This is a genomic window from Parasphingomonas halimpatiens, from assembly GCF_036663795.1.
In the GTDB taxonomy this organism is placed as follows: Bacteria; Pseudomonadota; Alphaproteobacteria; order Sphingomonadales; family Sphingomonadaceae; genus Sphingomonas.
Genome location: NZ_JAXOJP010000034.1, coordinates 1 through 43217, shown reverse-complemented (window position 1 = coordinate 43217; position 43217 = coordinate 1). Strand labels below are relative to the sequence as shown.

Annotated in this window: 34 protein-coding genes and 2 pseudogenes; 21 read left to right on the top strand and 15 right to left on the bottom strand. The window is 66.1% G+C overall.

What is annotated here, in order from left to right; genetic code table 11:
* Together U1839_RS22435 and U1839_RS22430 are read left to right on the top strand one after the other, a co-directional pair.
* A pseudogene (locus U1839_RS22435) lies at nt 1-136 on the top strand (IS5/IS1182 family transposase); the annotation flags it as partial.
* Nucleotides 137-456: 320 nt separating this feature from the next.
* The gene (locus U1839_RS22430) at nt 457-669 is read left to right on the top strand and encodes a hypothetical protein (RefSeq protein ID WP_332805804.1); all 213 of its coding nucleotides are present in this window, start codon (nt 457-459) and stop codon (nt 667-669) included.
* Between the two features lie 100 nt (nt 670-769).
* Here U1839_RS22430 and U1839_RS22425 read toward each other — a convergent pair whose 3' ends face one another.
* The gene (locus U1839_RS22425; protein WP_332805803.1) at nt 770-1822 is read right to left on the bottom strand and encodes a mannose-1-phosphate guanylyltransferase/mannose-6-phosphate isomerase; all 1053 of its coding nucleotides are present in this window, start codon (nt 1820-1822) and stop codon (nt 770-772) included.
* A gap of 169 nt (nt 1823-1991) precedes the next feature.
* On the opposite strand from U1839_RS22425, the gene U1839_RS22420 reads away from it, so the two are divergent.
* The 5 genes from U1839_RS22420 (at nt 1992) to U1839_RS22400 (ending at nt 9828) form a co-directional block, all read left to right on the top strand.
* Nucleotides 1992-3380, top strand: coding sequence for a TIGR03013 family XrtA/PEP-CTERM system glycosyltransferase (locus tag U1839_RS22420; RefSeq protein WP_332805802.1), 1389 nt, complete (start codon nt 1992-1994; stop codon nt 3378-3380).
* Nucleotides 3381-3420: 40 nt separating this feature from the next.
* The gene (gene prsK / locus U1839_RS22415) at nt 3421-5481 is read left to right on the top strand and encodes an XrtA/PEP-CTERM system histidine kinase PrsK (protein WP_332805801.1); all 2061 of its coding nucleotides are present in this window, start codon (nt 3421-3423) and stop codon (nt 5479-5481) included.
* Nucleotides 5478-6842 (top strand): PEP-CTERM-box response regulator transcription factor, encoded by a 1365-nt coding sequence (gene prsR / locus U1839_RS22410; RefSeq protein ID WP_332805800.1) that lies wholly within the window; start codon nt 5478-5480, stop codon nt 6840-6842. Before prsK ends, prsR begins: the two co-directional genes overlap by 4 nt.
* Complete coding sequence (locus U1839_RS22405; protein ID WP_332805799.1) at nt 6826-8910, top strand: tetratricopeptide repeat protein; 2085 nt, start codon at nt 6826-6828, stop codon at nt 8908-8910. Before prsR ends, U1839_RS22405 begins: the two co-directional genes overlap by 17 nt.
* A 99-nt stretch (nt 8911-9009) precedes the next feature.
* Complete coding sequence (locus U1839_RS22400; protein WP_332805798.1) at nt 9010-9828, top strand: ATP-binding protein; 819 nt, start codon at nt 9010-9012, stop codon at nt 9826-9828.
* A gap of 156 nt (nt 9829-9984) precedes the next feature.
* On the opposite strand, the pseudogene U1839_RS26855 reads toward U1839_RS22400, so the two are convergent.
* The 3 genes and pseudogenes from U1839_RS26855 to U1839_RS22390 form a co-directional block, all read right to left on the bottom strand.
* Nucleotides 9985-10149 (bottom strand): annotated as a pseudogene (locus U1839_RS26855) (type II toxin-antitoxin system RelE/ParE family toxin); the annotation flags it as partial.
* A 78-nt stretch (nt 10150-10227) separates the two neighbouring features.
* Entirely contained in the window at nt 10228-10497 is a 270-nt protein-coding gene (locus U1839_RS22395) for a type II toxin-antitoxin system ParD family antitoxin (RefSeq protein ID WP_332805797.1), read from the bottom strand.
* 55 nt (nt 10498-10552) lie between these two features.
* Entirely contained in the window at nt 10553-12331 is a 1779-nt protein-coding gene (locus tag U1839_RS22390) for an ABC-F family ATP-binding cassette domain-containing protein (protein WP_332805796.1), read from the bottom strand.
* A gap of 99 nt (nt 12332-12430) precedes the next feature.
* Here U1839_RS22390 and U1839_RS22385 point away from each other — a divergent pair, with 99 nt between their 5' ends.
* The 3 genes from U1839_RS22385 to U1839_RS22375 all read left to right on the top strand — a co-directional run bounded on the left by U1839_RS22385 (nt 12431) and on the right by U1839_RS22375 (nt 14988).
* Complete coding sequence (locus U1839_RS22385; protein WP_332805795.1) at nt 12431-12739, top strand: hypothetical protein; 309 nt, start codon at nt 12431-12433, stop codon at nt 12737-12739.
* Nucleotides 12740-12775: 36 nt separating this feature from the next.
* The gene (locus U1839_RS22380) at nt 12776-13441 is read left to right on the top strand and encodes a response regulator (protein WP_332805794.1); all 666 of its coding nucleotides are present in this window, start codon (nt 12776-12778) and stop codon (nt 13439-13441) included.
* A 116-nt stretch (nt 13442-13557) separates the two neighbouring features.
* Entirely contained in the window at nt 13558-14988 is a 1431-nt protein-coding gene (locus U1839_RS22375) for a sensor histidine kinase (protein WP_443030654.1), read from the top strand.
* Between the two features lies 1 nt (nt 14989).
* Here U1839_RS22375 and U1839_RS22370 read toward each other — a convergent pair whose 3' ends face one another.
* The 3 genes from U1839_RS22370 to U1839_RS22360 form a co-directional block, all read right to left on the bottom strand.
* A complete protein-coding gene (locus U1839_RS22370) occupies nt 14990-15139 on the bottom strand; it encodes a hypothetical protein (protein ID WP_332805793.1) in 150 nt (49 codons plus the stop codon).
* 17 nt (nt 15140-15156) lie between these two features.
* Complete coding sequence (locus U1839_RS22365) at nt 15157-16155, bottom strand: LLM class flavin-dependent oxidoreductase (RefSeq protein ID WP_332805792.1); 999 nt, start codon at nt 16153-16155, stop codon at nt 15157-15159.
* A 181-nt stretch (nt 16156-16336) separates the two neighbouring features.
* Nucleotides 16337-18715, bottom strand: coding sequence for a S8 family peptidase (locus U1839_RS22360; protein ID WP_332805791.1), 2379 nt, complete (start codon nt 18713-18715; stop codon nt 16337-16339).
* Nucleotides 18716-18839: 124 nt separating this feature from the next.
* Here U1839_RS22360 and U1839_RS22355 point away from each other — a divergent pair, with 124 nt between their 5' ends.
* The 4 genes from U1839_RS22355 to glpX all read left to right on the top strand — a co-directional run bounded on the left by U1839_RS22355 (nt 18840) and on the right by glpX (nt 22171).
* Nucleotides 18840-19505, top strand: coding sequence for a pyrimidine 5'-nucleotidase (locus U1839_RS22355; RefSeq protein WP_332805790.1), 666 nt, complete (start codon nt 18840-18842; stop codon nt 19503-19505).
* Nucleotides 19502-20320 carry a 2,3,4,5-tetrahydropyridine-2,6-dicarboxylate N-succinyltransferase gene (gene dapD, locus U1839_RS22350; protein ID WP_332805789.1) on the top strand — a complete coding sequence of 273 codons (819 nt, stop codon included), beginning with the start codon at nt 19502-19504 and terminating at the stop codon, nt 20318-20320. The genes U1839_RS22355 and dapD overlap by 4 nt, the downstream gene beginning before the upstream one ends.
* A complete protein-coding gene (locus U1839_RS22345; protein ID WP_332805788.1) occupies nt 20320-21096 on the top strand; it encodes a glutaminyl-peptide cyclotransferase in 777 nt (258 codons plus the stop codon). The genes dapD and U1839_RS22345 overlap by 1 nt, the downstream gene beginning before the upstream one ends.
* Nucleotides 21097-21196: 100 nt before the next feature.
* On the top strand, nt 21197-22171 hold the full coding sequence (glpX, locus tag U1839_RS22340) for a class II fructose-bisphosphatase (RefSeq protein ID WP_332805787.1): 975 nt from the start codon (nt 21197-21199) through the stop codon (nt 22169-22171).
* A 532-nt stretch (nt 22172-22703) separates the two neighbouring features.
* Here the strand turns inward: glpX and U1839_RS22335 are convergent.
* Nucleotides 22704-24386, bottom strand: a complete 1683-nt coding sequence (locus U1839_RS22335; protein ID WP_332805786.1) for an eCIS core domain-containing protein — start codon at nt 24384-24386, stop codon at nt 22704-22706.
* 417 nt (nt 24387-24803) lie between these two features.
* Entirely contained in the window at nt 24804-26780 is a 1977-nt protein-coding gene (locus U1839_RS22330) for a putative bifunctional diguanylate cyclase/phosphodiesterase (protein WP_332805785.1), read from the bottom strand.
* Nucleotides 26781-27012: 232 nt separating this feature from the next.
* Here U1839_RS22330 and U1839_RS22325 point away from each other — a divergent pair, with 232 nt between their 5' ends.
* Nucleotides 27013-27384, top strand: a complete 372-nt coding sequence (locus U1839_RS22325) for a hypothetical protein (protein ID WP_332805784.1) — start codon at nt 27013-27015, stop codon at nt 27382-27384.
* A gap of 40 nt (nt 27385-27424) precedes the next feature.
* A complete protein-coding gene (gene asd / locus U1839_RS22320) occupies nt 27425-28291 on the top strand; it encodes an archaetidylserine decarboxylase (protein WP_332805783.1) in 867 nt (288 codons plus the stop codon).
* A 385-nt stretch (nt 28292-28676) separates the two neighbouring features.
* On the opposite strand, the gene U1839_RS22315 is transcribed toward asd, so the two are convergent.
* On the bottom strand, nt 28677-29486 hold the full coding sequence (locus U1839_RS22315; protein WP_332805782.1) for a DUF5681 domain-containing protein: 810 nt from the start codon (nt 29484-29486) through the stop codon (nt 28677-28679).
* Nucleotides 29487-29528: 42 nt separating this feature from the next.
* The gene (locus U1839_RS22310) at nt 29529-29807 is read right to left on the bottom strand and encodes a hypothetical protein (RefSeq protein ID WP_332805781.1); all 279 of its coding nucleotides are present in this window, start codon (nt 29805-29807) and stop codon (nt 29529-29531) included.
* A gap of 290 nt (nt 29808-30097) precedes the next feature.
* On the opposite strand from U1839_RS22310, the gene U1839_RS22305 reads away from it, so the two are divergent.
* The 4 genes from U1839_RS22305 (at nt 30098) to U1839_RS22290 (ending at nt 37088) form a co-directional block, all read left to right on the top strand.
* Nucleotides 30098-33307, top strand: coding sequence for a TonB-dependent receptor (locus tag U1839_RS22305; RefSeq protein WP_332805780.1), 3210 nt, complete (start codon nt 30098-30100; stop codon nt 33305-33307).
* Between the two features lie 138 nt (nt 33308-33445).
* The gene (locus U1839_RS22300) at nt 33446-34744 is read left to right on the top strand and encodes a glycoside hydrolase family 28 protein (RefSeq protein ID WP_332805779.1); all 1299 of its coding nucleotides are present in this window, start codon (nt 33446-33448) and stop codon (nt 34742-34744) included.
* A 158-nt stretch (nt 34745-34902) separates the two neighbouring features.
* Complete coding sequence (locus U1839_RS22295) at nt 34903-36801, top strand: asparagine synthetase B family protein (RefSeq protein WP_332805778.1); 1899 nt, start codon at nt 34903-34905, stop codon at nt 36799-36801.
* On the top strand, nt 36798-37088 hold the full coding sequence (locus U1839_RS22290; RefSeq protein WP_332805777.1) for a PqqD family protein: 291 nt from the start codon (nt 36798-36800) through the stop codon (nt 37086-37088). Before U1839_RS22295 ends, U1839_RS22290 begins: the two co-directional genes overlap by 4 nt.
* Here U1839_RS22290 and U1839_RS22285 read toward each other — a convergent pair.
* Complete coding sequence (locus tag U1839_RS22285) at nt 37078-37719, bottom strand: 2OG-Fe(II) oxygenase (protein ID WP_332805776.1); 642 nt, start codon at nt 37717-37719, stop codon at nt 37078-37080. The genes U1839_RS22290 and U1839_RS22285 overlap by 11 nt on opposite strands.
* A gap of 2 nt (nt 37720-37721) precedes the next feature.
* Entirely contained in the window at nt 37722-37874 is a 153-nt protein-coding gene (locus U1839_RS22280) for a hypothetical protein (RefSeq protein ID WP_332805775.1), read from the bottom strand.
* A 107-nt stretch (nt 37875-37981) separates the two neighbouring features.
* Between U1839_RS22280 and U1839_RS22275 the strand changes: the two genes are divergently transcribed.
* Nucleotides 37982-39082 (top strand): acyltransferase family protein, encoded by a 1101-nt coding sequence (locus tag U1839_RS22275; RefSeq protein WP_332805774.1) that lies wholly within the window; start codon nt 37982-37984, stop codon nt 39080-39082.
* A 21-nt stretch (nt 39083-39103) separates the two neighbouring features.
* Here U1839_RS22275 and U1839_RS22270 read toward each other — a convergent pair whose 3' ends face one another.
* Together U1839_RS22270 and U1839_RS22265 are read right to left on the bottom strand one after the other, a co-directional pair.
* Nucleotides 39104-40945, bottom strand: coding sequence for a RiPP maturation radical SAM C-methyltransferase (locus U1839_RS22270; RefSeq protein ID WP_332805773.1), 1842 nt, complete (start codon nt 40943-40945; stop codon nt 39104-39106).
* Nucleotides 40946-41105: 160 nt separating this feature from the next.
* Nucleotides 41106-42683: a PAS domain-containing sensor histidine kinase gene (locus tag U1839_RS22265; protein WP_332805772.1), complete on the bottom strand. Its 1578-nt coding sequence runs from the start codon at nt 42681-42683 to the stop codon at nt 41106-41108.
* Nucleotides 42684-43217 lie beyond the last annotated feature (534 nt).

Genomic DNA, 43217 nt, shown 5'->3' with positions numbered 1-43217 from the left:
CACTTTCGCCTGGCTCGGGCGATGCCGACGCCTTGCCAAGGACTGGGAACGATCCATCGAAAGCTCGACCGCATGGGCAACCATCGCCAGCATCCGCATGATCACCCGCAGAATCGCGGGAGTCTCAATCAGTTGAGAAACTTTTGAATCAGGCTCTAAGACCAAGTAGGCCTGAAAGCCAAGAGGGGAAAATACGTGTCTTTGTTGCGTTGGAAGTGACCCAGGCGGACAGGGGAAAGCCAGAAGCCAGCTAGATCCGGCCGCATCCAGACGGCAGACTGAACCGCGGGAGCAAGACATTCCCACCGATATGCATCACGCTAGTTCACGACGCCACAATGAATTGGTCAGGCTCTATTTTACCGCTTTGACGAGCATCAATGACACTTCATCCGCGCATCATAGGATGTACCCGATCTCGACTCGAGGTCATCAGTGCAGGAAGGTCAAACCGACATGACTGACGACAATGCAAGCGGAACCAAGGATACCGCCACCGGCACAGCGCCGCTCGACAATGCCACCGGCACCGCGCCGGTGAACAACGCCAGCGGCACCGCCCAGCCCGACAATCCGCCACCGCCGCCGGCGCCAAATCCCAGCGACGAAGGCCTCAGCGATGAGAAGCTGGAAAATACCAACAACGCCGAGGATGCGATGCACCCCTGACAACGGGCTTTGCATGCGCGCGGGGACCGCCAATAACCGATCGGGCGCGGCGGTCCCTTTCAGGAGCAGACCGGGAGTCGCACGTGTCAAGGCAACGACCTTAGCCCTTCATCGCCTCGATCAGCTTCTTGACGTCCTGTGAGCGTCCCCGCGGCAGGATCAGCACTTCATTGCCGCTGGCGACAATGATCAGATCGCTTACCCCGAGGGTCGCGACGCGCAAACCGTCGCTGCGAACCAGGCAATTGCTGGTCTCGAGCATCACCACATCGCCCTCGCACGCATTGCCGTCGCCGTCACAGTCACTGATCGCGTGCAGGGCGTCCCAGCTGCCTAGGTCGCTCCACCCCATGCTGACCGGCACGACAGCAACGCGCTCGGCCTTTTCCATGACCGCATAGTCGATCGAATCGGCCGGTGCGGCGCCGAAGGCGTCGGCGTCGGGAAAGATGCGCTGCCCGTCGCGCGCTGCGCCATCCATCGCGCGCTGGCACGCCGCGAGTATCTCCGGCGCATGAACCGCCAGCGCGCCGAGATAGGTATCGGCGCGAAACAGGAAGATTCCGCCGTTCCACGCATGGTCGCCCGAGGCGAGCATCGCCTCGGCGCGGTCACGCGGCGGCTTCTCGACAAAATTGACCACGCGGTGGACGCCGCCGCCGATTTCCTCGCCGATATGGATCCAGCCATAGCCCGTCTCCGGCGCGTCGGCCGCAATGCCGAAAGTGACCAGCCAGCCCTGTTCGACCAGCGGCAGCGCAGCATGGATCGCGTTGTGGAAGGCAGCCACGTCGCTGATGACATGGTCGGACGGCATGACCAGCAACGGCGCATCGCCGCCGCCCGCCGCCAGCGCAGCCAGCGCAATCGCCGGCGCGGTATTGCGCCCGACCGGCTCGAGGATCAGCGCCTGTGCCGATGCAGCGACGTCGTGGAGCTGGCTTTCGACGAGATCGGCGTGACGCGCATTGGCAACGACGATCGGCGCCGCGAAGCGCTCGCCATGCGCGCGCCGCGCGGTCAGCTGGAGCATGGTCTGTTCTGCGGTCAGCGCGAGCAGCTGCTTGGGTCGCTCGGGCGTCGACATCGGCCACAGCCGGGTGCCCGATCCACCGGACAGAATGACGGGAACGATCGGCGCGGCAACGGTCATGCATGCAACTCCCTGTGCGACCCGCGATAGCCGCTGGCCGGCGCCATGGAAACCGTTGTGACGGCGAGACGATCCGCCCTGTTCAACCTTTGTTTGTCAATTTCTGCGACAGCCGGGTTCAAGTGTCGGGATCGCTTACAGTCCCGGAGCAGACAAGGGCTGCGCAACGATGATCAGACTGTTCAAGCATTATATCCCCAATGCCGTGCTGTTGCTCGGTCTGCTCGACCTGGTGATGCTGCTCACCGCTGGCGAGCTGGGCTGGACGACACGCGCCGGGCAGGTCGGCATGGCGATCCCGCCGATCATCACGCGCGCGCCGCAGCTCGCGACCTTTGCGCTCAGCCTGATGACCGCGATGATCGCCGTTGGCGTTTACAGTGCGGGGTCGCTCCAATCGATGCGCGTCGCCGCCGCGCGGCTGCTCGTCGCGATCTCGCTTGGCATCATCGTACAGGCCGTCATCTTCTTCGTCGTCCCCGAACTCGCCTTTTGGCGCTCGAATCTGCTGCTCTCGATGGGCTTCGCCGTCGTCTTGCTGTTCGCGCTACGTGTTCTGCTCGGCAAGTTGCTCGGCGGGCAGGTGTTCAAGCGTCGTATCGTCGTGCTCGGCGCCGGCGCACGCGCCGCACGGCTCAAGGCGCTGGCGCAGCAGCCCGGATCGGCCTTCGTCGTCGTCGGCTATGTCTCGATGAGCGAGCCGACACGCGTCATTCCCGAGGCGATCGCGCGCGACGCAATCTACAACCTCGCCGACCATGTCGTGCTGCTCAACGCCAGCGAAGTGGTGCTCGCGCTGGAGGAGCGCCGCAATGCGCTGCCGCTCAAGGATCTGCTGCGCATCAAGACCACCGGCGTTCACGTCAACGAGATCTCGACCTTTCTCGAGCGCGAGACAGGTCGGGTCGATCTGCAAAGCGTCAATCCGAGCTGGCTGATATTTTCCGACGGCTTCTCGTCCGGCCGGATGTTTTCCAGCGCGTTCAAGCGGCTGTTCGATATCACGGCGAGCCTGTTGCTGCTCACCCTCACCTTGCCATTGATCCTGCTCACCGCGATCGCCATCAAGCTGGAGAGCAAGGGGCCGGCCTTTTATCGCCAACGCCGCGTCGGCCTGTTCGGGCAGGGGTTCGACATCGTCAAACTGCGCTCGATGCGGCAGGACGCCGAGGTCGGCGGCAAGGCGGTATGGGCGGAGAAGGACGACCCGCGTATCACGCGGATCGGCCGGCTCATCCGCAAGACGCGGATCGACGAACTGCCGCAATGCTGGAGCGTGTTGAAGGGCGAAATGAGCTTTGTCGGCCCACGCCCCGAACGGCCGCAATTCGTCGAGGACCTCGAACAGCAGCTCAACTATTATGCCGAGCGTCATATGGTGAAGCCGGGGATCACCGGCTGGGCGCAGATCAACTATCCTTATGGGGCGTCGATCGACGATGCGCGGCAGAAACTCGAATACGACCTCTATTACGCCAAGAATTATTCGCCCTTTCTCGACCTGCTGATCATCCTGCAGACGATCCGCGTCGTGTTGTGGCCCGAGGGCGCGCGGTGATGTTCGCGGTTGAAAGAACCCGGCATACCGCAGGCCAGCGATGCCGGTGACGCTCGTCCTGTGGAGCCACGCGCTGGCCGCCCTGCTGTTTGCGGGCATGGCCATGATGCGCCTGCGCGACGCAGGATCGGCATTGCCACGCCTGACCTTCGTCGTCGCGCTCGGCGTGACCGCGCTGTGGGCACTGGCGGTTGCCGGCATCGAGGCGCGCGACGTTACTGCCGGCGTCGTCGAATCGATGCGCAACCTTGCCTGGCTGGGCTTCATGTTCGCGCTGGTCCGGCGCGACCACGCCTCGCCCGAGCGGCGCGCTGTCGCGATCATCTACGGCGTCGTGGCGGTGATCATCACAGTCGGCATCGGGTTGTCGCTCGCCGACGAACTGGTCGGCCGCGGCACCGTGATCGCGCTCTCCACCGCCGTGGTGGTGCTACGCATGATGGTCGCGGTCAGCGCGTTGCTGCTCGTCCACCATCTCTATGTCACCGTGGCGCCGCGCGCGCGCGGCGGCATCCGGCTGGTGGTCATCGCGCTGGCCGCGATGTGGAGCACCGACCTGCTGCTCTATGCCACGCGCTATCTGACCGATGGCGGGACCAATGCGCTGCTCGCGACGCGCGGCATCGTCATGGCGCTGGCGGCGCCGTTGTTCGCGGTCGCGGTGCAGCGCAATGGCGACTGGACGCTGCAGGTTTCGCGCACGGTCGCCTGGCAGACGCTCTCGCTCGCGGGAGCCCTGCTCTATGCGGGCGCGATGCTCGTCGCGACGAGCGCGATCTCCAGCATCGGCGGCGACAATGCCCGGCTGTTCCAGGCCGCCTTCGTGGTCGGATCGACCACCGCTTTGCTCACCATCCTGTCCTCGCCGTGGATCCGCGCCTGGGCCAAGGTCAAGCTGGCCAAGCACTTCTTCCGCCATCGCTATGACTATCGTGCCGAGTGGGTCCGCTTCACCGAGACGCTCGGCAAGCCCGACGACGCCGCGCCGCTCGACCAGCGCATCGTCAAGGCTGTCGCGGACCTCACCGACTCGCCCGCCGGCCTGTTGCTCGTCCCCGACGGCACCGGCCTCGGCGTTGGCGCGGGCTGGAACTGGGACGGCACGGGCTTGCCCGCGTCCGGCGCCGACGAGGCATTGGCGCGTTACCTCGCGACCGGCCGCCGGATCATCGAGCTCGACGCCGTGCGCAGCGAAAACGCCGAACCGGCCGATCTAGCCAGCGTCCCGCAATGGATCCTCGATACCGACGCCTGGGCACTCGTTCCGCTCACGCATCTCGGGCGGTTGCAGGGGGTGATCGTGCTGGCACGCCCGCCGATCGACCGCGCGCTCGACTGGGAGGATCTCGATCTGCTGCGCATCGCCGGTCGCCAGGTCGCCAGCTATCTGGCCGAAGCGCGTGCACAGGAGGCACTGGCCGATGCGCAGCGTTTCGACGAGTTCAACCGGCGCTTTGCGTTCATCATGCACGACATCAAGAATCTCGTCAGCCAGCTGACGCTCGTCGCGCGCAACGCCGAGCGCCATGCCGACAATCCGGCTTTCCGAGCCGACATGATCGCGACGTTGCAGGATTCGGTCGGCCGCATGAACGACCTGCTCGCGCGGCTGTCGCAGCATCATGGCGGCCGCTCCGAGGCACTGCGTGCGGTCGAACTGATGCCGCTCGCCGAGCGCGTCGCCGCCCGGCGCCGCGCGCAGCACCCGATCGCGGTGATCGGTGACCGCGCCGCGCTGGCGCTGGCCGACCCGGTGCGGCTCGAACAGCTGCTCGGTCATCTGGTGCAGAATGCGAGCGAGGCCAGCGCACCGACCGAGCCGGTCACCATCGCGATCACCGGCGGCGCCGATCGCGCGACGATCGAGGTCATCGATCAGGGCTGCGGCATGTCGCCGGCGTTCGTGCGCGACCAATTGTTCAAGCCTTTCGTGTCGACCAAGGCCAATGGCTTCGGTATCGGCGCGTTCGAGGCGCGCCAGCTCGCCGAGGCGATGGGCGGGGGCGTCTCGGTCGCCAGCCGCGAGGGCGCGGGCACGCGCTTTCGCGTCACGCTCGCCGCGGCGAACAGTCAAATTCTTTCGCTAGGAGAAGCCGCGTGAGCGCATCGCCCGCCCCGCGCCCGAAACTGCTGATCGTCGAGGATGATCTTGGCCTGCAGCGCCAGCTGCGCTGGGCCTATGACGGCTATGAGGTCATCGTTGCCGGGGACAAAGCGAGCGCAATCGACGCGCTGCGCGCCGAGGAACCGGCGGTCGTCACGCTCGACCTCGGTCTGCCGCCCGATCCGGACGGCGTCAGCGAGGGCTTTGCCACGCTGGCCGACATCCTTGCGCTCAAACCCGACACCAAGGTGATCGTCGCCTCGGGGCACGGCGCCCGCGAAAGCGCGCTGCGCGCGATCGCCGACGGCGCCTGGGATTTCTACCAAAAGCCGATCGACATCGACGCGCTCGGCTTGATCGTCGCGCGTGCCTTTCATGTCCATGCGCTGGAGGCGGAGAACCGTCGCCTTGCCGAACGCGGCAGCGGCACCGCGCTGGGCGGGCTGATCACCGCCGCCGCGGAAATGACCAAGGTCACCCGCACGATCGAACGCGTCGCCAATGCCGATGTGTCGGTCATGCTGCTCGGCGCCAGCGGCACCGGCAAGGAGTTGCTCGCACGCGGACTGCACGACACCAGCCCGCGCGCGCGCGGCGCCTTTGTCGCGATCAACTGCGCGGCGATCCCCGAGACATTGCTCGAAAGCGAATTGTTCGGGCACGAAAAGGGCGCCTTCACCGGCGCGGTCAAGACCACCGAGGGCAAGATCGAGCAGGCGCATGGCGGCACGCTGTTCCTCGACGAAATCGGCGACGTACCCCTGCCGCTCCAGGTCAAGCTGCTGCGCTTCCTGCAGGAACGCGTGATCGAGCGGATCGGCGGGCGCAAGCCGATCGCGGTCGACACGCGCATCGTCTGCGCGACGCACCAGGACGTCGACGCGATGGTCGCCGATGGGCGCTTCCGCGAGGACCTCTATTATCGCCTCGCCGAAATCGTCATCCGCATTCCGTCGCTCGCCGAACGCAGCGGCGATGCCGTGCTGCTCGCCCAGCACTTCCTCAAGAAATACGCCAAGACGATGCATTCCGCCGTCACCGGCCTGTCGCCCGACGCGCGCGCCGCGATCGACGCCTGGGGCTGGCCCGGCAATGTCCGCGAACTCGAAAATCGCATGAAGCGCGCGGTCATCATGGCCGAGGGCAAGCTCGTCACCGCCACCGATCTCGATCTTGCCCCATCGAGCAGTGGCGAATTGCCGCTCAACCTGCGAGCGGCGCGCGAGACCGCCGACCGCACCGCGATCCGCCACGCCCTCGCCCGCGCCGACGGTAACATTTCGCATACCGCCAAGCTGTTAGGGGTGAGTCGACCGACGCTGTACGACCTGTTGAAGAGCTATGACCTCCATGCCTGATGCTCGACCCTCGACACCGCGCCGCAAGCGCACCTGGCGTCGCTTCGCGCTCGTCGCGATCGTTGCCATCGGCACCGTGTCGCCGGTCGCGGTCAATGTCGTGCGCCCGGCGCGCGCGACGGCAACCAGCGCGCGCACCGAACTGATCGAGAGCCTTGGCCTGCTCAAAGCCGGCAATTACAGCGCGGCGCGCAGCCACGCCATCGCCGCCACCCGGGCCGACCCCAATTGGGGGCTCGCGCACGCCGCGCTCGCCCGCGCCTATCTTGCGCTCGGCGACGGCGTGGCGGCCGAAGGCGAACTCGGCCGCGCGGCCGATGCCGGCTTCGATTCGCGGCGCGCGCACCAGCTCTATGCCCATGCCTGGCTGCTGCAGGGAGATCCGGCACGCGCGCTGACCGAAGCGGGCAAGGCCGACCCGCGCTTCAGCGGCTACGCCCTGCGCGTCGCCGCGCGCGCGCTTGCCGCCCAGGGCGACTTGCCAGGCGCGCAGGCCGCGCTCGCCACCGTCCTCGCCGCCGATCCACGCAACAGCGCCGGGTGGGGCGATCTCGGTCGCGTCCGCTACACCGCCGGCGACATGGCCGGCGCGATCGACGCGGCGACCAAGGCGATCGCGCTCGATCGCAACAATGTCGATGCGCTGGTACTGCGCGGAGAACTGGTCCGCGCGCAATATGGCCTGCTCGCCTCGCTGCCATGGTTCGAATCCGCGCTCAAACACGACGCCTATTACCATCCGGCGTTGATCGAATATGCCGCGACGCTCGGCGATGTCGGGCGCAATGTCGACATGCTCGACGCGACGCGCCGCGCGCTCGCCGCGCGTCCCGGCAGCCCGCAAGCGCTTTACCTTCAGGCCGTGCTCGCCGCGCGTGCCGGCAATTACGACCTCGCGCGCACGCTGATGCAGCGCACCGCGGGCAAGGTCGACCGCCTCGCCGGTGCGTTGCTGCTCAACGGCATGCTCCAATATCAGAGCGGCGACTACCAGCAGGCGATCGGGACGTGGCGCGAGCTCGTCGGACGCCAGCCCTTCAATCTCGCGGGTCGGCGCATGCTCGGGGCGGCGTTGCTGCGCGCCGGCGATGCGCGCGGCGCGCTCGACGTGCTCCGCCCGCTCGCGTTGCGCGGCGATGCCGACAGCTACACGCTCTCGCTGGTCGGGCGCGCGTTCGAGCGGACCGGTGAGCGCGACTGGGCGGCGAAATATCTCGACCGTTCAGCATGGCCGGCACTGGCCACCGCGACGCCGTTCGGCACCGACGATAGTCTTTCCCAGCTTGCCGCCGCGTCGGACGAAGTGCCCGACGATCCCGTTGCGCGGGTCGCCTATCTCAAGGGCCTGGTCGACGCGGGCAACACCGCCGGCGCGCTGTCCCAGGCACAACAGCTCGTCCGCGTCTTTCCTGGCGCGCCCGCCGCGCAGCTCGCGGTCGGCGACGTGTTGATGGTGATGAACCGCTTCGACGATGCCGCGACCGCTTATCGTCGCGCCGCCGATCTGCGCTTCGACGAGGCGACGATGCTGCGCGCGGTCGACGCGCTCGATCGCGCGCACCGCGATGCCGAAGCGACCAACGTGCTCAGCCTGTACGTATCGCAAAACCCGCAGAGCATTCCCGCGCAGCGCCTCGTCGCGCATCGCGAGATGATCGGCGGCGACTGGGAAGCGGCGATCGACACGCTCGAACAGCTCCGCGCGCGTGTCGGCAATCGCGACGTCGCGCTGCTGTCGGAGCTGGCCTATGCCTATACCGGCAGCGACGACCCCGACGCCGGCATCGTCTTCGCCCGGGCGGCCTACCATCTCGCGCCGATGAACCCGTCAGCAACCGACAGCTATGGCTGGGCCTTGTATCAGCAAGGCAATACCGAGCCCGCGCTGCAGCTCCTCGAAAAAGCGGCGTCGATCGCACCCGACAATGCGATGCTGCGCTGGCATCTGGGCCAGGCACAGGCGGATAGCGGGCGCAACGTCGATGCCGCCGCCAATATCCGCGCCGCGCTCGCCGACCCGGCTTTCAGCGACCGCGCCGCGGCAACGGCGTTGCTCAAGGCGCTTTAAGTCCACCGTTCGCCCTGAGCTTGTCGAAGGGCCGTTCTTCCTTTCTAAGGTCGCGAGAAAGGACGGGGCTTCGACAAGCTCGGTCCGAACGGAGGCAAGGTGTCCAGCAACGATCCCCTCGACCGCATCGCCGCCGCGCTCGAACGCCTTGCACCCCCGGCCCCGCCGGCGGCGGACCCGCTCACCCACCCCGCTTATGTCTGGCGCGGCACGACGTTGGCGGCGGCACGCGCCTTCACCCCGCTACCGATCGATCGGTTGCGCGGGATCGACGAGCAGAAGGCGACCCTGCTCGCCAATCTCGAACGACTCGCCGTCGGCGCGGCGGCGCATGATGCGTTGCTGTGGGGCGCACGCGGCACCGGCAAGTCGGCGCTGGTCAAGAGCGCGGTCGGCGCGGTGCAGGCCGGTGCCGGCGCGCTGGCGCTGGTCGAGGTCGCGGCACACGCGCTCGACACGCTACCGGCGCTGTTCGCGCAACTGGCCCCCCTGCCCCGCGCCTTTGCGATTTTCGTCGATGATCTCGGCTTCGACGCGGCGAGCGACGCGCGCGCCTTGCGTTCGATGCTCGAAGGCGGTGCCGAGGCGCGTCCGGACAATGCCCGGCTGATCGTAACGTCGAACCGCCGCCACCTCATGCCACGCGACATCGCCGAACAGGCAAGCGCGATCAATCCGCGCGACGCGGTCGACGACAATCTCGCGCTCGCCGATCGCTTCGGGCTGAGCCTCGGCTTTCATGTCGTCGACCAGCCCGGCTATCTCGCCATCGTCGAGGGTTATGCCGCAGCCCATGACCTGCCGTTCGATCCGGCCGACGCGGTCGGCTTTGCGACGCGGCGCGGTGGCCGCTCGGGGCGCGTCGCCTGGCACTATGTCGTCGATCTTGCCGGGCGGCACGGCAAGACGCTGGGATAGGCATGAGCGCGACGGTTATAGCGCGATCAGCCTCGACAGCGACGCGAGCGGGACGACCGGACCTTGTTGCCAGGCGCCTGGCGCCTCGCCACGGAAGTCGGGCGCGGCGATGGGGAGATCGCGCATGGCATGTAAAACCCGAATGGCATGTAAAACCCGAACGATTTCAACCGTATCGTCGACAATTCGGTAAAGCACGAGATACGCGCCGATCGTAACGGATCGTGCCGATGAGCGAATGTCGGGACGTGGTGTGCCACTCGACGGGAACTCGGCCAATCGCGCGGTCGCGGATCCGGGCGACGGTCCGGTCCGCCGCATCGGGATTATCGCACGCTATGTAGTCCCATATCGCGTCGATATCCGCGATTGCCGCAGGCAGACGCCGAAGGATGGCCGTCATTCGGGCGCGGCGCGGCGCTCCCGGCCGCGCCGCGCTATGTCATCCGGATAGAAATTGCCCGCGGCGGGCGGCTCGCTGGCCAATCCCTCTTCCCACAAGCGGCTCAGCGTCGCGGCGTCATCCGCCAGGCGACGTCCCTTCCAGAGCCGCAGGGCGTCGCGGATTACCTCGCTGGTGGTGGCGTAGTCGCCGCTCGCCACGGCTTGATCGACCGAGACGGCCATTTCCTCGGTCAATGCAATACTGATCTTGCAAATGGCGCCCATCAAAACCGCTCCTTCGGTACGACCCAGTCATGCCAGAAATCAAAAATCGCGGCAATCAGCCCAGTGCCTCGACCATCTCGGCGAGTTCGAGCCAGCGCAGTTCCGCAGCCTCCTTCTCGGCGCGCATCAGGCCGATCGCCTTGCCCAGCCGATCGAACGCGCCGGGGTCGCGAGCATAGAGCCCGGGGTCGGCCATTGCCGCCTCGTCGCGCGCGATTGCCGCGTCGAGCTGCTCGATCCGCGCGGGCAGCGTGTCATAGTCGCGCTGATCCTTGTAGGTCAGCTTGACGCGCGGCGCGGGTGGCGGCGGCGGTGCAGCCACGGGCGCGGCGGCACGCTTCGGCGCGATCGCGGCCTTGCGGCGTCGCTCCCAGTCGGCATAGCCGCCGGCGACGACGTCGACGGTGCCCGATCCGTCCAGCCCGAGCGTCACCGTGACGGTACGATCGAGGAAATCGCGATCGTGGCTGACGATCAGCACCGTGCCGTCATAATCGGCGATCACTTCCTGCAACAGGTCGAGCGTTTCGAGATCGAGGTCGTTGGTCGGTTCGTCGAGCACCATCAGGTTGGACGGCCGGGCGAATTCGCGCGCCAGCAACAGGCGCGAGCGCTCGCCGCCCGACAGCGTCCCGATCTTCGCATCGACCAGCCCTGGCTCAAACAGGAACTCCTTGAGATAACCGATGATGTGTTTCTTGATGCCGAGCACCTCGATCCAGTCGCCACCATGGGTCAGCACGTCGCGCACGGTCTTTTCCGGCGCCATCAGGCTGCGCTGCTGGTCGATGAACACCTGGTTCAGCGTCTGGGCCAGCTTGATCGTACCGCTATCGGGTGCGAGCTCGCCGGTCAGCAGGCGTAGCAACGTCGTCTTGCCCGCGCCGTTCGCGCCGACGATGCCGATGCGATCACCGCGCGTGACGCGCAGCGTGAGATCGCGGATGATCGTACGCTCGCCGAAATTCTTCGACACATGCTTGGCGTCGATCACCACCTTGGTGCGCGCGTCGTCGCTGGCAGTGACGAGGTTGGCCGAGCCCTGCGGCCCGAGCATCGAGGCGCGCTCGGCGCGCATGTCCTTCAGCTTGGCGAGACGACCCTGGTTGCGCTTGCGCCGCCCGGTGACGCCGCGCAGCAACCAATGCTCCTCGATCTTGAGCTTGGCGTCGAGCCGCTGCGCATTGCGCTCCTCCTCGGCATAGACCGTCTCGGTCCACGCCTCGAAGCCGCCAAAGCCGATTTCGGCGCGACGGATCGCACCACGATCGAGCCACAGCGTCTGTTTAGTCAGTCGCGTCAGGAAGGTACGGTCATGGCTGATCGCGATGAAAGCGCCGCGAAACCGGCCGAGCCAGTCCTCGAGCCAGTCGATCGCGGCGATGTCGAGATGGTTGGTCGGCTCGTCGAGCAGCAGCACGTCCGGGTCCATCGCCAGCGCGCGGACGATCGCCGCGCGCCGCCGCTCGCCGCCCGACGCGCTCGCCGCCTCGCGCGTCAGGTCGATGCCGAGCTGCCCGGCGATCGCTTCCGCCTCATGGCGCACCGGCGCGTCGTCGCCCGACAGGACATAATCCTCCAGCGTGGCAAACGCCGTCAGCACCGGTTCCTGCTCGAGGATCACGACGCGCGTGCCCGGCACGATCGTCCGTCGCCCGGCATCGGCCTCGATCGTCCCGGCGATCGCCTTGAGCAAGGTCGTCTTGCCGGCGCCGTTGCGCCCGATCAGCGCGAGCCGGTCGCGCGCGCCGATATGCAGGTCGAGATGGCGGAACAACCAGCCCGAGCCCTGAATGATGCCAAGGTCTTCGTATGATAGAATTGGTGCGGCCATGCGCGGCGCCCTAGGGTGCCCGTCGCGCGCGGGCAAGTTGCGCTTGGCTGACTCGATCATTCACAGGCTGTTCAATCCCGGCGCCCTATGCGATTGCCCATGAAGATGCTGCTCCCCCTGTTGCTGACCGCGCTCGCCGCGACCGCACCGCTCGTCGCGGACGGTCAGCCTGCGCAGCGCCGCAACGAAGCGCAGGACGCGTGGGACGGTCGTCGCCAGGGGCGCTTGCTGCCGCTGCGCGAAATCGAGGCCCGCGTCGTACCGCTGATGCGCGGCGCGCAATATCTCGGCTTCGAGTTCGAGTCCGAAAGCGGCATTTACACGCTCAAGTTCCTGCGCAATGGATCGGTCATCTGGGTCGCGGTGGACGGCCATTCGGGGCAAGTCGTCGGCCGCGCCGGCGAATGATCGCCAACCGAACGAACGACAACAAGGGAGTTTCGCATGCGCGTTCTGATCGTCGAGGACGAACCCAATCTCGGCCAGCAGCTGAAGAACACGCTCGAGGGCGCGGGCTATGCCGTCGACCTCGCCACCGATGGCGAGGAGGGTCACTTCCTCGGTTCGACCGAAAACTATGACGCGGTGGTGCTCGACCTCGGCCTGCCCGAGATCGACGGCCTGACCGTGCTCGACCGCTGGCGCAAGGAAGGCCGCACCCATCCCGTGCTGGTGCTCACGGCGCGCGACAGCTGGTCGGACAAGGTCGCCGGCCTCGATGCCGGTGCCGACGATTATGTCGCCAAGCCGTTCCAGTCCGAGGAACTGATCGCCCGGCTCCGCGCGCTGATCCGCCGCGCCTCGGGCAACGCCTCGTCCGAGCTGACCGCCGGCGACGTCCGGCTCGACACGCGCTCGGGCAAGGTCACGCTGGCCGGCGAGCCGGTCAAGCTCACCGCGCAGGAATATAAGCTGCTCAGCTACCTGCTTCATCACAAGGGCAAGGTGGTCAGCCGCACCGAATTGATCGAGCACATCTACGATCAGGATTTCGATCGCGATTCCAACACGATCGAGGTGTTCGTCACGCGCATTCGCAAGAAGCTCGGCCAGGATGTCATCACCACGATCCGCGGCCTCGGCTACAGTCTCGAAGATCCCGATGCCTGATGTGAGCGCGACCAATGGCTGAGGCCGACGCGCCGGCCGCGCTGGCCGCTAAGCCAGGCGCGCCCGCGCCAGTGATGCCGGCGGTTAAGCGTACGACGGGATCGCTGTCACGCCGAATGATCCTGACCGCGTCGGTGTGGATCGTCGTGCTGCTCACCGGTGGCGGATACGCGCTCGACCGTGTGCTGAAGGGCGCGGTGACACGCAACTTCGACGCGCAGCTCGATTATGTGCTGACCGCGCTGATCGTCTCGGCGGAGATCGGCCCCGATGGCGAGGTGATGAACACACGCGAGCCAGCCGACCAGCGCTTTCTCGAACCCAATTCGGGCCTCTACTGGCAGGTCAGCGCCAAGGGGACCGAGCCTTATCCCTCGCGCTCCTTGTGGGATCGACGGCTCGCCTATGGCAGCGATCACACCGACCTCGGCGTCCACGCCTATGACAGCGACCAGTTCGTCGCACATGGCCAACCCGGCGCAACCGGCCTGAGCCGCGATAAGCTCAAGACCGCGGCGACCGGAATCATCGACGATCTGCGCGGGCTGGTCGGTGTCGGCGACGACGACCCCGCAACCTCGGAAGGCGAGCGGCTGCGCATTCTCGAGCGCGATGTGAAGCTGCCCGGCTCGAATGTCCGCTGGCGTTTCCAGGTCGCGCAGAGCCGCGAGGGGCTCGACGCGCAGATCGCCACGCTCCGTCGCACGCTCGTGCGCAGCTTCCTGCTGCTCGGCCTGGGCCTGCTCGCCATGGCAGGCCTGCAAACCTTTTACGGGCTGTGGCCGCTGCGCAAGGTGCGTGAGGAAATCGCCCGGATGCGCGCCGGCAAGTCGCGCGCGGTCGAGCGCGCCATGCCGATCGAGGTCGCCCCGCTGGTCGAGGAACTCAACGCGCTGATCGAGCATAACGAACGTCAGGCCGAGGAAGCACGGCGCCATGCCGGCAATCTCGCCCATGCGCTCAAGACGCCGCTGACGGTGATCATGAACGCGGCTACCGCCCAGGCCGACGATCTCGGCGAAACCGTGATCCGCGAGGCGCGGACGATGCGCCGCCAGGTCGACCACCATCTCGCGCGTGCCCGCGCGGTCGGCCGGCGCGGCTCCGCGCACAGCCGCGCGGATGTCTGGCCTAGTCTGGAATCGGTCGAGCGCGCGGTGTCGCGGCTCTATCGCCATGTCCGCATCGATACCGATGGGCCAAAGGACCTGCAGGTCCATGTCGAGCGCCAGGACCTCGACGAGATGCTCGGTAATTTGATCGAGAATGCTGCCAAATATGGCGGCGGCAGCGTGTTCGTGACGGTCGGCGCCCATAGCGGCTTCGTCGAATTCCTCGTCGAGGATGACGGCCCCGGCATCCCGCCCGAAGAACGCAACCGCATCTTCGACCGCGGCGTACGGCTCGACACCGGCAAGCCCGGCACCGGGCTTGGTCTCGCCATCGTCCGCGACGTCGCGGAAATCTACGAAGGCACCGTCAGCCTCGAGGAGAGTGAAGATCTGGGCGGCCTGATGGTGCGGTTGAGGTTGCCGGCTGCGAGCTGACTCATCCTAAATGTGAGAAAAACTCGGCATCGATGAGCCCAGCGCCGACCAGACACAGGATCACGATCGGGATCAGGATCACAACGATCGCCCCTGCTATGGCCCAGCCGCGCCCCAACCTTTCTTCGATTAGCTCCACCAGGCTTTCCATCGCGCGATGCTCCCGGATCAGGCGGCGATTTTCAACTCGGCCATCACCTCGGCCGTGATCGCGAGACTGTGCTTGCGCGCGTCATGATCGTAGATCGCGCTGGCGACCATCAGCTCGTCGACCCCGGTGCGCGCAACGAACGCGGCGATCTCGCGCGCCACCTTGGCCGGACTGCCGACCGCCGAGCATTGCAGCACATGGTCGAGGATCGCGCTGCCCTGCGCACCCAGGGTTTGGCGATACCCCGCCACCGGCGGCGGGAGCTGGCGCGGGTTGCCGGTGCGCAGCGCGACGAACGCCTGTTGCTGCGAGCTGGCGAGCAGTTCGCCTTCCGCGTCGCTGTCCGCCGCGAAGATGTTGAATCCTGCCATCATATGCGGCTTGTCGAGCGCCGCCGACGGCCTGAAATCGCGGCGATAAATCTCCACCGCCTGGTCGAGCGCATCGGGCGCGAAGTGCGACGCGAAGGCATAGGGCAGCCCGAGCATCGCGGCGAGTTGCGCGCCGTACGTGCTCGATCCGAGGATCCAGAGATCAACCTTCGCCCCTGCCCCCGGCGTCGCACGGATGCCCGTCTTCCCGTCATCGGCGAAATAGCTCTGCAATTCGAGCACGTCGCGCGGAAAGGCGTTGGCGTCGCTGTCGAGCGTGCGCCGGATCGCCTGCGCGACGCGCTGGTCCGAGCCCGGCGCCCGCCCGAGGCCGAGATCGATCCGCCCGGGGAACAGCGCGTCGAGCGTGCCGAACTGCTCGGCGATCACCAGCGGCGCATGGTTGGGCAGCATGATCCCGCCCGCCCCGACGCGCATGCTGTGCGTCGCAGCGGCGATATGGCCGATCACCACCGAGGTCGCCGCGCTGGCGATCCCGGCCATGCCGTGATGCTCGGCGACCCAATAGCGCGTGAAGCCGAGTTGTTCGGCGTGGCGCGCGAGGTCGGCGGCATTGGCCAGCGCCTGGCCGACGCTGCCGCCTTCGACGACGGGAACGAGATCGAGCAGTGAATAAGCGGTCATGTTCCGACAGATGGGAGGTCAGCCCCGCTTCCGCTAGAGCGGATTCCTTTACCTTGCCCCGTTCGTTTCGAGCGAAGTCGAGAAACGGCAACTGGCGCTCCGCCAGGTTTCTCGGCTGCGCTCGAAACGAACGGACTGGGGATAACTCCCACCGACGTCACCCCACTTACGCTACGGTTGCTCAGAATGTCGCCGACCAGCGCAGCGTCGCCCCGACATCGCCGGGCAGCGTCGCGAAATTGCCCGGGTCACGCCGGTAGAACATGTTGGTCTGCAGATCGCCCCACAGAAACGGCAGGGCATAGCGCCCCTCGACATCGATCTCGTGCCCGGTCGGCGCGAGATTGAGTGTCTGCGTCGTCCATGCCGTCACCGCGCCGGTGGCATAATCATAGTCGGTCGACAGCCGCAGCGCGATCCCGCCACGCGTCACGCGCAGCGGCTGGGCGATGCGCAGGCCGAAGCTGTCGCGCGCGCCGAACAGCCCGTCCTTGGCGATGTCCGCGGCATAGGCGTTGGTGTGGATCGTCCCGCGACCATCGACGCCGCTGCGCAGATCGGCGAAGGTCCAGCCGCGGCGCAGCGACCCGCCGATCGACCAGCGCGCGCCGAGATCGATCCGCGCCGCCACGTCGACGAACCAGCTCGTCGCGCGGGTACCGCCCAGCCCGTCGCCGAAGCGCGCGCCGAGCAGCGTGCCGCTCTCCGTCAACCGCGTGCCCGACAGCGCGGTGGTCAGCGGGCCGAAGCGCCGATCGATCGCCAGCCCCGCCTTGATATAGCCATAGCGCCGATAATGGTCGCGCACCGCCGCCATCGCCTCGGCGTCGCGGCTCAGCGCCGCGCCATTCTCGGTCGACACGGTGACGCCCCATCTTCCCAATGTCTGCCGCACCGCGACCGCGCCGCGCACCTGGCTGTCGAAGCCGAGCTGGTGCGTTGGATCCTGCGCCACGAGAAAAGCCGGATCGGCCCGCCCCGCCAGACGCGCCGACAAGGTCGCGCCGCTCTCGGCAAAGCCGAGCGCGAAGCTCGCGGTCGAGCCCAGCCGCTGGGTCACGATCCCAGCGATCGCGCGCGCCCGCTCGGCCTGCGCACTGCTCAGCATCGTACGCTGGACGAGCGCGCCGCCGCGCGTCGGCGCAACGGTCAGCGCAACGCTGGTATTGCCCAAATCCGAGCTGTAATTGCGCACCCGCGCCTGCAGCGCGCCGACCAGCGTGAGCTGCGGGCTGCCATGAATGATCGTGGTCGCCAGATCGAGCGTATAGGCGCGCTGGAAACTGTCGAGGATCACCGAATTCAGCGGCCCCTGCCGCGCGTCGCCCATCGGTGCCGACAACGTGCCGTTGATGCCGAGCGAAACCCGCGCCGGCGTCCCCGCGATCGAGGTCGGGCCGATCGGCGCAAACGCCTTGGTCAGGTCGAGCACGCCCTGGCCATAGACCGCATCGGGCCCGACATCGCCCGCGTCGCGCGCCGACTGGAACAGGATGCTGACGATCTGCGCGCCGGTCAGGTTCGGGAAAGCCTGCGCCAACAGCGCCACCGCACCCGCGATCTGCGGTGCCGAAAAGGATGTGCCGCTCCACAGAAAGGGCGTGTTGTTGTTGTCGGGCGCGCGGACGCTCTCCCCGACCGCCGTCAGATAATGGACGATGCTGTTGCCGGCCTTGTCGCTGAAACTCGAGATGACATCGGCGCCGGGCGTGCGCGAAGCGTTCGCCCCGACCGAGCCGGCGATGATCACCAGCCCGCGCGACACCGCGTTGTTGGCGACCTGCGCGAACGGATCGGGGTCGGTCGTGCCGTCATTGCCGGCGGCGATGATGACGATCACGCCGGCGGCCGTGGCGCGGTTGATCGCGTTGATCACCGGTGTTCCCGCCGCCGAGCCGCCAAGCGAAATATTGATCACCCGCGCGCCGTTGGTCACGGCAAGGTCGATCCCCTTGCCGATGGCGGTGTCGGAGAATGAGCAGCCGCTCTTGCCGTCATCCTTGATGGTTGCGCAACTGCCGGGGGTGTCGGCGCGTGCCACGATCAGCGTCGCGTCGAACGAGATGCCATGCGTGCCGGCGTCATTACGCCGCCCGCCGATGGTGAAGGCGACCGCGGTGCCATGCCCGCCCTCGTCGTCGATGCTCGGGTCGCCCGCGACATCGGCCGAGGCCGGGTCGATCCGGGTGCCGAACTCGGCGCTCTGCAAGTCGATCCCGCTGTCGACGATCCCGACCTTGATGCCGAGCCCGGTCGCGCCCTTGCTGTACGCGGCCAGGCCATTGGCCGAAACCGCGCCGATCGTCGCGCGATACTCGGCCGTGTCGTAGCTCGAGGTCGGAGTCGGTGTGGGCGTCGGAGTGGGTGTGGGGGTCGGAGTTGGGGTTGGGGTTGGAGTTGGAGTTGGAGTTGGAGTGGGTGTGGGCGTCGGGGTAGGCGTCGGCGCTGGGGTTGGCGCCGGCGTGCTCCCGACACCTGCCCCGCCGCCGCAGCCACCGACGGCGATGGCACCGGCCAGCGCTACGGTGCGCAGCAGGTTGATACGCATACCCCGGGTCATAACTCGATCCATCCCCTTGCCCGACATGCGGCGCAGGGTGTCTTGCCCCATCGCTGCAGTCGATTGACGCTACCGCTGCGCCGATCCTTGCCCGGGCCGCCGCCCGCGCCTAAGGCCCGCAACCATGCTCGCGCGTCTCAGCCACGTCCGCAACTGGATTTTCGATCTCGACAACACGCTCTACCCAGCGAGCGCGCAGTTGTTCGCACGGATCGACGCCAAGATGACGGCCTATATCGCCGATCGTTTCGACCTCGATCATGCCGCCGCGCACCGGCTCCAGAAGCAGTATTTTCTCAATCACGGCACGACGCTCGCGGGCTTGATGAAGGAACATCATGTCGACCCGCACGAATTCCTCGATTCCGTCCACGACATCGAGATGGACGTGCTCGAGCAGAACGCCCCGCTCGCCGCCGCGATCGGTCGCCTGCCCGGCCGCAAGATCGTCTTCACCAATGCCGACGCGCCCTATGCCGGCCGCGTGCTCGACCGGCTCGGCCTGACCGCGAGCTTCGAGGCGATCCACGACATCCATGCGATGGACCTGCGCCCCAAGCCCGAGGCGTCGGCCTATGCCGGGCTATGCGCGGCGTTCGGCATCGCGCCGGAAGAAAGCCTGTTCGTCGAGGACATGGCGCGCAACCTCGCCCCGGCCAAGGCAATCGGCATGACGACGGTGTGGATCGACAACGGTTCCGAACAGGCCGCCGATCTCGACCGCAACTATATCGATTTCACCACCCACGACATCCGGCACTGGCTGGACGACATTCTGGAGGCGGCATGAGCCACGACCTGGAACGCATCATCGACAATGCCTGGGAAGGTCGCGACGCGATCGGCCTGGCGACCGGCGGCGAGGTCCGCCTGTCGGTCGATCGCGCGCTCGCGCTGCTTGACGCGGGCGAGGCGCGCGTCGCCGAGCCCGACGGCGCGGGCGGCTGGCGCGTCAACCAGTGGCTCAAGAAAGCCGTGCTGCTGTCGTTCCGCCTCAACGACAATAGCCTGATCGACAACGGTCCCGGCGCCGGCCACTGGTGGGACAAGGTCCCGTCGAAATTCACCGGCTGGGGCGAAGCCGAGTTTCGCGGCGCCGGCTTCCGCGCCGTCCCCGGCAGCATCGTCCGGCGCGGCGCCTTCATCGGCAAGGGCGCGGTGCTGATGCCGAGCTTCGTCAACATCGGCGCCCATGTCGGCGAGGGCACGATGGTCGATACCTGGGCGACCGTCGGCAGCTGCGCGCAGATCGGCAAGAACGTCCATCTCTCGGGCGGCGCCGGCATCGGCGGCGTGCTCGAGCCGCTCCAGGCCAATCCGGTGATCATCGGTGACGGCGCCTTTATCGGCGCGCGTGCCGAGGTCGCGGAAGGGGTCCGCGTCGGCGAGGGCGCGGTGCTGTCGATGGGCGTCTATCTCGGCGCCTCGACCAAGATCATCGACCGCGCCACCGGCGAAGTCTTCCGCGGCGAGGTCCCGCCTTATGCCGTCGTCGTACCCGGTTCGACCGGCGGCAATCTCGGCCTCTACTGCGCCGTCATCGTCAAGCGCGTCGACGCCCAGACCCGCTCGAAGACCGCGATCAACGAGCTGCTGCGCGACTGATGCGCCGACTGGCCTGCCCCATGCCGCTCGGGTTGCTGCTCGGGCTGCTGATCGGCGCGGCGCCGCCGCCCGGCGACATCCCCGTCGCGCCGGCGCAGGTCGTCGCCACGCTGCCGCACGACACCGGCGCCTTTACCGAAGGGCTGTTCTACCGCGAAGGCACCTTCTGGGAGAGCACGGGTGAGGTCGGCCGCTCCTCGATCCGCCAGGTCGACCCCACCTCCGGCCGCGTGATCCGGCGCGTCACCATCGCTCCCCCCTATTTCGGCGAAGGCATCGTCGCGGTCGGCCATCAGCTGCTCAGCCTGACCTGGAAACAGGGCATCGGCTTTCGCTGGTCGATCGATACGCTGCGTCGCACCGGCAGCTTCGCCTATCGCGGCGAAGGCTGGGCGCTGACCAGCGACGGTACTTCGGTGATCATGTCCGACGGCACCGCGACGCTGCGCTTCCTCGATCCCGCCACGCTGCGCGTGCGGCACCGCCTGTCCGTCACCGCCGACGGCGTCGCGGTCGACCAGCTGAACGAGCTCGAATATGTCGATGGCGAGATCCTCGCCAATGTCTGGCGCACCAACCGCATCGCGCGGATCGATCCCGCCACGGGGCACGTCGTCGGCTGGATCGACGTCTCGGCGCTCAGCGCGACCGTCAATCTCGACGATCCCGATGCGGTGCCCAACGGCATCGCCTGGGACAAGGCGCATCGGCGCCTGTTCGTCACCGGCAAATATTGGCCGACCATCTTCGAAATCGTCCCGCCCAAGGGTCGCTAACCCACCCCATCCTTCCATCGTCTCGACCCACCCCGCTGTCTCGACAATTTCACACACGCCGCCTAACGCGCGGCCAAAGATCAACAGGATGCCTCCCATCATGACCAACGCCACCGCCAGCACGGTACTCGATCGCGTTCTCGTCCTCGAAATGGTCCGCGTGACCGAGGCGGCGGCGATCGCCGCGGCGAGCCTGGTCGGGCGCGGCGACGAGAAGGCGGCCGATGCCGCCGCGGTCGAGGCGATGCGTGAGGCGCTCAACCAGCTTTATATGGACGGCACGGTCGTAATCGGCGAGGGCGAGCGCGACGAGGCGCCGATGCTCTATATCGGCGAAAAGGTCGGCTCGGCGATCGGCAAGGGGCCGAAGATCGACATCGCGCTCGATCCGCTCGAGGGCACCACGATCACCGCCAAGGCCGGCCCCAACGCGCTCGCCGTGCTGGCGATCGCCGACGAGGGCGGCCTGCTCAACGCGCCCGACGTCTATATGGACAAGATCGCGGTCGGCCCCGGCCTGCCCGACGGCATCATCGATCTCGACCGGACCCCGACCGAGAACATCATTGCCGTCGCCGCCGCCAAGGGCGTCAAGCCCAACGAGATCATCGCCTGCGTACTAGATCGCCCGCGCCACGAGGCGCTGATCGCCGAGCTGCGCTCGCTCGGCTGCGGCGTGATGCTGATCGGCGATGGCGACGTCGCCGGCGTCATCGCCACCACCAACCCCGACACCACGATCGACATTTACATGGGCTCGGGCGGCGCGCCCGAGGGCGTGCTCGCCTGCGCTGCGCTGCGCTGCGTCGGCGGCCAGTTCAAGGGCCGGCTGATCTTCCGCAACGAGGACGAGCGCGCCCGCGCGCGCAAATGGGGCATCGAGGATCTCGACAAGCAGTACGACCTGACCGAACTCGCCAAGGGCGACTGCATCTTCGCCGCGACCGGCGTGACCGACGGCTCGCTGCTCGCCGGCGTCAAGCGCCGCGCCGGCGTGATGACCACCGAGAGCGTTGTGATGCGCGCCAGCTCGGGCACCGTGCGCTGGGTCAAGGGCGAACACCGCATCGGGTGAGTCGACGAGCCGGACGCGCCTCTAAGCTGACCTCACATCGGTCGGCCCTTCCACCACCCGTCACCCCGGACTTGTTCCGGGGTCCACCGTGCCGCGAAGATGAGCTCGGGGCCTCTGCGGAACGGTGGATGCCGGAACGAGTCCGGCATGACGAAGGAGGCTGATCGACCGCCCGCTTTTCCGCCGCGTCCTTGCGATGCGCGCCGCCAACTTCCGAAGCTACCTCCTCCCGCCACGATTGCAAAAAACGCAATCGCCCATCGCATTCTTCGCACTTGCAGCATTTCATTTTGCAACGCACAAAGGGCGTGCCTTTCAGGCATCCTCTCCTAAAACTTTCATAGCCAGTCCCCCCGGGGGCTGGCTTTTTTTCTGTGCGACCCCGTCGCGGAATTCCATCGCGCGGGTCCCGCCGTCGCGCGACGGTGACGGTGCTGAAACGCGCGAACAGCGCGCCGCTTTGACGTCGCGCGGCGCGCTCGGTTCGCCGCGGCAAGCAACCGAACTCACGGCTCGCAGTCAGGATCGAGCGTCACATATATTCCAGCACATCAACGAGTTGGTCATTCTCCAGTTCGACCTCTGCCGGTACCAACGCGCGAACCGGGTCGAACAGCAGCGCGGGATTTATAGCGAGTTCCGCGATCGTCTCTTTGGCGCGACCGATCTTTTGCGCAGCGAGGTAAATCTGGCTAACCAGCAAAGCCCAGGGATCAGCCTTGACGGGCTTGGCCATAGCTTTAGCGAGGATGCTTGGGTTGATTAGCTGATCCCTGAACGTGCTTGCCGCGACCTGCCCACCCCAGATCGAGGTGTTGGACTCCTGTTCGAGCACATAAGCCCAAATTTGCCCGAACGACGTGCCTTCGGGCCGAACCTGCGCCGCTTCCAGATAACTCTGCGCACCCTCCGCGATCTGTGCGTAGCCCTTGTTGTGACCAAGAGTGCGATCCAGATAAGCGGTCATCGCTTGCTCATCCTGGGAAAGGTGAGCAATCCCGGCTTGTAGCGCGTCCCAGGCAATGGCCCGTTGCTCGACATCGGCCAAGGGATTGGGTCCCACCTCCTGCAAAATCTGTCGGCCGACGATCGATTGCAGATAGGTTGCCAAAGTCCCCAGCGCTCCAGCATCACTTTCCGCGAGGCGCAGGACCTTGGGATTCTGGCTGAAAGCATAGGCGACCTGCATGATCCGCAGGCTCCGTCGCGGATCGGCATCGCCGGCCGCCTCCTTGATGCCGAGATAGTGCGCAACAGCATCGCCGGCCTCGAGCGCGCGCGACTCTATGAGGATTTCGGAGGCGAGTTGATGCAAATTTTCCATGCCGGAATGCATCCTGTCCCGCCCATGGCCTCCGATGCGGGCCGGACGTGTTCCGAGCGACTCGGGCGCATCCGTCACGAAGGTTTCGTCACGGATAAAGATATCCTCGCCCACCGCCTCGCCATCGACCGCAAGGACGCGGAACCATCGGAAGAGATGGCCGGCACTGCGGTCGAACTCCGCGTGCACCTCCTGATTTGGCCCGCGGCGCGACCGCAGCTTCCGCGCGGTATCGATCTCCAACGCTTGGTTCTCGACGACTTCCTGACCTTCTTCGCCCTCCATGATCGAGCCGCCTCGGGCAGCGACGAGATGCGTGACACCCGTCACCGAAACCTGAACCTTCGCGCGCTGGGCGACGCCGGAAGTCGGCGCGGCAACGTCTGCGGACCCCATCGCGCCTTTGGGCAGGGCGTCGTGCCGGCTCGCCCGCGCGCCCATGATATCGGCTTCAGCTTCGAGCCCGACATCGTCATTGATGGCGACTCCTTGCTTCAACTGCCGCGTTGCCTTGACCTGCCCGCGCTTCTGCTGGACGACGTGCCACGCCTCGTGCGGCAGGTGGCGCTCCTGCCCAGGTCCGATGTGGATATCGCTGCCCTGGGCATAGGCATGCGCGCTGAGTTGCGCCGGCGCCGCCGAATTGCGGTGAACGCGGACATCGTCCATCGTCATGCCCGACATGGCCTCGAGGTTCAGCTTTAGCTGGTCGGGCAGGCCCGTGCCATTGGCGCGGATAACGGCCGGCGGACGGGCGATTCGGGCAGCCAGTGCGCGCTGCGCGACCAGCGCCGGCCGCGCATTGAGAAGCAAGGCAACATCTTCGAGCCTTTGCACCGCCGGTGCATGCGAGAAGGCGTGCCCCATGTTCGAAGAGACGGCGGACGTCACCGATGGGGCCAAACGCGACGGACGTAAAGGTTCGGCGATATCCCTCAAACCAAGGTCTCCTCCGCCGGCAGCTATGGCTCATTTTCGACGGCTCGAACAGATCTCCGCTCGTCATGTTGCGCGCGAAGCGCTCAGCCTGCTTGGAAAAATGGTCGATCGCGCAGCAAGAGGGGGCCGCAGTTGCAAGCGACGATCATGGGAGCGACGGCGCCGTCTTCAACGCAGCGAAACTGCCTCTTTGCAACCTGCTGCTCGCAACCATCGCCCGGCAACGAGATGTTGCGGCGCAATATTGCGGCGGCACAATATTGCGGGCATAGAAAACTGATTACTTCGCCTTTGCGATTACAGCCTGTGCCCCCAGGGCGACTGGATTTTCCGGTCGATCCCTGCACGCACGGGCGATCGGAAAGGCGGTCAACCGGCTCCCGCGCCAATCGACGAAGTTACGTCGCAGCCATCGATCGCCAGCGGCGCGGGTTTGCCGAAATAATATCCCTGGAACAGCTCGACCCCCATCGCCGAGAGCCGCTCGAACTGCGCGCGGGTCTCCACGCCCTCGGCGATGACGGAAATGCCCAGTCGCCGCGCGATAAGCAGCGTGCTTTCGATCACGGCGCCGCCATTGCCATCGATCGCCGACACGAACGACCGGTCGATTTTGACCGTCGTGACGGGCAAGCTCAACAGGCGTGACAGCGACGAATATCCCGTCCCGAAATCGTCGATCGACAGCGACACGCCGATCGCCCGCAAGCTCTCGATCGAAGACCGGGTCGCGTCGATATGGTCTTGCGCGAAAATCGATTCGGTCACTTCGAGCTCGAGTCGCCCCGCCGGCAACCCCGTCAGCGTGAGGATCTTGGCGACGCGCAACGCGAAATCGGCCTCGCGCAACTGCTTGACCGATACGTTGACCGCCACGATCGGCGCGTGTCGCGATGTCGTCCACCCGACCGCATCCGCGCATGCGCGCCGCAGGACAAGATCGCCCAGCGCGATGATGCCGTCGGATTCCTCGGCGATCGGGATGAATTCATCCGGGCTGACTGCGCCGAGCGTCGGATGATTCCACCGCGCCAGCGCTTCATAGCCGTGGATATGGCCGGTGCGCGCATCGAAGATCGGCTGATAATGCAGCACGAGCTGCTCGATATGGATGGCTTCGGTCAGCGCGCGCGACACATCGAAGTGGCGCTTTTGGGTGGCAGCATAAGATTCGCAAAAGGAAAGAACCTTGCCACGCCCCTGACGCTTGACCTCGGCCACCGCCAGATCGGCCGCCAGAATGAGCGCTTCGTGCGTCGTCGCGTCGGTCGGGAAGATCGCCAGCCCTGCCGACAGGCCGATCGAGATAGTCTGTCCCTCGACCTCGAAGGGCTGGTTGATCGCATCGATCAGCGCGTTGGCGATGCGCTCGGCCCGGCCGCAGGCGTCATCGCCATGCCCCAGCACCAGCACGAACTCGTCCCCGCCCCACCGCGCGAACATTGCACCGGCGGGCACCAGTCTCGTCACGCGCGCAACGGCCTCCCGCAGGACACGGTCCCCCACATCATGACCCATCGCGTCGTTGATCTGCTTGAACCGGTCGAGATCGAGGAACAGGGCCGCCGCTTCGCGGCCATTGTCGGGATCAAGATGCGCGTGCATCCATGCCAGTAGCCGTCGTCGATTGGGCAGGCCGGTCAGGCTGTCGGAATTCGCCGCGTTGACGAGCGCAGCGGTGCGCTCCTCGATCCGTTGCTCGAGGTCGCGATTGAGCGTTTGCAGATCGCGGACGAGGGTCAGATTTTCGCTCTTCAATGCGATGCTGTAACGAATGGCCCGATGGTTGCGGCGATGCACGAGGAGCATCACGACCAGAAAGACCAACCCCAAAAATGTCATTATCAGCCCTTGCTCGTCATGGCTGAACAGCAGCACGGAAGCGGGCCCGAGCATGATCGCGATGTAGATCCGACCTTCGCGAACCAGCGCCGCCATCACCCCCGTGCCGCCGGCGCCCAGTGCCGAGACGATGATCGCCAGCATATATTGGTCGGCGCCATGCGAGCGGCCGACGATCAGCGACAGGCCCGCCCATGAGGCGGCGGAAGCGTAAAGGCCGATACCGAACTGAAGGCGCCAACGCGCCGCCTGATGGGGCGTGCCGCCAAGGATGACGGCGCGCGTGATCCGCGCGCCATGGCTGAAGCGCGCGGCGGCGAGAAGCGCGGCCGCGACGAACCAGATCGCCGCCCAATGCGCGCCACCGGACCATAATATGATCGACACGCCGCCGCTGGCGATCACATTCATGCCGAGCATCGTCGTCAGGTTTTCATAGGATATCGCGAGCAGTTCCCGTTCGACGTCCGCACTGTCTCCTGCCTCACTGTCTCCTGCATGCATGGGGAGCGCCTTCATCCCTGTTGGTCGGGCGAGGTCGGGAACTATCGTTCCTCGATCTCGGGGGTGATCGGAACGCGCCGGACTCTCCTGTTCGCTGTCGGCTCCTTGGCGGCTTAGACCATTATAGGTGAAAGCCGCGGCGCCCCGGTGGCGCGACGAATCATTCGCGCCGGTTGCCACCCTGTGCCACACCCCGGTTGACCCGCGCGAAGCGCTGTGTCTTGGGGGCGATATGGCAAGATCCGCAACCGACATCGTGCAGGACGTGATCAATGCCGCGGTCGTCGATGCGATCGTGGCGTTGAAGGACGCGTCGCAGGGCCTCCCCAACGCGCTCATCCGCGACCTGGCCTCGATCCATGCCAACACGGCGTTCAACGATCTGCCGGCCGCGGTGCAAAAGGCGGTCGCCGCCAGCGTGCGCAATGCCTTCGCCCAGTTGCAGAAAGACGGTTACGTCATCGCCGATTCGAAAAGCGTGCAGCCGGCCGTGCGTCGGCCAGCGCCCCCCGTTGCCGCAGGCCGCGTCGATCGTCCGCCACGCCGCGACGCACCCAGGCCCGGTGCGCCCCGGCGACCGCCCCCCGGCAAGGGCAAGCGCTGAGGCCGCGCCGCGCGCACCGCGGCGAGCGCCCGTTTGATGGATGTCCAGCCTGACCATGTCCGATCGCCTCGCCATCCTGCTGCAACATCTGCTGCCCAAACAGGTGTTGACCCGCCTCGCCGGTCGCGTCGCCGGGACGCAGGGCAGCGCGCTCACGCAACCGCTGATCCGCTGGTTCGTCGGCCGCTACGGCGTCGACATGAGCGAGGCCGAAAATCCCGACATCGCCAGCTATGCCAGCTTCAATGACTTCTTCACCCGCCCGCTCAAGCCCGGCGCCCGGCCGCTCGCCGCCGCCGATTTCATCTGCCCGGTCGACGGCGCGATCAGCCAGTTCGGCGCGATCGACGACGGACACATGCTCCAGGCCAAGGGCCATCGCTTCACCACCACCGCGCTGGTCGGCGGCGATGCGACGCTGGCGGCGCGCTTTCGCCATGGCAGCTTCGCCAACCTCTATCTTTCGCCCAGGGATTATCACCGCCTGCACATGCCGTGCGACGGCAAGCTCCTGCGCATGATTCATGTGCCCGGCGCGCTGTTCTCGGTGAACCCGACCACGGCGCGCGGCGTGCCCAACCTGTTCGCGCGCAACGAGCGCGTGGTGTGCGTGTTCGAATCGCCCAGCGACGGGCCATTCGTCATGGTGCTGGTCGGCGCGACCATCGTCGGCAGCATGGCGACCGTGTGGCACGGCGTCGTCAACGCGAAGCGCAGCGGCAGGATTGCCGAATGGTTTTATGCCGATCAGGACATCATGCTGGAAAAAGGCGCGGAAATGGCCCGCTTCCTGCTCGGCTCGACGATCGTGATGCTGTTCCCGCAAGGCACCATCGCCTTCAATCCGGACTGGGCGCCCGAACGACCGGTGCGGCTCGGCGAGATGATGGGCAACCGTCCGGGTTGAACGGCTTGCGGCCGGCATAACGACATGCCGCAAGATGAGCCGCATTTCTCCCATGTTCCCCGGCGAAGGCCGGGGCCCAGTTGCGATCAGGGATTTGATGACCCCAACGCCCGTCGCAGCGTCCCCCAACTCGGCCCCGGCCTTCGCCGGGGAGCCGGGTAGGGATGACGGCTGGCGCGTTTCACAGTTCGGATTTCGCCGAGGCAGCTGCAGGCCTCATACCAAATTCCAGCGAGTAAGACTCTCTCAAGCCCCTCCCCTTCAGGGGAGGGGTTGGGGTGGGGCTTCTCCACGAGCGAGGCGCTTGCGGCACGGCCCCACCCCCAACCCCTCCCCTGAAGGGGAGGGGCTAAGGGTGCCGATCTATGAGATGCGGTATCACACCTCACGCCTCGTCGCCTTCCTCCTCCTCATCCTCCCGCTCAACCAGCGCCACGCGCAGCCGCGGCGGCACCTCCCGGTCCAAGACAAAGTAGAAATTCCGCCACTCCGCCATTTCCGCCGTCAGCGCCGCGCGTTCGGCCTCGTCGGTCGCCGTCTCCAGCGCCGTCTCGCACTGCGTGAATTTCTCCTGGCAGGCCGCGCGCACCTCGATCGCCGTGTCGAGCCGCTTCTGCTCCTCCGCCGTCATCGGCCCCCTGACCTCGCCCTGCCCCGTACGCGGATTGACATAGACGTCGTCCGGGTGCGGCAATTGCCCCGGCGGCAGGCCGTGCGCGCCCTGTTCGCGCAGCACCTCTTCCCAGTGTTTCTTGTAGTCGATCATCGCCCCGATATGGCGGTCATATTCCTCGGCCTGTTCGCGTTCGACCTGGCGGACGATCTGCGTCCACAAATGCTGCGCGATGCGGTTGCCGCCGATCGCCGCGTTTGCCATCGCGCGGAACACCGCGCGGTTGGTCGGCACCTTCACCTCGCGCGCGCCGTCGCGCACCTTCACTTTGCGATACGCCTCTTCGAGGATCATGCGCCGCGTCGGCTGGTCGCTCCCCAGCGGGCGCCACGGCTCCCGCGCCTCCTCCTTCCGCTTTTTCTTGCGCCCCGCCGGGTTGCCCGATTGGCCCTTCTTGAAGCGATATTCGATCGGCGGCACGCGCCACAGCGGCGCGTGAACCGTGACCGACCCGTCCTCCGCCTCCTCGCCGCCCGCGCCCGTCGCCGCATCCGTCGCCTGTTCGTACCCGCCTTCGCTCATCGCCTTCCTCCATCCATGCGAGGCACATCGCCCCGGCCCGATTCAATCGCCGCGGCAAAGCGCGCAGGGTTGCGCGCGAATCACCACAACACGGGAATCGCCGATTTGGTGAAAGCGTTGAATCATCGCGTCGCGCAGCGGCCCCTGCCGCCCCCTCCCGCGCCAGCCGCGCTCCCCTGCTTCGCGCGCATGTCTCCCCTGCTTTTTCTTGGCAGGGGAGAGCGCCGCTATACCGTTGGGATAGAACGAGCAAAATCGCCCGAAATTGCCCGAAACGGGTGGATTTTTTCGCCGCGCGAAAAATGCAGGGTAGATCGGCATCACGGTCGCCCGCGCCGCGCGCCACGATCGTCTGCGCGCGGCCGCATACAAGGCGCGTCGCTTCGCCCCCAGGGCGCGACGCCCATCCCTGCCGCGACATGCGGCCGTCCCAGACCAATCTTGCCTCCGCAACGATCTCACCGTTGCAACGGGAAAAAGAAATTGATACCGGTGTCATCAGGGGAGCACGGCGATAAGCCGGCGAACACCGGGGGAGGATCAGGATGGCAAGCGTCGATCGCGCGTGGCTGAAGCACACAACGGCTCGTTTCATCATTGCCTTGAGCATCATGGCACCGGTCCCGGCCGCCTTCGCGGCCGACGCACCGCCCAAGGCGCCGGCCGCGCCCGAACCTGCCGCGGCGCCCGACGACACCAGCAAGGACGTCATTGTTACCGGTTACCGCTCCTCGCTCGCCAGCGCGCTGAGCCAGAAGCGCCAGTCCAACCAGATCGTCGATGCGATCACCGCCGAGGATATCGCCAACTTCCCCGACGCCAATCTCGCCGAGTCGATCCAGCGCCTGCCCGGCGTGTCGATCGACCGCGACAATGGCGAGGGGCGCACGATCACCGTGCGCGGCCTTGGCGGCGATTTCCAGCAGGTCCGCCTCAACGGCGCCGACGCGCTGAGCGTCTCGGGCGGCAACCAGTCAGATTCGGGCGCCAACCGCTCGCGCGGCTTCGATTTCAACACCTTCGCGTCGGAACTGTTCGGCGGCATCACCGTCACCAAATCGACCGCGGCGTCGAACGACGAAGGCTCGCTCGGCGCGATCATCGATCTCAACACCGGCCGCCCGCTCGCCAGCAAGAAGAACCGCTACGCGCTAGGTCTCGAGGGCGAATATCGCGAGAATGGCAAGACCTGGAACCCGCGCCTCACCGCGCTGGTCTCGCAACACCTCACCGACAATTTCGCGGTGATGGCGACACTCGCCTATCAAAAGGAACGCCAGTCGATCGACGCCTATCGGCGCAACCCCGGCCAGTTCGAATATGCCTATCGCAATTCGCAGCTCAACGGCGTGACGCCCAACACCTATGGCTTCGCGCGCCCGTCGAACCAGGGCAGCGGCGCGACCTTCGGCTCGGATCCTGCCGCCTATGCGTTGGTCACGCCGACCACGCTCATCCCGGCGCTCGCCTCGATCACGCACCAGGATCTGTCCTATCAGCGGCTCGGCGCGACGATGACCGCGCAGTGGCGCCCGACCGAGCATACCGAAATCATCATCGACGGCGTCTATTCGCGCTACACCCAGGACAGCACCGTCAGCGGCATCACCACCGTCGGCCTCAACCGCAACGGCACCAATGCGCGCGTCACGCAGAACACGTTGCGCGCCGTCAACACCGCCAACGGCCTCGCCGACCGCGTCGCGCTCTATCCGAGCTGCACCCAGAGCGCGACGCTCGACTGCGGACAGGCGCAGAACGGCACCACGCTCGTTGCCGGCACGCGCGCCAGCTTCAACCCCAACAATCTCCAGCCGTTCGACTATTACAATTCGACCGTCTCGCCGGGCTACATCGCCAATGCCAACCAGATCGCCTATTACAACGAGCTGATCGGCCGCCCCAACACGCAGATCCGCGCCGCCAACGTCAACGCCGCCGGCGAGGCCGATTATCTCGTGCTCGACAATGTCGACTGGCGCAGCTCGGCGGATTCGCAATCGGGCAAGACGACCTTCAAGCAGCTGACCGTCAATTTGACGCAGGATATCGGCGAGCGGCTGCACTTCACCGGCACGGCCGGCTATTCGGAATCACGCTTCAGCGGCCGGGGCTACCTCACCGAGTTCAACGCGATCGACAAGGCCGGCTTCACCTATGATGAGCGCGGCGGCGGCAAGATGCCGGTGTTCAACCCCGGCTTCGACGTCGCCAACCCGGCCAACTGGTCGCTGGTCAAGGGCCTGTCGACAATCCGCATCTTCACCGACGATGTCCGCAACTCGTTCCGCGTCGCGCGCGGCAACCTCAGCTGGGATGTCAGCGACGAGGTCAAGCTGCTCGCCGGCCTGACCTGGAAGCAGTTCCGCTATTCCAGCCTCCAGGCGCGCAACAACACCACGATCGAGGCGATCAACCCGACGCTCGCCGAGGCCAAACTCAACATCACCGATCTCGGCAAGACCGTCAGCTTCGGCCAGGGCATCACCGTGCCCGCCGGCACACCGACCAGCTTCTACGTCCCCGATCTCGGCAAGTTCATCAACGCCTTCGGCATCGACTGCAACTGCATCAACAAATATTCCGATTACCGGCTGGTGCAGGATGGCCGCCAGGCCAACCTCGTGCGCGAGACCGATCTGTCGGGCTTTATCGAGGCCGATTGGGACGCGCAGCTATTCGGCGCGCCGTTCCGTGGCAATGTCGGCGTGCGTGTCGCCCGGACCCGCGTCGATGCGACCGGATCGGTCGGCGGTGCCGGCAACGGCGTGCTCGGCGTGGTCGCCACCGCGCAGAACGAATATACCGACGTCCTCCCCTCGACCAATCTCGTCTGGGAACCGCTCGACAATTTCCTCGTCCGCTTCGCTGCCGCCAAGGTCATCGCCCGGCCCCAGCTGTCCTCGCTCACCCCGGGCACCACCTCGTTCCCGACCGGGCTCAGCAGCAACGGCTCGGCACCCTCGGTGACGGTCGGCAATCCCTATCTCAAGCCGTTCCGTGCGACCAATCTGGACCTCAGCTTCGAGCGCTATTTCGGCAAGAACGGCCTGATCTCGGTCGCGCTGTTCCTCAAGAAGCTCGACAATTTCCCGCAGCAGACCGCGGGCGAAGTGCCGCTCTCGTCGGTCTATGATCCGGCGACCTACCAGCTCGTGCTCGCCTCGATCACCAGCCCGACTTTGCTCGCTTATACCCAGGCCGACGGCGTCTACGCCGTGCGCCAGTATAACGACGCGCCCGGCGGCGTGATCAAGGGCATCGAGCTCAACGTGCAGTCGAACTTCAGCTTCCTGCCGCACCCGTTCGACAATTTCGGCATCACCGCCAACTATACCCACATCGCCTCGCGGTTGAGCTATCTCACTGGCTCGACGCTGGCGACGGTGCAGGGCCAGACCGGCTCGACCGCGGGCAATACATATGCCGACGCGCCGTTCCTCAACACCTCGCCCAACGCGTTCAACGCGACGCTTTATTATGAGGACAAGAAATTCTCGGCGCGCGTCTCGACCGCCTACCGCACGCAATATGTTAACAAATTCCCACTCGCGACGGGCACGTGCAGCGTCGGCACCACCACCAATGCCGGTGCCGCGTGCAACTCGCCGGTCGTCGCCGATTTCGGCTACACCGCCAACACCTTCAACCTCGACTTCTCAATGAGCTATGCCGTCACAAGCTTCGCCAAGGTGTCGCTCGAAGGCCGCAACATGACCAACGCACCGCAATATCGCACGATGTATTCCGCCAACCCGCTCAGTTCGCTCTACGCCGGCACCGGTCGGATCATCACCGCCGGCCTGCGCGTGGTGTTCTGAACCACATACAAAGCCCCTCCCCTTCAGGGGGAGGGGTTGGGGTGGGGCAGTCCCGCAAATGCCGGTCTCAGTGAGACATCCCCCACCCCCAACCCCTCCCCTGAAGGGGAGGGGCTAAGACCCGGAGTATCCTTCCCCATGACCCTGCGCCCTGCCCTGCTCGCCGCCCCGGCCCTGTTGCTCATCGCCGCGCCCGCCACCGCGCAGGACCGCCGCACCGTGACCGAGCCGCGCCTGCCCACCTCCGCCTGCGTCACGCTCCAGCCCGGCCAGGGCAACCGCGCCGGAGACCTCCAGCAAGCACTCGACACATGCAAGGGCAAGACCGTGAAACTGGCCGCCGGCCGCTACGACAGCGGGCCGCTCGAATTTCCGATCGATACGACGCTGTGGCTCGACAAGGGCGCGCTGCTCGCCGCGATCCCTGACCCGCGGCTGTTCGACGACGGCACCGGCGCGTGCGGCACGATCGACCAGCGCGGGCGCGCCTGCCGGCCGTTGATCCATATCGCCGACGCGAGCGACGTCGCGATCGTCGGCGACGGCACGATCGACGGCAATGGCGGCCAGGTCATGGCCGGCAAGACCGAGACCTGGTGGCAGCTCGCGCGCCGCGCGCAGAAGGAGGACGGCCGCCAGAACGTCCCGCGGCTGATCGTCATCGATCGCGGGCGCAATGTCACCCTGTACCGTGTGCGGCTGGCCAACTCGCCCAATTTCCACGTCACCGCCAACCGCGTCCAGGGCCTAACCGCCTGGGGTGTGATCATCGACACGCCGGCCGATGCGCGCAACACCGACGGCATCGATCCCGGCGCGAGCGACGACATCACCATCGCGCACAGCTTCATCCGCACCGGCGACGACAATATCGCGATCAAGGCCGGCAAGACCGGCGGCACGCGCTTTGTCTCGATCCTCGACAATCATTTCTACAGCGGCCACGGCATGTCGATCGGCAGCGAGACCAATGGCGGCGTCAGCCATGTGCTGGTCCGCAACCTCACGCTCGACGGCACCACCTCCGGCTTACGCATCAAGAGCGACGTCAGCCGTGGCGGGCTGGTCGAAGACGTCCGCTACGAGAATGTCTGCCTGCGCGACAACAAGCGCCCGATCGACCTCTACACCGCCTATGATGCCGGCGCGAAGGGCGACCTGACCCCGCATTATCGCAGCATCATGTTCAGGAACGTCGTCGGCACGTCCGGCCGCCTGATCGCCAATGGCTATGATCCGCGTCACGTGATGGAGGTGACACTCGATGGCGTGCGCTTTGCCGAGGGCACGAAGTGGGAAACCACCAATGCGCGCTTCACCATCGGCACGGGCGGCGCCTCGCCCCTGCCCGAGGGCGTGACGAGCACAACCCCGGTGACGACCGGCCGATGCGCTGACGCGTTCGTCCCGTTTCCCGAGCGCGCCCCGGCGGGCTGACCACGCCGCTTAGCTTCGGCTAGCGCGCGCAGCCGCCAAAATGCTTGCGAAACCGGCGCCCACGCGTGATGGCGTGCCGCGACGATGGATGATCGCGGCGGTGGGGAAAACGGGATGAACGATGTCGCGCGCGCACCCTCGGCAGCAGGGCCGGCAGCGTGAGCGCAATCGCCGGTGCCGTGCTGGTCGATGGCCGCGACGCGCCGCAGCGGTTGCTCGACGACATGATCGCGTCCGCCGCACGGCGCGGCTTCGATGGCGCGACGACGTGGCGCGACGGGCCGGCCGGGCTGATCCGCTTCGCCCATGCCACCACCCCCGAAGCGGTCGGCGAAACCCAGCCGCTCCCCGGTGACGAACCGGGCAGCGCGATGCTGCTCGATGGCCGGCTCGACAACCGCCCCGAACTGCTCGCCCTGCTCGGGCGGCAGGGAGCGGCGCTGGTCCGTGCGCCCGACGTCGCCATCGCGCTCGCGCTCCACACCCGCTTCGGCGACGATTTCGTCAAACACCTCGTCGGCGACTTCGCCGTTGCGCTATGGCAGGGCCGCATGCGCCGCCTGTTCCTCGCCCGCTCACCCTATGGCTGGCGCCCGCTGCTGTGGAGCTTCGCTGGCGGCACCTTCGCCTTCGCTACCGAGCCGCGCACACTGGTCCGTGGGCTCGGGCTGGACCGCACCCTCAACGAAGGCGCGATCGGCGAGTATCTGTCTGCGCGCTTCATTAGCCAGACCGACACCTTCTGGCAGCAAGTCAGCCGCCTGCCGCAGGGCAGCGCGCTCGTGCTCGAGAACGGCCGGATACGGCAATGGCATTGGCACGACGGTCCGTTCGAGGATCTCACCGCGCTGTCGGCCGAGGACCATGTCGCGCGCTTCCGCGACCTGTTCGATCAGGCATTGGTGTCGACCAATCGTAGCAGCACGGCGCTGTCCTCACAGCTGTCGGGCGGCCTCGATTCCTCGTCGATCGTCTGTCGCGCGACCGAGCTCTATCGCGCCGGCAAGCTGGGTCGCCCGGTCAGCGCGATCAGCGCGCGCTTCCCCGGCCAGCCGCACGACGAAAGCGAATATAGCAGCGCGGTCGAGGCGCATCTCGGCATCACCGCCAAGGTCGTCGGCGCGACACCCTTCGACCCCGATGCCGCGCGGCAATGGGCGGCGGACAGCTATCAGCTGCCGCTGCGGCCCAACGTCCTCGATACGCTGGCGAGCGCCTGCGTCCGGCTGCGCGGGGAAGGCGAGCGCGTGATGCTCGGGGGGGAAGGCGGCGATGACTGGCTCAACGGTTCGCTGGCGCACTGGCCCGATCTCATCATGCGCGGTCGGTTGGGCCGGCTGTGGCGCGACGCCAGCGAGCAATGGCCCGACGAACCCTTCCACGTCGTCGCGCGCCGCGCACTGTTCCACGGCGGCGCGCCGCTGGTCAGCCCGCGCCATCGCCGCCGCCTGCTCCGCCCGCACCTCGACTATGATCTGGACGCACCCGACTGGCTGCAACCCGACTGGGCGAAGAAGATCGATCTCGAGAATCGCTGGCGGCAGGATGCCCTGCCCGTCCGTCTTCCCGGGGTGGCGCAGAAGATGCGCTACGGCGTGTTCGCGCTGGCGCGGCGCCATATCAATGTCGACAATGCGCTCGCCTTCAGCGAGAGCCACGGCATCGAATTGCGCCACCCGTTCCACGACCTGCGACTGGCGCGCTTCTACATGGGGGCGTCGGGAAGCGTGCTACGCAAGGATGGGCAGAAAAAATACATCCTGCGCGAGGCGATGCGCGGTACGTTGCCCGAAAAGGTCCGCACCCGCACGACCAAGGCCGCCTTTGTCGGTCACACCGTCGACGCGATCGCGACCTTGTTCCGCCAACGCCCGCCCGAGGACATGCTCAGCGCGAAGCTCGGCTGGATCGATCCGGCGCGGATTCGCGCGATGCATGCCGGCTTCCAGGCGTGGCGCGACAATGGCTCGACCGGCCCCTTCCCGACCACCGCATGGGCGCCCGTGTGGTTCGCGGTGTCGCTCGACATCTGGCTCGAACAGGCAGCAGGCATATGACCGACATGACCCTTGATGACGACAGCATGATCGCCCGCCGCGCGACCCTGATCGCGGCACAGATCGAGGAGCAGGCGATGCTGATGGATCTGGAAAGCGGCGCGATGTTCCAGCTCAATCGCACCGGCGCGCGGATCTGGGACCTGGTCGAAGCGCCGCGCACGCTCGCCGACCTCGTCGCCACGCTCGCCCAGCGCTTTCCCGACGCCGGCGAGACGCTGCGCGACGATGTCGCCGCGTTCGTTGCGCAGATGCGCGACACGGGCTTGCTCGAGATCAGCGCCTAGCGCGGTACACCCAGCAATTCACCGCGAAGCGCGAATCCGCGAAAGCGCGCGAGGGACAGGACACCGGCATCACCTCGTGCGGCCCCCATGAGGGAAAGACCACCATCCGGTTGTCGATCGGCGCGATATCCTGCCCGGCATCGCCCGGCTCCGCGCCGAGCCGATGCAGGCGCAACGCCCCGCCGGTGAACGCCTTGGGCGCACGGTGAAAATAATGGACGGCGCTCAGCAGCCGGTCGCCGCGCGTCTTCATGCCGCTGGCATAGGTATCGCTATGCAGGTGAAAATGCGCGCCGTCATTATGCGCGGCAAGCTCGAGCTCGATGTCGTGGATGTCGAACGGCGTCACACGCAACTGCGCGACCCACCCCGGCACCGCCGCGGTGACACGCGCGCGCAAAACCGCGTCGAGCGGCCCGAGGTCGCGCAAACTGCTCGCCCGACGAACGCTGTCATCGACAATGCCGCCGGCCAAAGACGCAGGCGCAAAACGCGCCTCGTTCGCCAGCGTCCAGGCAAGCAGAGCGTCGCGGTCGGGCAATCCGAGAAATTGATCGATGACCAGCGAGGGTACGATCAGACCGGGCTTTACCTGCCCCGTGATCTTTACCCCGTCGCCGCTGGCGGGCACGCTCAGCTGAGGTTGCTCAGCCCGTCATTCGGCTTGAACGAAATGCCCTGCGCAGCGCCGACCGGTGCGTAGCTGGTCACTTCGGGCTTGACCCATTGCTCGCTCGCGGCGGCCACGGATTCGGTCGAAGCAAGGTCCTTATCGCATTCGGACATATTTAATCCCCTGTTTCACAGGCATCATAGTAGCGAGGAATGAATGAATCGCAAAGGATTTTGATCGGCATGGCGTGGGACGATACCATAGACACCGGCACAACCATTTGATTAACAAAGAGATCATTTCCACCGAGCAGCCAGAAATCGTTCCGGATTCGCAACATGGGACGATCACAGGCGTACAGTATCTACGCGGCGTTGCGGTGCTCGCGGTGGTGGTGAGTCACTGCACCAGCCTGACCAGTGGCGGCCTGCACATCGCGCCCTTGCTCGGCGGAACGCTCGAACATGGCCGGCTCGGGGTCGATATGTTCTTTCAGATCAGCGGCTTCATTATCGCGATCGTCTCCCTGTCCGGCCCCCGCCTGACCCCTGCCATCGGCTTCGGCCCCTTCCTGCTGCGCAGGTTCATCCGCATCGTCCCGCTGATGTGGATCGCCGTGATCTGCTTTGCGGCGCTGCAATGGTTCGGCCATGTGCGTGGCGAGGGCTGGAGCTATGTTCGCGCGATGTTGCTGTTGCCCGGTAATCTCGCGCCGGCGCTGATCTGGACGCTGCGCCAGGAACTGATCTTCTACCTCATTTTCGCGCTCGGCTTCCTGAGCAGCGGCAAGGCGCGCATCCTGCCGATCTTGTGGTTCGCCGCGATCCTGCTCGTGCCGCGCGGGCCACAGACATATTGGTCGCACGATGCGCCGCTGTCGCTGCTGCTCAACCTGCGCAATCTCGGCTTCGGCGCCGGCCTGCTCACCGCGTTACTATGGTTCCGACACACCAGCGAGCTGCGCTTTCGCTCACCTGTCGAACCACTGTTGGTACTCGCTTTCGCCGCAGCGCTCGTCATCTTCGGGATCATGCCAATGCTGCCGGTCGATAGTGGCATCGGTCCCACGCTGCTGCTGCTGCCCCTATTGTTGTTTGCGGCGCACGTCGAATGCCCGCCGGGATGGCCGCGACGCATCGGCGAGCTCTTCGGCAATGCGTCCTACGCGATCTATCTTTTTCACTATCCCGTGATTTCGGTGCTCATCGCGCTCTGTCGGAAACTGGCACCCGCGAGCGAGCCCTGGCTGGTCTTGCTGACATGTCTGGTCATTTCGACCGGGGCCGGCGTCGCCGCGCATCTCCTGCTGGAACGACCGCTGCTCGCGGCCATCCGTCGTCACATCGCGCGCGGTCGAACGGCATCGGCGGCGCGGCCCTGACGCGCGCGGCGCCGGCGCGGATCAGGCCGCGACCCGTCCCGCGCCGCGCGCCGCGACCGGCGCCGCCTGATCGTCTCCGCGTTCGGCCTTGGCTCGCACGACCTCGGCCCTGGGCCGCACGACGATGCTCATCAGGATCCCTTCATGCTCGATGACGAAGTCGCGCGCGATCAGGGCATCGACCAGCGCGGCATTCGCGGCATCGAGCGCATCACGCACGCGCGGCTTTTCGAGCGCGATCAACAAGGCGCGTTGCTCGGCCGATAGCGGCGTCATCGTTTCGCCCGCGACGGCACGGGTATCGACGACCATCGCCGCGCCGCCGACGTCGACCAGCTGCAAGACGGGCGCCCGCGCCCCGGACCAGGCGACGCGCCAAGCCTCTATCGCTGCGCGCATCCCTGCGACGAGATCGGGCCGGTCGAGAAACGCGGTCGTATAGTCGCCGGTGAAATGATAGGCGATCTCTTCCGTCGCTACGCTTTCCGGATAGAGCGCGCGATACGCCGGCTGCGGCGTCACGGCGCCAATGCCCATCGCGATCGGGTCACGAAAATAGGGGCTGTAGCGGTCGATCACGATCCGTGCCCAGCCGCCCGGCGGGTAGAGATGGTGTAGCCGCGGCATCAGCGCGATCATCGCGGCATAATCTTCCGCCGCCTCGCCCGGGAAACCGTACAGAATATTCCAGTGCACCTGCAGGCCGACGGCACTGCAATGCCGCAACAGGGCGATGTTCTGGTGCGCCGACACACCCTTGCGCATCAGCTTCAGGATATCCGACGACAGCGATTCGATCCCGGGCTGGATCGCGACGATGCCGCCGCGCACCATCGTCGCGACATGCGTCTCGGTCAGGTTGGCCTTGACCTCGTAGAACAGATCCAGCCGCGCGCCATCTTCGGCCAGCCTGGGCAACAGGGTATCGAGATAACCGCGCGGCATGATGTTGTCGGTCATCATCACGGTATCGACCGGCCATTGGCCGAGCGCCGTGAGTTCCTCGACGACCCGCGCCGCCGACTTCTCGCGGAAGGCCATCCCGTCATTGTTGAGCCCACAGAACGTACAGTGGCTGCGCGCCCCCCACCAGCAACCGCGCGAGCTCTCCGCCATCAAATAGCGCGGCAGCCCGGCGGGGAGCGCACCTTCCGCCTGATAGACACGCAACGCCGCGAAGAAGTCTGTGAAATCGGGTGCGAACACCTTCGTCATGTCACGGATCGGCTCGCTGTCGATCACCCGCGCGGAGGGCCGCTCGCCATGACGGATCAGCCGCTCGCAAAAGTCGGGGAAGTCGATGTCGGCCTCACCGGTGAAGAAATGGTCGACCCATGGGAATGCCTTGGCAAGTCCGTGCCCAAGCGGCCCGGCGACATTGGGGCCGCCCATTACGATGACGATATCGGGCGCAGCCGCCTTCACGCGCAGCGCAAGCGCCGATGCCGCAAGATTCTGCTGGAAGCCCGAAGTGATGCCGAGGATGCGCGGTGCCAACGCAAGAACGCGGGCGACCAGGTCGTCGAGCGCCGGGCCGATCGCATCGGTGATCGCATCGTGAACGGTCTGGAGCCGGTCCGAAAGCTGGTGCGGTTCGGGCAGCCCGGCGACCGCTTCGGGCGGGTAGGCGTAGCGGCGATAGAGTCGCTCGCCCACGCGCTGCTTCATCGGTGAATCATAGACAGCGTCATAGACATCGAGGCCGGCGCGCGCCGCCAGCATCATGCCGCCATAGACGATGCGCGTGGTCAGGCCGCGCGCCGTGCACGCGCTCTTGAGGATCGCGGTCGCAAGGTTGGGATGGTGCACCGATTCAAACGGCGGCACGACCAGACATATGTCGATGGCACGATCATCCGGCATAGTGAGAAGGCACAACCCCGTGGCTCGAATCCGCCAAAGCCGGGGTGGCAGTATCCTTGTTGTCTGTCCAGCCGGCGGCCTCTTTCCCAACGGGCTTTGTCGTCCGTGCAACCACGACAGTCGACCGACGCGCCATCACGCAGGCTTCGAAAATGCGGAGTCACGCGCGCAGCAAGAAAGCGGGGCTTTCGACGTTCTTGATCGAGAAGCTGAACCGCGCCCCGTCTGCGTCATTGTGATCGAGCCAGATCTTGCCGTCATGTGCTTCGACGATCGTGCGTGAGATCGACAGACCAAGCCCCATCCCTTCTGCCTTGGCCGAACTGGTCCATTCGAACAGCGTTTCGATCTCGGTGACCGGAACCCCCGGACCGTTATCCTCGACGGAGATGATGATCCGGTCGCCCTCGACGGTGCTCGACAGCGTAACGAGCCCGCGATCGGGCGGGTCGAAGGCGTCACAGGCGTTTCTGACCAGGTTGATGATCACCTGCTGCAATTGCACGCGATCGCCTTCGGCCCACATGCCGATCCGGACGTGATCGCGGATCGAAATGCCGACGGGTTTGCCGATCCGGACGAAATCAACCGCCTCGGCAACCGCCTTCTTGAGGTCGAACGGCTCCCGGACCGGCTCACCCTGCTTCGCCATGGTCCTGATCCGGACGATCAGATCGCGCGCGCGCGCCGCGGCGGCAGCGATCTTCCCGAGACAGTCGTCGAGCGTTCCGCCGGATTTTCCGCCCGCATCGACAAGCTGGCGGCTAATCTCGACATAGTTCGAGATGATCGTGAGTGGCTGGCTGAGCTCGTGCGACAGCGTCGCGGCCATCGTGCCCATCGCGTTCACTCGTGCAAGATGGATCAACTGCGTTTGCAGGAGCTTGACCTGTTCGATCGCGACCATGTGCGCGGTGACGTCATGCCCCTCGCAGAACAGGCCGGTAATCTCGTTTTCGGCGTTCCGGGTCGGCTGATAGATGAAGTCGAGAAAGCGCCGCGCTTCGCCCTCCCCCGCGCCACCCTTAAGGTCGAGCGGCGCAGCACTTCCGACAAATGCCTCTCCGGTGCCGAACACATGATCGAGAATGCGGATGATGCCCTGCCCCGTCGCTTCCGGCACGGCCTCCGCCATCGTTTTGCCCAAAAGGGCCCGATTGCCCATCAATGTGCGAAAGGACGTATTGGCGAAGGTGAGACGGTGATCAGGACCTTCGGTCGTCGCGATGAAGCCCGGTGCATGCTGATAAAGGGCGTGCAACTGGTCCCGTTCCTTGCGCAGCCGGGCAACATGCCGCGTGAGATCGACGAATGAGAGGCAATGCTGGACGACATTTCCGAGATCGTCATTGACCGGATTGATCGACACTGCCGCGAGAAAGCGGCGCCCATCCCGGCGACAGCATTCAATCTCCAATATTTCTCCAGCACTGTCCTCAAACTCGGCTTCGATGCTCGCCCGAATCGTCGGGTCGGCCGGGTCGGGGTGATCGAGCGGATCGGCAAGCAGGAAATCGAAATCCCGGGCGAGGAGTACGTTCCGCTCGTAGCCGGTCAATCGCAGGAAGCTGTCATTGGCGAAGATGATGGCGTGCCCGGATCCCCGCGCGTCGGTGAACAGCGTCGGCATGCGGGTCTTTTCGGCCGCAACGACGAACGGACCCAGTGCCTCGCGAAATCCTTCCACTTCGACCTTTGCAGTCTCTTGCGCTTGCGAAGTCTGCACCGGTTCGACCATATTAATCTGCCTTCAATGTTGCGTCGCCGAAATGCCGGTACGATTTCCCGTTCGACCATACGTCTTTCCCCGGACATGTCGCGTCGAACATCCGGGCGCCGACCGTTCCCATCGGGGCCGCCTTCCTCAGCCACGACATCGGAGTCCGCCTAGCGATGATCGCCGCGTTCTCCCACCGCAAGGGAAACACGGCGATGTCTAATTCGTTGATAGATCGCATGTCGTATCGCAGTAGTACTGTATAGATAAGTGCAAGTAGAATCGCAATCCCTGCCGATTAGATCTACTTGATTATTTCGGCACCGAAACTCTCTTGGCACTCCCCGCAGGATTCACGCCGCATCAATTGGACAGCGCTGTCGCCATTCTCGGGCCGCACCACTGAGTGCCAGCAGTCGAGTCACCCGTGACTTCTCCTCTTAGAGCCCGAGCGGAAAGTGGTTGAGCGATATCAGTAGGTTGTGATTCACCGTCGTTGTCGAGACGATAGGAGAAGCAGATGGCCTGGACTGATACCGCCCGCCGGCAACATAG

Bases quoted from the DNA above. Each gene is read 5' to 3' on its own strand.
- U1839_RS22430 (WP_332805804.1), top strand. From the start codon at position 457: ATGACTGACGACAATGCAAGCGGAACCAAGGATACCGCCACCGGCACA.
- U1839_RS22425 (WP_332805803.1), bottom strand. From the start codon at position 1,822: ATGACCGTTGCCGCGCCGATCGTTCCCGTCATTCTGTCCGGTGGATCG.
- U1839_RS22420 (WP_332805802.1), top strand. From the start codon at position 1,992: ATGATCAGACTGTTCAAGCATTATATCCCCAATGCCGTGCTGTTGCTC.
- prsK (WP_332805801.1), top strand. From the start codon at position 3,421: ATGCCGGTGACGCTCGTCCTGTGGAGCCACGCGCTGGCCGCCCTGCTG.
- U1839_RS22405 (WP_332805799.1), top strand. From the start codon at position 6,826: ATGACCTCCATGCCTGATGCTCGACCCTCGACACCGCGCCGCAAGCGC.
- U1839_RS22395 (WP_332805797.1), bottom strand. From the start codon at position 10,497: ATGGGCGCCATTTGCAAGATCAGTATTGCATTGACCGAGGAAATGGCC.
- U1839_RS22390 (WP_332805796.1), bottom strand. From the start codon at position 12,331: ATGGCCGCACCAATTCTATCATACGAAGACCTTGGCATCATTCAGGGC.
- U1839_RS22385 (WP_332805795.1), top strand. From the start codon at position 12,431: ATGAAGATGCTGCTCCCCCTGTTGCTGACCGCGCTCGCCGCGACCGCA.
- U1839_RS22380 (WP_332805794.1), top strand. From the start codon at position 12,776: ATGCGCGTTCTGATCGTCGAGGACGAACCCAATCTCGGCCAGCAGCTG.
- U1839_RS22375 (WP_443030654.1), top strand. From the start codon at position 13,558: ATGATCCTGACCGCGTCGGTGTGGATCGTCGTGCTGCTCACCGGTGGC.
- U1839_RS22370 (WP_332805793.1), bottom strand. From the start codon at position 15,139: ATGGAAAGCCTGGTGGAGCTAATCGAAGAAAGGTTGGGGCGCGGCTGG.
- U1839_RS22365 (WP_332805792.1), bottom strand. From the start codon at position 16,155: ATGACCGCTTATTCACTGCTCGATCTCGTTCCCGTCGTCGAAGGCGGC.
- U1839_RS22360 (WP_332805791.1), bottom strand. From the start codon at position 18,715: ATGACCCGGGGTATGCGTATCAACCTGCTGCGCACCGTAGCGCTGGCC.
- U1839_RS22355 (WP_332805790.1), top strand. From the start codon at position 18,840: ATGCTCGCGCGTCTCAGCCACGTCCGCAACTGGATTTTCGATCTCGAC.
- dapD (WP_332805789.1), top strand. From the start codon at position 19,502: ATGAGCCACGACCTGGAACGCATCATCGACAATGCCTGGGAAGGTCGC.
- U1839_RS22345 (WP_332805788.1), top strand. From the start codon at position 20,320: ATGCGCCGACTGGCCTGCCCCATGCCGCTCGGGTTGCTGCTCGGGCTG.
- glpX (WP_332805787.1), top strand. From the start codon at position 21,197: ATGACCAACGCCACCGCCAGCACGGTACTCGATCGCGTTCTCGTCCTC.
- U1839_RS22330 (WP_332805785.1), bottom strand. From the start codon at position 26,780: ATGCATGCAGGAGACAGTGAGGCAGGAGACAGTGCGGACGTCGAACGG.
- U1839_RS22325 (WP_332805784.1), top strand. From the start codon at position 27,013: ATGGCAAGATCCGCAACCGACATCGTGCAGGACGTGATCAATGCCGCG.
- asd (WP_332805783.1), top strand. From the start codon at position 27,425: ATGTCCAGCCTGACCATGTCCGATCGCCTCGCCATCCTGCTGCAACAT.
- U1839_RS22315 (WP_332805782.1), bottom strand. From the start codon at position 29,486: ATGAGCGAAGGCGGGTACGAACAGGCGACGGATGCGGCGACGGGCGCG.
- U1839_RS22310 (WP_332805781.1), bottom strand. From the start codon at position 29,807: ATGCCGATCTACCCTGCATTTTTCGCGCGGCGAAAAAATCCACCCGTT.
- U1839_RS22305 (WP_332805780.1), top strand. From the start codon at position 30,098: ATGGCACCGGTCCCGGCCGCCTTCGCGGCCGACGCACCGCCCAAGGCG.
- U1839_RS22300 (WP_332805779.1), top strand. From the start codon at position 33,446: ATGACCCTGCGCCCTGCCCTGCTCGCCGCCCCGGCCCTGTTGCTCATC.
- U1839_RS22290 (WP_332805777.1), top strand. From the start codon at position 36,798: ATGACCGACATGACCCTTGATGACGACAGCATGATCGCCCGCCGCGCG.
- U1839_RS22280 (WP_332805775.1), bottom strand. From the start codon at position 37,874: ATGTCCGAATGCGATAAGGACCTTGCTTCGACCGAATCCGTGGCCGCC.
- U1839_RS22270 (WP_332805773.1), bottom strand. From the start codon at position 40,945: ATGCCGGATGATCGTGCCATCGACATATGTCTGGTCGTGCCGCCGTTT.
- U1839_RS22265 (WP_332805772.1), bottom strand. From the start codon at position 42,683: ATGGTCGAACCGGTGCAGACTTCGCAAGCGCAAGAGACTGCAAAGGTC.